Genomic DNA, 55,267 nt, shown 5'->3' on the forward strand with positions numbered 1-55,267 from the left:
CTGCACCTGTGTGGTGCGATGCTCTGGCTCCGAAGCATCGCACCACACTCGTGATCCGAACTCCAGACAGGACCTAGGCCGTCGCGGCGTACGATCCCGCCGGGACCTGCTTCTCCAGGACGATCATGGGGACGCCGTCGTCGCCCTGGGACGTGCCGACCGTCTCGTAGCCGACGCGGCGGTACAGACGGAGGCTGCCCTCGCTGCGGTGGCCCGTGGTGAGGCGGAACTTCTTCGCGCCGCGCTCCTCCACCAGCGCCGCCTCCGCCGCGCGCAGCAGGCGGGCGCCGATGCCGTGCCCCTGCAGCCGGGGGTGGACGCAGAGCCTCCCGATGCAGGCCGCGCCGTCCTCGGTCACGCTCCCGCGGACCGAGCCGACCACCTCGTCGCCGAGCCGGGCCACGAAGACGCAGTCCGAGGCGACCTCTGCACGGACCGAGTCGAGGGTCTGGACGAGCGGGTCGATGCGGTAGTTGCCGTACAGCGCGGCCTCGCTCTGGAAGCACAGGTACTGCAGCCTGAAGATCTGCTCGGCATCCTGCTCGGTCGCCACAGAGATGGTCACGCTCATGCCCATGTGCGCACGCCTCCCGCTCACCTGATCGCCTGTCGTTCCCCACTCCTATCCCCGCGGTTCACGGACCGCAACCTCCACCGCGAGCAACCGACGCAGACATCCAAGGCATTTGGAGCGTTCCGGGCCAAGACTGCCCTGTGAGATACCCAACTCCCCCGCGATCTCCCGATAGGTCAGGTCCCGCGGGGACAGCAGCGCCGCCATCAGGCGAGGGCAGCGGCCGGGGAGCCGGCGCACCGCCGCGTACAGAGCCCGGCGGCGGGCCGCCAAGAGCGCCTGCTGCTCCGGCCCGGACCCCGTGTCGTCGGCGGGCTCGCTGCCGTACGGCAGTTCGAGGCGGGCTGTGCGCCGGCCGCGGCGCGCCTCGCAGCGGACGGTCCGCCGCAGCCACTCCTGCGGGTCGACGGGCGGCCCCTCGGTCTCGAGCCGCTCCAGGAACCGCAGCCACACCGCCTGTTCCAGGTCGCTCGGCTCCATCCCGGACCCGTGCGCCTCGGCCGAGGCTTCGGCAGCGAGCAACGGGTGCAGGGCCGTGAGCATCTCGTGGGTCATATGCGGCGGGACGCGGCCGCCCCGGCGACGGGTTGCCGAAGCGGCCGCGCATCACCCCAACCGGGTTGTCCGCGTCGCACGTTGACTCCTCAGCCGCGCAGGAAGTCCTCGCGGGCGAGCAGCCCGGTGTCGGCGTTGTCGGTGAAGACCCCGTCGATGCCGGTCGCGAAGTACGTCGCGAAGGCCCCGAAGACATCCCCGTACGCGGTCGGGTCGGTGCCCTTCCTGAAGTCCGCGGGCAGGAAGGTGTTCTCGTTCCTCATGGTCCACGGGTGCAGGATCAGGCCCGCGGCGTGTGCGTCGGCGACGAGCGTGGACGGCTCGGTGAGGTTGCCCTGCGCGTCCCTCGGGATGACCAGGTCGAGGGTCGGGCCGATGCCCTGGGCGTACGACGCGATCTGCTCAAGGCCCTTCGGGGTGATGAGGTCGGCGACCGTGCGCGGGTCGCCCGCCTCGACGAAGTCCCAGGGGCGGCTGCCGGCGGAGGACAGGAGCACCACGAGCGGATTGCCGACGAGCTTGTTCAGGCGCTGGATGCTGCTGGGTTCGAAGGACTGGATGATGACCGGCGAGTCCTTGCCGTCCTTGCCGTGCCGGCGCAGGATCCGGGTGAGCCGCTCCTCCAGGCCGAGGCCCAGCTTGCGGAAGTAGGTGGGGTGCTTGGTCTCGGGGTAGATCCACACCTGCCGGCCGCGCCTGCGGGTCTGCTCGTCCTGCCACCGCAGGACCTCTTCGAAGGTGGGGATCTCCCAGCGGCCGTCGTAGACCGTGTTGTGCTGGCGGGCGGCCGGGATGCGCTCGACGGCGCGCAGGGTCTTCAGCTCGGCCAGCGTGAAGTCCTCGGTGAACCAGCCGGTGGTGGACACGCCGTCCAGGACCTTGGTGGTCCTGCGGCCGGCGAACTCCGGGTGGTCGGCGACGTCGGTGGTCCCGCCGATCTCCGGCTCGTGCCGGCACACGAGATGGCCGTCCTTGGTGGGCACCAGGTCACCGGCCTCCACGATGTCGGCACCCAGGTCGAGGGCCAGTTCGTAGGAGCCGAAGGTGTGCTCCGGCCGGTAGCCGCTCGCCCCGCGGTGCCCGATGACCGTCGGGACGGGCAGGCTCTTCAGCCCGCCGCCCCCGTGCCGCGCGTCCGCGTGCGCGGCGCCGGGCAGCCCGAGGACCGCTCCCCCCGCGCCGAGCACCGCCGCGCCGAGCAGGGCCCGCCTGCCCGTCCCCCGCCCCTGCTCGTACGACTCCCGCGTCCCCATGAGACTCCTCCCGCCACCCGTGTAGAAGCGGGTCGATCGTAGGTGCGGACGGGTGACGGCCGGGAGACGGCCGGGAGACGGCCGGGAGACGGACGTGGGAACGCACGGCGGACGGAGGCCGTCCTGACGGGTGTGGGGCTGAGGGCGCGCGGAGCACCGGAATTGACGGCCCGTCATCCGCCGGGCGCGATGTGCGTCACACCCGTCCGGCGGGTGACGGGCGTGCGGCACACGGCAACCGCAGGTAAACAGTCGTCCACGACACGAATCCGCCGCGTGAACCCGATGTGCGCCACCCCGGGCACCGCGAGTATCGTCCTCACCTGCACAGACTCACACCGCAATCCCTTGACACCGGAGGGCCCGTTGTCCCGCTTCGTGCTCATCAAGGCAGTGCTCGGACCGATCATGCGCCTGATGTTCCGCCCACGGGTGGAGGGCGCGGAGCACATCCCGGGCGACGGTCCCGTCATCCTGGCGGGCAACCATCTGACGTTCATCGACTCGATCGTGCTGCCGCTGGTGACCAAGCGGCAGGTCTTCTTCATCGGCAAGGACGAGTACGTCACCGGCAAGGGCCTCAAGGGACGGGCCATGGCCTGGTTCTTCACGGGGGTCGGGATGATCCCGGTCGACCGGGACGGCGCGAACGGCGGAGTGGCCGCGCTGATGACCGGCCGCCGGATCCTGGAAGAGGGCAAGGTCTTCGGGATCTATCCGGAGGGCACCCGTTCCCCCGACGGCCGCCTGTACCGCGGCCGCACGGGCATCGCCCGCCTCACCCTGATGACCGGTGCCCCCGTCGTCCCGTTCGCGATGATCGGCACCGACAAGCTGCAGCCCGGCGGCCGCGGCATGCCCCGCCCCGGGCGGGTCACCGTGCGCTTCGGCGAGGCGATGGAGTTCTCCCGGTACGAGGGAATGGACCGCGACCGGTATGTGCTGCGCGCGGTGACCGACTCCGTGATGACCGAGGTCATGCGGCTGTCGGGGCAGGAGTACGTGGACATGTACGCCACGAAGGCGAAGGCGGCGTAGCGGGGGCCCACGGGCCCGCCCGCCGCCGGTCGCTGCCCGGTCGCGGTCCCGCGCCCCTAGCGGGGCGCGCGCCTCGCGTCCTCCAGGCGCTGTCCGCGCAGCAGGAACCACGCGGCGGCCGACGTGGCCAGCAGGACCGCCGCGCCGACCGCCGTCGCGAGCGTGAGTCCGTCGACGAACGCCGCACGGGCCGGCTCCAGGAGGGCCCGGGCGGTGTCCGAGGGCATGCCCGATGCCGCCTTGACCGCGCCGCCCAGCGATTCGTGCGCCGCGGCGGGGGTGCCGGACGGGCCGGTGAAGCCACGGTAGACACCGGTCACGATCGAGCCGAGCAGGGCGATGCCGAGGGCCGCGCCGAGCTCGTACGCCGTCTCGGACACGGCGGAGGCGGCGCCCGCCTGTTCCCTGGGCACGCTGGACAGGATGACGTCCGCGGTCACCGTGAACGACAGACCCGCGCCGATGCCCACGACCAGCAGCGCGGTCCCGATCAACGGGTAGCCGGTGGACCGGTCGAGCAGGGTGAGCGAGGCCAGCGCCAGGCCCACCGCGGCGAGCCCGCCGGAGACCGCGGCACGCACCGAGAACCGCCGGGCCACCGGGCCCGCGGCCATGCCCGCCGCCACCGCGCCGACGGCGGCGGGCACTTCGGCGAGGCCGGCTTCGAAGGGCGGCCTGCCCTGCACCAGTTGCAGGTACTGCGAGAGGAAGAAGACCAGCCCGGACAGGCCTAGGACGGTCAGCAGGTCGGCGAGCACGGCACCGCTGAAGCCGCGGTGGCGGAACAGCCGCATGTCCAGCAGCGGTACCGGCAAAGTCAGCTGGCGGCGCACGAAGCCGTACAGCGCGGCGGCGCCGATGACGCCGGCCGCCGCGGCCGGCCGGGACACCCCGTGCGCGGCCGCCTCCTTGACCGCGTAGACGAGGCCGACCACGCCGACGAGCGAGAGGACCACGCCGGGCAGGTCCCAGGGGCCGGGGTTCGGGTTGCGGGACTCGGGCAGCGTTCTGATGCCGACGAGGACGAGGACGGCCATCACAGGCAGGTTGATCAGGAAGACCGAGCCCCACCAGAAGTGTTCGAGCAGGAAGCCGCCGGCGATCGGCCCGACGGCCGTGCCGGCCGAGGCGGTGGCGCCCCAGATGCCGACGGCGAGGCTGCGTTCGCGCGGGTCGTGGAAGAGGTTGCGGATCAGCGCCAGCGTGGCGGGCATCAGGGTGGCGCCCGCGACACCCAGCAGCGCCCGCGCCAGGATCATCGACTCCGCAGTCGAGGCGTAGGCGTTGAGGACCGATATCAGGCCGAAGGCCGTGGCCCCGCCGAGCAGGACGCGCTTGCGGCCGATGCGGTCGCCGAGGCTGCCCATGGTCACGAGCAGGCCCGCGATCACGAACGAGTAGACGTCGCCGATCCACAGCAGCTGGGTTCCCGACGGCTTCAGGTCCTCGCTGATGTACGGGGTGGCGAGGCCGAGGACGGTCGCGTCCACGGCCACCAGCAGCACGGCGAGCACCAGGACGGACAGCGCGAGCCAGCGGCCCGGACGCCTCTCCGCCCGTGGCGTGATCTCCCCACGCCGCAGGGTGCTGGTCATGGTTCCTCTCTTCGTAGTGCGCCGCCGAGCAACAGCTCGACGATCATGTAGGTGAAGTCCTTGGCGGCGACGCGCCCCTCCGCCACGGCCCAGGCGCCGGAGGCCATCAGGCCGTAGAGCGCGTCCGTGAGCCATGCCGGGGTGAGGTCGATCCGGAACTCGCCGCTCGCCTGGCCGCGCCGGAACAGCGCGGCGATCCGGGCGTCGATCCGGGCCCACCCCTCGTTCTGTTCCTCGCCCTCGAAGAGCTGGTTCTCGCTGTAGAGGAAGGCGAGGAGTCCGGCGGCCGGCTCGGCCTCCGTCACGAGGCGGCGCAGGGCCTCCCTGGCCGAGCCGTCGTCGAGCCGTGCGGCGTCCAGGGCCGCCTCGCACTCCGCGATGCCGAGCCCCTCCAGCGCCCGTACCAGCGCGTCACGCCCGGCGAAGTGGCGATGCAGCGTGGCCCGGCTGATCCCGGCCGCCTTGGCGACCTCCTCCATGGTGGCGGTGGATTTCCGGGTGAGCAGGGCGGCAGCACTGCGCAGCACGTGGTCTCGATCGACAGCCATGAGACAACGATAGCGCATATGAGACGCCAGCGTCTCACTAGAATCACGCGACTCTCAGCGAGTCGCACTTTCGGTCGCTCTCAGCGCCAGGGCAGCCGGCCGCGCCGCTCCCAGTACACGCGCGGGTCCTCAGCGAGGTCCTCCAGCCGGGCGAGCTGGTCCTCGTCGAGGCCGACGACGACGGCGTGCAGATTGGACGCGAGCTGCTCGGTGGTGGCCGCGCCCGAGAGGACGACACCGGCCCAGGGCCTGCGCAGGATCGCGGCGAGGGCGACGGCGTCGCAGCCGAGAGACGTCCGCGCGGCCACGGCCTTCAGGGGATCCGGCGCGTGGGGGCCGGCCAGCCGCCCATTGGCCATGCCCTCCTTGACGATCACCGTGAGCCCGGCGTCGTGGGCCTCGGCGAGCGCCGGGGCGGCCGAGGTCTCCAGCACGTTGTACGTGGACTGGACGGTACGGAAGAGGGGCTCCCCGTCGACCGTCACGGCGAGCGCGGCCCGGATCGCCTCGGCCTGTGCCGGGCCGCTGGTCGAGAAGCCGATCGTGAGGCCCTCGGCCGCGGCCTCGGCGAGCCTGGCGTGGAGTTCCGTGTCGGTGAGGGCCGGGCTGTCCGGGGTGACCGAGTGGATCTGGTACAGATCGAGCCGGTCGCCGAGCAGTGCGGCGGACTCGGCGTGCTGCCGCTCGTACGCGGCGACGCTGTGGTCCTTGACCTCGTGCTGATCGGCGTCGGTGCGCCAGCCGGCGGTGTAGGTGTAGCCCCACTTGCTGCCGACGACGACGTCGCCGGTGCCGGGACGGGCCTTCAGCCAGTCGGCGAGGAACTCCTCGGAGCGGCCGTACGAGCGGGCCGCGTCGACGTAACGGACCCCCTGGGCGTAGGCGGCGTCCAGGAGTTCATGGGTACGGGCGCGCAGGGCGTCCACGCTGCGGACCGGCGGGAGGTCCTGCTCGCGGCCGAGGTTGATGTAGCCGGGACGGCCGACGGCGGCGAGGCCCAGGCCCATGCGGCAGGCGGGAGCCGTCGCCGAGGTCTCCCCCGCACGAGCAAAGCCGAGAGCTTGGGGAAGTGCGAAGGGCATCGCGTGCTCCGTTCGGTCGGCTCCGTTCGGCCGGGACCAACCTAACCCGCGACGCCCCTCGCCTCCGGGACGCGCTACTTCTTCCGCTTCGCTGTGGCCCACGCGTGCTGCGCCGCCACGTCCGCCCTCACCTCGGCCAGTTGCACGGCGACCGCCTCGGGCGCGGTGCCGCCGCGGCCGTTGCGGGCGGCGAGGGCGCCCGGGACGTTGAGCACGGACCGCACCTCGGGGGTCAGATGGACGGAGATCTTCGCGAACTGCTCGTCCGTGAGCCCGTCCAGCTCCTTGCCCTCCGCCTCGGCCGCCTTCACGCACTCGCCGGCGACCTCGTGCGCGACGCGGAACGGCACACCCTGCTTGACCAGCCACTCGGCGATGTCGGTGGCGAGCGAGAAGCCGGCCGGGGCCAGCTCCTCCATGCGCTCGCGGTGCACGGTCAGCGTGGCCATCATGCCGGTGAAGGCCGGGAGCAGGACCTCCAGCTGGTCGATGGAGTCGAAGACCGGCTCCTTGTCCTCCTGGAGGTCGCGGTTGTAGGCCAGCGGCAGGGCTTTGAGGGTGGCGAGCAGTCCCGTCAGATTGCCGATCAGGCGGCCGCTCTTGCCGCGCGCCAGCTCCGCGATGTCCGGGTTCTTCTTCTGCGGCATGATCGAGGAGCCGGTGGAGAAGGCGTCATGGAGGGTGACGAAGGAGAACTCCTTCGTGTTCCAGATGATGACCTCCTCGGCGATCCGGGAGAGGTTGACGCCGATCATCGCGGTGATGAAGGCGAACTCGGCGACGAAGTCGCGGGAGGCCGTGCCGTCGATGGAGTTGGCCGAGCTGCCGTGCTCGAAGCCCAGATCCTCGGCGACCGCCTCGGGGTCGAGGCCGAGGCTGCTGCCCGCGAGCGCGCCCGACCCGTACGGCGACACGGCCGTGCGCTCGTCCCACTGGCGCAGCCGCTCGGCGTCCCGGGACAGGGCCTGGACGTGGGCGAGGACATGGTGGGCGAAGAGCACCGGCTGGGCGTGCTGCAGATGGGTACGACCGGGCATCGCCACGTCGGGGTGGGCCTCCGCGAGACCGACCAGGGCGTCCTGGAGTTCCGCGACCAGGCCGCCGATGGTGCGCGCGTGGTCCCGCAGGTACATGCGGAAGAGGGTGGCGATCTGGTCGTTGCGGGAGCGGCCCGCGCGCAGCTTGCCGCCGAGATCGGGGCCGAGACGCTCCAGCAGGCCGCGCTCCAGGGCGGTGTGCACGTCCTCGTCGGCGATGGTGCCCGTGAACGCGCCCGAGGCCACGTCCGCCTCCAGCCGGTCGAGCCCGGCGAGCATACGGGTCAGCTCGTCGTCCGTGAGGAGCCCCGCCTTGTGCAGCACGCGCGCGTGGGCCCGGGAACCGGCGATGTCGTACGGCGCGAGCCGCCAGTCGAAGTGGACGGACGCGGACAGCTTCGCCAGGGCCTCGGCGGGTCCGTCGCCGAAACGGGCGCCCCACAGCCGTACGTCACCGCTGTTGCTGCTCACTTGCTGTGCTCCTCGAAGGTCTGGATGTGCCACTGCCTCCCCACCGGTCAATGAGGAGGCGGCTGTCAGGCTAGTGCCCCGGCAGGCAGCGTCTGCCCGTCAAGGAGCGGCGTCGTGGGGCCCCGGGTCGAGCGGAGCCGAGAGCGGGGGAGCGTGCTCTCGGCGTGCCGGCCGGAAGTCCCCGTACCGGACGCCCCCGGGCTCTCGGCCGGTACGGCGAGTGGCGGTGCCCCCTGCTCGAAGAGCCTGGGAGAGCGTGCCGGGCGCCGCGACGGGGCGAACGCCGCCTAGTGCGTGTGAGGGTGCCGGCCGGCTCAGGCGAGGTCGCGCTGGGCGGCGATCTTCGACGACAGGCTGTAGATGTCGATGAAGCCCTTGGCCGCGGACTGGTCGAAGGTGTCGCCGGTGTCGTAGGTGGCGAGGTTGAAGTCGTACAGCGACTCCTGGGAACGCCGGCCGGTGACGACCGCGCGGCCGCCGTGCAGGGTCATCCGGACGTCGCCGGAGACGTGCTGGTTGGCCTCGTCGATGAAGCCGTCCAGGGCGCGCTTGAGCGGGGAGAACCACTGGCCGTCGTAGACCAGCTCGCCCCAGCGCTGCTCGACCTGCCGCTTGTAGCGGGCCAGCTCGCGCTCGACGGTGACGTTCTCCAGCTCCTGGTGGGCGGTGATCAGGGCGATCGCGCCGGGAGCCTCGTACACCTCGCGGGACTTGATGCCCACGAGCCGGTCCTCGACCATGTCGATCCGGCCGATGCCCTGGGCGCCCGCGCGCTGGTTGAGCTGCTGGATGGCCTGCAGGACGGTGACGGGCTTGCCGTCGACGGCGACCGGGACGCCCTCCTTGAAGGTGATGACCACCTCGTCGGCGTCGCGGAGCTCGGCCGGGTTCGAGGTGTACTCGTAGATGTCCTCGATCGGGGCGTTCCAGATGTCCTCGAGGAAGCCGGTCTCGATGGCCCGGCCGAAGACGTTCTGGTCGATGGAGTACGGGGACTTCTTGGTGGTCGCGATCGGGAGGCCCTTCGCCTCGCAGAACGCGATCGCCTTGTCCCGGGTCATCGCGTAGTCACGGACCGGGGCGATGCACTGGAGGTCGGGGGCGAGGGCGACGATGCCGGCCTCGAAGCGGACCTGGTCGTTGCCCTTGCCGGTGCAGCCGTGGGCGACCGTGCCGGCGCCGTGCTTCTTGGCGGCGGCGACGAGGTGCTTGACGATGGTCGGCCGGGACAGCGCGGACACCAGCGGGTAGCGGTCCATGTAGAGGGCGTTGGCCTTGATCGCCGGGAGGCAGTACTCGTCGGCGAATTCATCCTTGGCGTCGGCGACCTCGGCCTCGACGGCACCGCAGGCGAGCGCGCGCTTGCGGATGACGTCCAGGTCCTCGCCGCCCTGGCCGACGTCCACGGCAACGGCGATGACCTCGGCGCCCGTCTCCTCGGCGATCCAGCCGATGGCGACGGAGGTGTCCAGACCGCCGGAATAGGCGAGTACGACGCGCTCGGTCACGGGTTTCTCCCTCACAGTGCATTCGCTGATATGCATGAGTATGCAGCACTCTGCATGGTTCGTCAATCCGACCCTCCGGGGGCGGCCGCGCCGAACCGGGGCCGGGCCGCCCCGAGACGGCTCCGGAAGAAAGCCGCGGAACCCGTTGAACGCTCGAAATCGCTTTCCCGTACCTCTCGCCGAACGCAGGCGCCGCGTTCGTCACGGCAGCCCCGGCTGCCGTGACGTCACCGCAGTCACCCCCGACCCGAGTGAGGCAGCGTCATGTCCAGGGCTCTTCCGAAGTACAACAGGCGCCGCGTGGCGATCATCGGCGGCGCCGCCGCGGTGGTGCTGTCCGGCACGGTGATCGCCGGCTCCGCCCTCGCCGGGGAGACGTCCAAGGGCAACGGCGCCAGAACCCTGGCGGCCCCGGGCACCGTCTCCTGCCCGGATGTGAGGTCGCAGCTGCCCGCGATCCCCGCCTCCGCCCAGGCCGAGGGCGACCGCAACCTCACCCTGCTGAACACCCAGATCACCGAAGCCGACAAGCGGCTCGTCGACACCGTGGGCCAAGGCGGCCCCAACTTCGTCCAGAACGCGATCCTCGGCCCCCTCAAGGACAAGCGCGTGGCGACGATCGACCGCATCGCCATCGCCATCGGGCGGACCGCGGCCAAGCCCCAGGGCCTCGACTCCCTGGCAGCCTGCACGCTCACCAAGTGAGGTGACAGGTGCCGTGGCCGCCCCGCACGCCGGCCGGGGCGGCCACCGCCGGCGCCGGAGACGGCGGCACACGGCCGCCGCGATTCCTCAGACGGTCGAAAGACTTTCCCCGATAATCGTCAGCCATGGGAAAGACCTATGAGCGCATAGACGGCAGACTGCGCGCGTTCATCGAGGCGCAGCCCGTCTTCTTCACCGCCACCGCTCCACTCTCCGCCGACGGCACGGTCAACCTCTCCCCCAAGGGGCTCAAGGGCTCCTTCGCCGTCATCGACGAACTCACCGTCGCCTACCTGGACTTCGCCGGAAGCAACGCCGAGACGATCGCGCACCTGCGGGAGAACGGCAGGATCACCCTGATGTGGTGCGCCTTCCAGGGCCCGCCCACCGTCGTGCGCGTGCACGGCCGCGGCGAGCCGGTCTTCCGCGACGACCCCCGCTTCCGGGGCCTGCTCGCCCGCTTTCCCGGCATCGACCCGGCCCCCCACGGCCTGCGCGCGATCATCGTGGTCACGGCCGAACGCATCCGGGACACCTGCGGCTACGCGGTTCCGTTCATGACGTACGAGGAGGACCGCGATCTGCACGGCAAGCGGTTCGCGCGCGAGGACGACGCCTCGCTGAACGACTACTTCCGGGGCAAGGAGCACATCGAACGGAGTATGGACGGCCTGCCGGGACTCCCGTTGCCGCTGCCGCCGTCTACGGTCTGAGCCATGCGCCCCGGTGTCGCCGCCGCCCTCGTCTCCCTGTCCCTCCTCGTGCTCGGCGCCGCGCCGGACCGGGGCGGAGATGCGCCGCTGCCCGCGCTCATGGCGGACACCGGTGGCGGCACCCAGCTGATCACCGCGCAGGCGCCCGTCCCGGACGCGACGGCCGGGACTCTCACCTGGTGGGACCTGCGCGAGGGGCACTGGCTGCCGGCCGGTACCGCCCCGGCCCGCTTCGGCTCGGGCGGCCTGGTCGAGGGCGCCTCACGCCGGCAGGGCACGAACACCACCCCGACGGGCCTGTACGACCTGCCGTACGCCTTCGGCATCCGGGCCGCGCCCCCGGGGACCAGGACCCCCTACCGCCCGGTCCGCCAGAACTCCTGGTGGTGCCAGGACACCGGCTCCCGCTCCTACAACCGCTGGACCGAGCCCCTTCCGGCGGACTGCCGCACCTCCGAGTCGGAGCAGCTGATCACATACGACCCGCAGTACGGCTACGCCTTCGTCATCGGCTTCAACTACGACCGACCGGTGCCGGGCCGCGGCGCCGGCATCTTCCTGCACGTCAACGGCAAGGGGGCGACCGCCGGGTGCGTGTCCGTGCCTCAGGACGCGATGCGGCGGATCCTGGCGTGGGCGGACCCGGCGCGCCGGCCGCACATCGCGATCGGGACGGCGAGCGGGGTGACCGCGCTCACCCGCTCCTGACCCGGTCGGCGGGCAGCCGCACCGTGAACGTCGTCGAACCCGGGCGGCTGTCCACGCCCACGCTCCCACCGTGCGCCTCGGTCACCCCCGCCACGATCGACAGGCCGAGCCCGGCGCCGCCTCCGCGGTTTTCCGGGCGGCGGCGGTGGTCGGCACGGGTGAAGCGTTCGAAGACACCCGGCTGGATCTCGCCGGGAATCCCCGGGCCGTCGTCGTGCACCCTCAGGACGGCCGCCGCGCCCTCCGCCTCCAGTGAGACGGTCACCTTGGTGCCCGCCGGGGTGTGCAGCCGGGCGTTGGCCAGCAGATTGGCCAGCACCTGGTGCAGCCGGTGGGTGTCCCCGGTCACCGTCACCGGCTCCTTGGGCAGCTCCAGCGTCCAACGGTGATCGGGGCCTGCGGCCCGTGCGTCCGTCACCGCGTCGAGGACGAGGCGGGTCAGGTCGACGGGCAGCCGCTCCAGAGGGCGGCCCGCGTCCAGCCGGGCCAGCAGCAGCAGATCGTCCACCATCTCGCCCATGCGGGCCGACTCCGCTGCGATCCGCTCCAGGGCACGGGTGATCTGCGGCGGGACCGGACCCGGGTGCAGCAGCGCCAGTTCGGCGTGGCCGCGGACCGAGGCGACCGGGGTGCGCAGCTCGTGGCTGGCGTCGGCGGCGAAGCTGCGCAGCCGCTCCTCGCTGGCGTGCCGCTTGGTCAGCGCGTCCTCGACATGGCCGAGCATGCGGTTGAACGCGGCGTCGACCCGGTCCACCTCGCTGCCCGGGTCGTTCTCCGGGGCGCGTTGCGGCAGCGCGACCTCGCCGCTGGCCAGGGGGAGCTCACTGACCCGGGTGGCCGTCGCGGCGACACGGCTGAGCGGCCGCAGGGACAACCGCACCCAGACGGCGCCCGCGACACCGGTGGCGGCGAGGGCCACGCCGAACACGACGGCCGAGACCAGTTCCAGCCGGTGCACCGCGGACTCCACCGGCTCCAGCGGCAGCCCGGTGACCAGGACGTCGCCGTCCAGACCGGCCGTCGCGATCACCCGGTACTCGCCGAGGTGGCGCAGCCGGATGCTGTGGCCCCGGCCGTCCACGGGCACCCTGGCGAGCCGGCGCTTGTCCTCGGGGTCCAGCGGGGTGGTCAGCTTGGTGGCGTCGCTGCCGGCGCGCACCACCGCCGCGTTGGTGACGGTGCCCGCGGCCAGCCGGGCGCCGAAGGTGCCGGTGGACTGCCTGCGGGTATCGGCGTGCTCGTCGCCGTCGTGGTCGGAGGGCCTGAGGCCGTGCTCCAGACTCGCCGCGAACTTCGGGCCTACGTCGCGCAGCTGCTGGTCCAGCCGGCCGGTGAGGAAGCCGTTCAGCTCGATCACGGCGGCGAGGCCGACCGCGGCGCAGCTGAGGGCGAGCAGCACGACGAGCCCGGCGGTGAGCCGGGCCCGCAGCGTGCGCGGCCGGGGCAGCCGCCACGCCCATCGTGCCGCGCCCCGCGGCCCCGCCCTCACCGGGCCACCGGCTTGAGCACGTAGCCGGCCCCGCGCACAGTGTGGATCATGGGTTCGCGGCCCGCGTCCACCTTCTTGCGCAGATACGAGATGTACAGCTCGACGACATGGGCCTGGCCGCCGAAGTCGTAGGACCACACCCGGTCGAGGATCTGCGCCTTGCTCAGGACGCGCCGCGGGTTGCGCATCAGGAAGCGCAGCAGCTCGAACTCGGTGGGCGACAGCTCGATCAGCTCGCCGGCCCGGGTCACCTCGCGCGCCTCCTCGTCCATGACCAGGTCGCCCACGCTCAGCCGGGGCCCCTCCTCCATCTGCCGGGCCATGCCGGCCCGCCGCAGCAGACCGCGCAGCCGGGCGACGACCTCCTCCAGGCTGAACGGCTTCGTCACATAGTCGTCGCCGCCCGCCGTGATCCCGGCGATGCGGTCCTCGACGGCGTCCCGCGCCGTGAGGAAGAGCACACAGACCTCCGGCTGCACGGTGTGCAGGCCGCGCAGCACCTCGAAGCCGTCGGTGTCCGGGAGCATCACGTCCAGGACGACGGCATCGGGCATCAGATCACGGGCCTCGGCGACGGCCGTGGCGCCGTCGCCGGCCGTGCGTACCTCCCACCCCTCGTAGCGCAGGGCCCCGGACAGCACCTCGGCGAGGTCCGGGTCGTCGTCGACGACGAGGACGCGCAGGCGTGTGCCGTCGGGGCGGGAGAGGGCGGGGTGGCCGGGGCGGCCCGAGCGGGGTGTGTTCATGGCGGTTACCAGGATCCCCCCTCGCGCGAGCGGCCGACGACACCGGACGCTCTGAGTTCCCTATGAGTGACGGGCGGCGGCCGCCGGGAGTTCCCAGCGCAGGGCCCCGCTCCCCCGACCCTTTCAGATCACGCTCAGGTTCCTCAGAGCCGCCTCAGAGGTTCCGGCTGCACAGTTGCGGCCTCGCCTCGATGCCCGAAAGGAACGGTTCATGACCACGGTGTACCAGCAGCAGGCGCCGCCAGTGCCGCCGATCGTCAGGCACTCCCCGGCAGGTCCGCTGCTGGCCCTGCTGTGGGCCGGAGCCGCCGCCGTGGTGGCCCTGTGGTGGCAGAACACCGGCTCCGTGGTGGGCACGGCCGGCTGGCTGACCGGGGCCGGGCGGATCTCCGGGCTGCTGTGCGGATACGCCTGCGCCGTGCTGGTCGGGCTGATGGCCCGCGTGCCGCTGCTGGAGCGGCGGATCGGCTCGGACCGGGTGGCGCGCTGGCACGCGATGGCGGGCAGGTACACGGTCTCCCTGCTGGTCGCCCACATCGTGCTGATCCTGGCCGGGTACGCCGCCCAGGACCGCGCCTCGATCGTGCACGAGGCGGTGACGGTGGTGCTGGACTACCCGGAGATGCTCAAGGCCACCCTCGGCACCCTCGTCCTCCTGGCCGTCGGGATCACCTCGGCGCGCGCCGTCCGCCGCCGGGTCACCCACGAGTTCTGGTACTACGTGCACCTCCTGACGTACGGCGCGGTCTTCCTCGCCTTCGGGCACCAGCTCGCGCTGGGCGCGGAGTTCGTCGGGAACGCCTTCGCGACGGCCGTCTGGTACGCGCTGTACCTGGGGGTCGCGGGCCTCGTGGTGTGGTTCCGGATCCTCGCCCCGGTGCGTCTGAACATGCGCCACCGGCTGCGGGTGAAGTCGGTGCACCAGGAGGCGCCGGGCGTGTGGTCGGTGGTCATGCGCGGGCGGTACCTGGACGAGATGGGGGCCGAGCCGGGGCAGTTCTTCCGCTGGCGGTTCCTCGCGGACGGCCTGCGCTGGACGTCCACGCCGTACTCGCTGTCGGCGCCGCCGCGCCGTGACGTGCTGCGCATCACCGTCAAGTCGCTCGGCGACCACAGCACGTCGGTGGCGCTGCTGCGTCCGGGCACCCGGGTGTGGGCGGAGGGCCCGTACGGGTCGCTGACCGCGGACCGGGGGAGCACCGGCAAGTCACTGCTGATCGCGGGCGGCGTGGGGATCACCCCGATGCGCGCCCTGTTCGAGACGCTGCCGGGCGAGGTCACGCTGCTGTACCGGGCGCGCACGGCCCAGGACCTGGCGCTGGGCGCCGAACTGGAGGCGGTGGCCCGCTGGCGCGGCGCCCGGGTGCTGTACGCCCTCAACGGTGCGGACGGTTCGCGCCCGCGCGTCACGCCCGCCCGGCTGCACGCCTCCGTGCCGGACCTCGCCTCCCACGACGTCTATCTGTGCGGCCCGCACGGATTCGCCGAGGAGATGTACGAGGCGCTGCACGCGGCGGGCGTTCCCGACCACCGCATCCACCACGAGTCGTTCGAGCTGTGAGGCCGTCATGCACGCGTTGAAGAGGAAGAGCCCGCTGCGCCGCATCGTGCTGGCGAGCGCCGCCACCGTCACCGGGATGGTGCTGCTGCTGTCGATGAAGCCTCACTCCACGCCCGGCATCGCCGTGGCGGTGCCCGCCCCGTCGAGCAGCGCGGGTACATCGGGCGGGTCGGGCGGTTCCGGTGGGACGGGCGGATCCACCTCGACCGGCACCAAGACCGTCACCGGCGACTCGGTCGACACCCGCTACGGCCCCGTCCAGGTCCGGATCACGCTGGAGAACGGCAGGCTCACCGACGTCACGGCGGTCACCTACCCGCAGGACAACCCGAGGGACCAGGAGATCAACGGCTACGCCGTCCCGCAGCTCAACCGGGAGGCGCTGGCCGCGCAGAGCGCCCAGATCGACGCGGTCTCCGGGGCCTCCTACACCAGCCAGGGCTACCAGCAGTCGCTGCAGTCGGCGCTGGACTCCGCGAGGGGTTGAACGCGCGCGGCCTCCGGCACGTACCTGTGGGCCAAGGGGGCCACTGGCCTCGTCCCGTCCCACGCAGGAACACGGAGGACACCGTGTCCACGATCGCCGGTGGCCGCGCCGCACGGCGCCAGACGATGCGCGCCATCCGCCCACGCCGCTCCCACGCCGTCCCGCTGCTGCTCGCCGTCTGGGCGGGCGCGGCGGGCGTGCTGTGGCTGTGGTGGATGAACACCCCGTCCGTCGCGGACGACACCAGCAGGATCCTCAACGCGGGACGGATCACCGGCCTGCTCGCCGGCTATCTGATGGCGCTGGTCGTGCTGCAGATGGCGCGGGTGCCCGCGCTGGAACGCCGGGTCGGCTCCGACCGTGTCGCGCGCTGGCACGCGATGACCGGCCGGTACACGATCTGCCTGGTCCTCGCCCATCTCCTCCTGACGATGTGGGGCTACGCCCTGCAGAGCGGCAAAGGGCTCGGCGGGATCGTGCAGCAGACCGTCGACTCGGTCGGCCAGCTGCCGGACGTGGGCAAGGCGACCGTCGGCACGGGACTGCTGGTGCTCATCGGGCTGCTCTCGATCGGGCCGGTGCGCCGCAGGATCTCCTACGACCTCTGGTACCACGTCCATCTGCTCACCTACGCGGCGACCTACCTCTCGTTCTGGCACCAGCTGTCGACGGGCAACGAGTTCGCGGTCCAGCCCGAGGCGAAGACCGCCTGGTACGCGCTGTACGGATCGGTGACCGCGCTGCTGGTCTGGTACCGGATCATCACGCCGATCAGGCTGAACCTGCGTCACCGGTTGCGGGTCGAGGCGGTCGTCGAGGAGGCCCCGGGGGTCGTCTCGGTGCTGATGAGCGGGCGGAGGCTGCACCGGATGGGCGCGGAGGCCGGGCAGTTCTTCCGCTGGCGCTTCCTCGCGCCCGGCATGCGGTTCAGCTCGCACCCGTACTCGCTGTCGGCGGCGCCGCGCCCCAACATGCTGCGCATCACGGTGAAGGCGATCGGCGACCACAGCTTTGCGCTGCGGGACCTCAGGCCCGGCACCCGGGTGTGGGCGGAGGGCCCGTACGGGGCGCTCACCGCGGACCGGCGCCGCCGGGGCAAGGTGCTGCTGGTGGCCGGCGGCGTCGGCATCACGCCGATGCGGGCCCTGTTCGAGACGCTGCCCGGTGCCGCGGGCGACCTCACGCTGCTGTACCGGGCCAACAGCACCCAGGACCTGGCCCTGTGGGACGAACTCGCCCAGATAGCCGAGGAGCGGGGCGCGCGGCTGATGTACGCGGTCAACAGCCCCGACGGGGAACGCCCGGACATCTCACCGGAGACCCTGCGCCGGAAGCTGCCGGACATCGACCGTCACGACGTCTTCATGTGCGGTCCGCCCGGCTTCGCGCAGCAGGTGTACGAAGCACTGCGCGGCGCGGGGGTCCCCGCCCGCCGCATCCATCACGAGTCGTTCGAGATGTGAGCGACGGGACATCAGGAGCTCAGGAGCGATGAGGAAGAGCCACCCCATACGACGTGCCGTGCTCGCCACCGCCGCCACCGTGTCCGGCATCGTGCTGCTGCTGTCGCTGAAGCCGGGCTCCGGCCCGGCCTCGGCGCAGGCGGCGGGCGGAGCCGCACCGCAGCAGACGGCGGCGGGGCAGGAGTCACCGCAGGGCGGCAGCGGGCAGCAGACGGGCACGCGGACCGTCACCGGCGACGTGGAGAAGACGGAGTACGGCCCCGTGCAGGTCCGCCTCACCGTCAGCGGCGGCAGGATCACCGGGGCCGAGGCGGTGCAGGCACCCTCCGGTGGACTCAGCGGCCAGAAGACCGCCATGGCCGTGCCCAGACTCAACCAGGAGGCGGTGAGCGCGCAGAGTGCGAACATCGACGCGGTCTCCGGCGCCACCTACACCAGCCGGGGTTACCGGCGCTCACTGCAGTCGGCGATCGACAAGGCGAGGGCCGCGTCCACCGGCAGCGGTACGTCCGGGTCGGCCGACGGTTCCGGGGCGTCGGCCCAGGCGCGTACGGTCATGGGTGACGCGGCGCAGACGCAGTACGGCAGCGTCCAGGTCCGGGTCACCCTCAGCGGAGGCAAGGTCACCGGGGCCGAGGCGGTGCAGGCGCCCAAGGGCGGCCACAGCGGCCAGGTGACCGCCATGGCCGTACCCAAGCTCAACCAGGAGGCGGTGAGCGCGCAGAGTGCGAACATCGACGCGGTCTCCGGCGCGACCTATACCAGCGCCGGGTACAAGCAGTCCCTGCAGTCCGCCCTGGACAAGGCCGGTGGCTGAGTGGTCGGGCACATGACCGATCCCGCCGAGGCACCGCCCGCGCTGCGCCACGCGGAGGAGGTGATGGGCACCGTCTTCTCCTTCGACGTGCGCGGCGGCGAGCCTGAGGCCGTGCGGACCGCGCTGGAGGAGGCGGTCGCCGGACTCCACCGGGTGAACGAGGTGTTCAGCACCTACCGGGAGGACAGCCAGATCTCACGGCTCGCCCGCGGCGAGCTGACCGTCGGGGACTGCGATCCGGAGGTCGCCGGGGTGCTCGCGCTCGGCGAGGAGGCCGAGCGGGTCAGCGACGGCTGGTTCAGCACGCGCTACGCGGGACGGATCGACCCGACCGGGATCGTCAAGGGCTGGGCCGCCGAGCGGGCGGCCCGGCACCTGGCCGCCACCGGAGTGAGCGGGGTCAGTGTCAACGGCGGCGGGGACGTGCAGATGTTCGGCGTGCCCGGCCCGCACCGCCCCTGGCGGGTGGGTGTGTCGGATCCGCTGCGCCCCGGCGCGCTGGCGGCGGTGGTCTCCGCGGCCGGCGCCGACGAGCTGGCCGTGGCCACGTCCGGGACCGCGGAGCGCGGCGCGCACATTGTGGACCCGCGCACCGGCAGGCCCGCGGTCACCGACCTGGTCGCCGTGACCGTGGTGGCTCCCCGGCTGACCTGGGCCGACATCTGGGCGACGGCGGCCTTCGCGATGGGCTCGCGGCAGGCCCTGGCGTGGCTGGAGTCGCTGCCGGACGCCGAGGCCCTGCTGATCACGGCGGGCGACGAGGTTCGGTGCACGGGAGGGCTGGCGGCGCGGCTGGGCTGACGCGTGCGAGGAGGGCGTGGGGCGTACCGGAGGCGGTACGCCCTTCTCGTGTGCCGTCGTGTGCCGTCGTGTGCCGTCGTGTGCCGTCGTGGGCCGTCGTGGGCCGCCGGATGCGCCGGTGGCGTGCTCAGTGGGTGTTCTGCGCCAGCCGCAGCAGGTGGTCCGCCAGGGCCTGGCCGCCACTCGGGTCGCGGCTGATCAGCAGGAGGGTGTCGTCGCCGGCGATGGTGCCGAGGATGTCGTGCAGCTCCGCCTGGTCGATGGCCGAGGCGAGGAACTGCGCCGCGCCCGGGGGTGTCCGCAGGACCACGAGGTTCGCGGACGCCTCCGCGGAGATCAGCAGCTCCTGGGACAGGCGCCGCATCCGCTCCTCCTTGGCCGACTCGCCCAGCGGCGCGCGCGGGGTGCGGAAGCCGCCCTCGCTCGGTACCGCGTAGATCAGGTCGCCGTCGGTGTTGCGGATCTTCACCGCGTTCAGCTCGTCCAGGTCCCGGGAGAGCGTCGCCTGGGTGACGCTCAGCCCGTCGTCGGCGAGGAGCTTCGCCAACTGGCTCTGCGAGCGCACCGGTTGCCGGTTGAGGATGTCCACGATCCGGCGGTGGCGTGCGGTGCGGGTCTGCGGCACGGAGGGCCCCGCCTGCTCGTGGTCCTGCGCCTGACTCATCGTCGTCTCATTCTCCGGATCGTCCGTCCCCGCTCACTGCGTCGAAGACACCGGGAAGCGCCCGGAGGAACGCCTCCACCTCGTCGTCGCCGAGGGTCAGCGGTGGCATGAGCCGTACGACGTTCGGGGCGGGCGCGTTCACCAGGAAACCGGCGTCCTGAGCCGCTTGCTGCACCTGCTGCGCCAGCGGCTCGGTGAGCACGATACCCAGGAGGAGGCCCGCGCCCCGGACATGGTCGACCAGCGGGTGCCGGAAACCGGTGCCCGCGCCCTCGATTCCGTCCCGCAGCTTCTCGCTCTGCCGCTTCACGTTCTCCAGGAGGCCGTCGGCCGCGATGGTGTCGAGGACGGCGAGCCCGGCGGCGCACGCGACGGGGTTGCCGCCGAAGGTCGTGCCGTGCTGACCGGGCCGGAGCAGGTCCGCCGCCCGTCCGAAGGCGACGGTGGCACCCAGCGGCAGGCCCCCGCCGAGGCCCTTGGCGAGCGTGACCACGTCCGGCAGGACGCCCTCGTGGGCCTGGTACTCGAACCAGTGCCCGGTGCGGCCGATTCCGGTCTGCACCTCGTCGAGGACGAGCAGCGCCCCGGTGGCGGCGGTGATCGCGCGGGCCGCCTTCAGGTAACCGGGGGGCGGCACGACGACGCCGTTCTCGCCCTGGATCGGCTCGATGACCACGAGCGCGGTGTCCTCGGTCACCGCGGCGGCCAGCGCCTGGGCGTCACCGTAGGGGACGTGCGTGACGTCGCCGGGCAGCGGCCGGAACGGCGCCTGCTTGCCGGGCTGGCCGGTGAGGGCGAGGGCGCCCATGGTGCGGCCGTGGAAGCCGCCCGCGGTGGCGACCATGTGGGTGCGCCCGGTCAGCCGGCCGATCTTGAAAGCGCCCTCGTTGGCCTCGGCCCCGGAGTTGCAGAAGTAGACCCTGCCCTCCCGGCCGAAGAGCTGGAGCAGCCGCTCGGCGAGGGCGACGGGCGGCTGCGCGATGAACAGGTTGGAGACATGGCCGAGGGAGGCGATCTGCCGGCTGACGGCCTCGACGACCGCGGGGTGGGCGTGGCCGAGCGCGTTGACGGCGATGCCGCCGACGAAGTCGACGTACTCCGTGCCGTCGGCGGCCCACAGCCGGGCGCCCTCGCCCCGCACCAGGGGCAGCCGCGGGGTGCCGTAGTTGTTCATGAGCGCGCCCTGCCACCGCCGGGTGAGCTCCTCGTTGGCGGTCATACAGCGTCCCCCTTGTTCGCCTGATCGCTCTCGTCGGGCACGACCATGGTGCCGATGCCCTCGTCGGTGAAGATCTCCAGCAGGATCGAGTGCTGGACCCGGCCGTCGATGACACGGGCGGTGCGCACGCCGTTGCGCACGGCGTACAGGCAGCCCTCCATCTTCGGCACCATGCCGGAGGACAACTCCGGCAGCAGGTTTTCCAGTTGGGATGCGGTGAGGCGGCTGATCACCTCGTCGCTGTTCGGCCAGTCCTCGTAGAGGCCCTCGACGTCCGTGAGGACCATGAGGGTTTCGGCGCCCAGTGCCGCGGCGAGTGCCGCGGCCGCCGTGTCGGCGTTGACGTTGTAGACGTGCCCGTCGTCCTGGCTGCGGGCGATCGACGAGACGACCGGGATACGGCCGTCGGCGAGCAGGGCCTCGATCGCGCCCGTGTCGATCCCGGTGATCTCGCCCACCCGCCCGATGTCGACGAGCTCGCCGTCGATCTCGGGCCGGTGCCTGATCGCGGTCATGGTGTGCGCGTCCTCGCCGGTGAGGCCGACGGCGAGCGGCCCGTGCCGGTTGAGCAGTCCGACCAGCTCGCGCTGCACCTGCCCGGCGAGCACCATGCGGACGACGTCCATGGCCTCCTCCGTGGTGACGCGCAGGCCCGCCTTGAACTCGCTGACGATGCCGTGCCGGTCGAGGGCGGCGCTGATCTGCGGCCCGCCGCCGTGCACGACGACGGGCCGCAGACCTGCGTGCCGCAGGAAGACCACGTCCTGGGCGAAGGCGGCCTTCAGCTCCTCGTTCACCATGGCGTTGCCGCCGAACTTGATGACGACGGTCCTGCCGTGGTGCCGGGTCAGCCAGGGCAGTGCCTCGATGAGGATCCGGGCCTTGGGCTGTGCGGTGTGCTTGCGCGTCGAAGACTTTCGCTCTTCTGAGTGATTGACCGTCATAGCCGACTTTCGGAAAGATTTTAGGTCAAGCCGCCGGGCGGGCGGTGTTGGCCTGCGGAGGCGATGTGAGACTCGTCCCGGACGTGTCCGGGGTGAGCGGTCGCCCGTGAAACAGGAACCCTCGTCGGCGACGACGAGGACCCTCGACAGCCAAGCGGGCACGTCAAGACGAGTAGGCGCTGTTCTCGTGGACATAGTCGGCCGTGAGGTCGTTGGTCCAGATCGTCGCAGACTCATGGCCTGCCGCGAGGTCCGCGACGATGTGAACCTCGCGGTAGCGCATGTCGACGAGGTCGCGGTCGTCGCCGACCGAGCCGTTCTTGCAGACCCAGACGCCGTTGATGGCGACGTTGAGCTGGTCCGGCTCGAAGGCCGCGGACGTGGTGCCGATGGCGGAGAGCACCCGGCCCCAGTTGGGGTCCTCGCCGTGGATCGCGCACTTGAGGAGGTTGTTGCGGGCGATGGACCGGCCCACCTCGACGGCGTCGTCCTCGGTCGCGGCGTTGATCACCTCGACCTTGATGTCCTTGCCGGCCCCCTCGGCGTCGCCGATGAGCTGCCGGGCGAGGTCGGCGCAGACGGCCCGCACGGCCTCGGCGAACTCCTCGTAGGGGGGCGCGACGCCGGCGGAACCCGAGGCGAGCAGCAGGACGGTGTCGTTGGTGGACATGCAGCCGTCGGAGTCGACGCGGTCGAAGGTGACCCCGGTGGCGGCGCGCAGGGCCCGGTCCAGCGTCTCGCTGTCGGCGTCGGCGTCCGTGGTGAGGACGACGAGCATGGTGGCCAGGCCCGGCGCGAGCATGCCGGCTCCCTTGGCCATGCCGCCGACGGTCCAGCCGTCCTTCGTGACGACGGACGTCTTGTGGACGGTGTCGGTGGTCTTGATGGCGATGGCGGCCTTCTCACCGCCGTGCTCGGACAGCTGGGCGGCGGCCGTCCCGATCCCCGGGAGCAGTTTGTCCATGGGCAGCAGGACGCCGATGAGGCCGGTGGAGCAGACGGCGACCTCGATGGGGCCGAGGCCCAGGACGTCGGCGGCCTTCTCGGCGGTGGCGTGGGTGTCCTGGAATCCCTTGGGTCCCGTACAGGCGTTGGCACCCCCGGAGTTGAGGACCACGGCGGAGAGCCGGCCGGTCCTGAGGACCTGCTCGGACCACAGCACCGGCGCGGCCTTGACACGGTTGGAGGTGAAGACGCCCGCGGCGGCACGGCGGGGCCCGTCGTTGACCACGAGGGCCAGGTCCGGGTTGCCGTTCTGCTTGATCCCGGCGGCGATGCCCGCGGCCCGGAACCCCCTTGCTGCCGTGACACTCACGGTGCGACTCCGATCGTGGAAAGTCCGAGCTCCTCGGGGAGCCCGAGAGCGATGTTCATGCTCTGGACGGCACCGCCCGCGGTGCCCTTGGCCAGGTTGTCGATGGCGCTGATCGCGATGATGCGGTGCGCGGCGGCGTCGTGGGCGACCTGCACCTGAACGGCGTTGGAACCGTAGACCGACGCGGTGGCGGGCCACTGCCCCTCGGGGAGCAGGTGCACGAAGGGCTCGTCGGCGAAGGCCTTCTCGTAGGCGGCGCGGACGGACTCGGCGGTGACGCCGGGCTTCGCCTTCGCGCTGCAGGTGGCCAGGATGCCGCGGGGCATCGGCGCGAGGGTGGGCGTGAAGGAGACGGAGACGGGCCGCCCTGCGACCGCGCCGAGGTTCTGGATCATCTCGGGGGTGTGCCGGTGCACGCCACCGACGCCGTAGGGGGTCATGGAGCCCATGACCTCGCTGCCGAGCAGATGCGGCTTGGGCGCCTTGCCGGCGCCCGAGGTGCCGGAGGCGGCGACGATCACCGCCTCGTTCTCTGCGAGATGGGCGGCATATGCGGGGAAGAGCGCGAGCGTGGCGGCGGTCGGATAGCAACCGGGTACCGCGATGCGCTTGGACCCCTCCAGCGCAGCGCGGGCACCCGGCAGTTCGGGGAGGCCGTAGGGCCAGGTCCCGGCGTGCGGGGAACCGTAGAACGTCTCCCAGTCGGACGCGTCCTTGAGGCGGAAGTCGGCACCCATGTCGATCACGAGCACATCGGGGCCGAGCCGCTCGGCGACAGCGGCGGACTGCCCGTGGGGCAGGGCGAGGAAGACCACCTCGTGCCCGGCCAGGACCCCGGCTGTGGTCTCCTCCAGCACGCGGTCGGCGAGGGGCAGCAGATGCGGCTGCAGCACGCCGAGCCGCTGACCGGCATTGGAGTTCCCGGTCAGCGCGCCGATCTCGACCCCGGGGTGCGCCAAGAGCAGCCGCAGGAGCTCTCCGCCCGCGTATCCGCTCGCTCCGGCCACCGCCGCACGTACCGTCATGGAACCTCCTCCTAGATGGCATGAGTATACGTTTCCCTGCACGTTTATGCAATCCATGCAGCGTACGGCCGCCCGGTTCCTGTGACTGAGCGCTTCAGTTGGCGAGTGAGCGTGCGAGTTGGCGAGTTGAGCGGGCGGCGTCGACGGCTCGGGTGAGCTGGGCGGCGTAGGCGTCGAGAAGCGGCTTCATCTGCTGGTAGAGGGGCACCTTGTTCTGCCGGAGCCAGTGACCGATGGTGAACCGGTCCTGGCTCCATGCAGCGTCGAGCTCGGGGTCGTTTCGGGCTTCGGCCGGTTGTGGGGCGAATTGGGTTTCGCCGTGAGTGACTTGGGTCCAGATGTGGGCCGTGGCGGCGAGGCGTACGCGGTCGTCGGAGATGTAGCGGGGGCTCGTGGGTTGGCGTTTCAGCTGGTCGGCGATCTGGTGCCATGCGTCTGGTGGCAGCGCCCAGTCGGCGAGAAGAGTGCGTCGGTGCCGGTAGTCGATCAGCGGTGAGGAGGCGAGCTCTGCGGCGATCGCGTCCAGGGCTCGTTCGTATGCCTCCGGGGTGCCCTGCCGGCGGGCCCATCTGGCGATGGGCCCGCCCAGACCCTTCCCGTCGATGCCGAGTCCGAGGAACTCGGCGGCGTCGACGATGGTCTTGCCGAGGGCTCGTCGGATGAGGAAGGCGGAGGTTGTGCGCCGCAGGACCGGCATGCTGAAGGCGACGGTGAAGTCGCTGAGGTGGCGTTCGGCCCACTCCAGGGGGAGGAACGCCGGAACGTGCTGGGGGCCGTAGTCGAGGCCGCGTTGGGGCAGCCGGCTGCCGCCCCTGCCGCTTCGTCGGTGCGTGGAGACCAGGTATTCGGCGGCGTTCTGGAACCTTTCGGAACAGTCGCCCCGATAGCGACGGAATGCGGTATCCCAGCTGCGGTGACGTTTCGGGGCCATGTCGCTGCGGGTGCGGTTCTCGACTGGTGCGAGTGGGGCCAGCGCAGATCGCAGGTCGGTGGCCGACAGGATGGCGTCGGCGGCGAGGAGGACGCTTGCGCAGGCCCGGGCGTCCTGGGGCGGCGTGCTGACATGCAGGGAGTGCGAGGTGTCCTGGCGGGCGGCCAGAACCTGATCGGTGCGGTGGCTGTCGACGTTCTGTGCGGTGGGCCGGGCCTTCGGCCAGGTGATCATGACGAGCCCGCTGACCATCTGGAGATCGGTGAAGTACTGGCTGGCCGTCGCCGCCGGGGTGTTCGGGCTGAGCATGGCGGTGATCTTCTTCTGCAGTGTGGAGAGTGCCTCGGGCAAGGGTTCTGCTGGTCCGGGCGGCTGCTGGTCGAGGCGGGCTCCGCAGAGTTGGGCCGTCCGTTGTGTGCGGCGGGACTCGTGAGCGAGGGGTGCTCGGCACTGGGCGGGGTGGAGTCCCGCGATGGTCGGGCGGGCGATGAGCTGTCCGGGGCGGTCGGTGAGCGGTCGCTGGCATTCAGGACAGAGGTGTTCGAGGAAGCGCTGGTGGTACTCGCAGGCGAAGATGACGGGCAGTCTCCAGTCGGTCTTCCAGGGGCCGCCGTGGTCCGTCTGCAGCGGCGTCCCGTCGCCGGCGAGGCAGTCGGGGCAGTAGCGGGCCGCTGCGGGGAAGAGCCAGTCCAGCGCGGGGATGCGCTTGCCGGCGCGGACGACATCGAGGCTCTGGGCGATGGGTGGGTAGCGGGGTGCGAGCGGCAGCAGGGTCAGGGCCGTGGCCTCGGCTGCGGTGAGGCGGGGGGCGGTCTGGAAGTCGTTCATCCGCGGGGCCGGCAGTTCGAGGGAGAGGGCGGTGCGGGCGGTGGGCGAGCCGCATCACGTAGCCGGCCAGCAGTTCGCCGGGCAGCGGGTCCAGGCTCCGGGGCAGCGGGGTGATCATCGGGCGCTCTCCTGGGCTGTGCCGAGGGGGCCGCGGTCGTCGAAGACGGTGTTGCGGCCGCGGCGGGGCTTGCGCGGGGCGGGTTTTTCCGGGACGGCGGGGACTTCACCGGCGCCAGCGTCGCGCCGGTCGCTGTCGCGCAGGTCGATGGCGATGCCCTCGAGGAGTTCTTCGTCCAGGCGTTCGCGGCCGGAGTCGATGGCCTCGCGGCAGCCGTCTTCGATCAGCCGTTCCAGAAGGCCGACGACACCGTTGGTGCGGTGGTAGAGGTACTCGGGCATCGTGCCCTCGGTGAGCATGCCGGGGACCGCGTCCAGGAGCCGAAGGCCGCTCTGGACGCCGTGCAGGTGCTGGACACAGGCGGTGATCTGAGGCGCGGTGCTGTAGTGGAAGCGGTCCAGCTCGATCAGGTCGAAACGCCGTTCGGTCTGAGTGGCCTCCAGCCCGTGGGCTTTGGCGTGCCTGGAGGGCCGGAGCCGCCACTGGCCGGTGGCCGGGTCGTGGCGCCCTTCGCGCAGCAGTCCGGAGCCCGGGATGTCGACGCCGACCAGGACCAGGGTGACGTTCATGCTCATGAACGCGCGGATCAGGTCGAGGGTGTCCTGGTCGTCGGCCCTGTGCATGCGAAGCCTCGTGATGTCGTCCAGTTTACCGACCGCAGGAGCTCGTGAACCGGCTCTGAACTGCGACGATGTATAGACTACATGTCCACGACGGTCGGTCAACGTTCTCCGGGAGATCACGAGCACTGGTGACGGCGGTAGCTGTCAGAGGTGTGCAGTACGGTCCTGCCATGGCAGCCAAAATCGATCTGACCCTCGATTGCGCGAACGCACAACTCCTCGCCGGTTTCTGGAAGACGGCACTGGGCTATATCGACGAGCCGCCGCCTGCTCCCTTCAAGACCCGCGAGGAGTGGCTCGCGCAGTTTGACCTGCCGGAGGACGACTCCGAGGACGACGGGGCATGGCTCTGCGATCCCGACGGCGTCGGCCCTCGTCTCTCCATCCTCAAGGTCCCCGAACCGAAGACGGCGAAGAACCGGCTTCATATCGACGTTCGGGTGCCGGGGCACGGCAGTGCCGGTGAGCGGTGGGCACGGATCAAGGCCGAGTCTGAGCGGCTGGTGAAGGCGGGCGGGGCCGTCCAACAGGAGTTCGTCGGTCATCACGTTGTGATGACCGACCCGGAGGGCAACGAGTTCTGCGTCGCCGCAGCCTCGGCCTGAGGCTGGCAGAGGTCGGGACGTTCCCCCGCCTCGGCCTCGGCTGGCCGAGTACTGCTCTCACCGTCGACAATCCGTCGACGCTCCATGGTGGCAGCCCGGGAGTCCGGCCGTTGAAGGCGGCCGGACTCTCCGGACCGGGTCGTGCCGTCAGGCGCGTTTCCCGGAGCTATCGCGTCACTGCTGAACTCCCTGTGAGGGGTTGGTGATCTGGGCTTCGAGGTCGGCGACGCGTCGGTCCTGGAAGCGGAGGTTGGAGCGGGCGGCTTTGAGCCGCTCGTCGAGGGTGCGGTTGTCAGCGGTCAGCTGGCGGACCTTTTGTTTGAGGGTGGTGTTCTCGGTGGTGATCCGCTGGATGGCTTCCTCGGTCCACTCGGCTTGCAAGTCCCTTATCTGGCCGATGAGTTCACCGATGCGGGTGCGCTGGGTGAGGATCTCGGCGTGGGCAGCCTTGAGGGCGTCCTCAGCGTTTAGGGCGCGTTCGCGCCAAGTCGCCTCGCGCTCGTCGTCCTGCTCGGCGAGGGTCCGGGATCGGCGCTCGCCGGCGTCGGCCATCGCCGTGGCGACCGCGGCTCTGGCCTCGGCGTTGTCGTAGAGGAAGGTGCGGGAGACGTCCGCGCGGCGGGCGACGGCGGCGACGCTGACCTGGGCCCCCTCGCGCCGGAGGCGGGTGATGGCCTCATGGACGCGCTGGAGAGCGATCTCGGTCTTGCGGCGGCGGGCCGCCAAGGCCGCTGCGGTGCGGGGCTCAGGGACGGTTGCGGAGTTCATGCGATGTCCTGTTCGAGATCGTCGCCGCCGGTTGTGCACGTATTGCTGTACTCGACCTCCTCGTCGCTGCCGGCGTCGGCGAGGTCGGCAGCGCGGAAGGCCGTGGACCACACGCGGTGGAAGTAGTCCTGGGGTTTGCGCAGGTCCAGGGCGAGGGCGTCGTCGAGGAGGCCGAGGCCGGCCAGGGCCTTCTCCAGGCCGTCGATGGCGCGGGCGGTGGGCTCGAAGTGGCGGTGCAGGTAGTCGGCGGTCGCGTCGTCCGGGGCGCCCTCGGCCAGCAGTCGCCACTGTTCGCGCTTGCGCCGCCAGTAGAGGAGATCGGCGCCGGAGAGGACGAACTTGTCGCAGTTGTGGCAGTCGAGGTTCCAGGGGCAGGCTCCACCGTCGACGACGGGCTGGAAGGTGCAGAATCCGCCCTCGGCGGGGGTGCTGCGGCGGGCGAGGTCGATGGCGAGGGCCTGGGCCTGCTCGCGGGTGAGCGGGGTGGTCTCCCCGGCGAGGAGTTCGCCGGGTTGGGCGGTGCCGGGGCCGGTGACCCAGACGTGCTGGAGGACGTTCTCCAAGTCTTCGCTGGTCAAGTGGACGTAGTGCTCGGCCATACGGTCGGAGACCTGGCCGAGGTAACGGCGGATGTGGGTGAGGCTTGCTCCGGCCCGAAGCAGGCTGGTGGCCAGAGTGTGGCGAGCCTGGTGGGGGACGTGGTGGCCGAGGTCGAGTTCAGTGATCCATTCCTTGAACCGCCGGTGGAACCACTGGTAGGACAGGGCGGTGGAGCCGTCGGGGTTGCGGACCTTGCTGGTGAACAGGGCGAGTTGGGTGCGTTCGGCACTGGTGGGGCGGCGTCCGTGCCGGGCGACGAAGCGGTCCAGGGTCTTGCGCTGCCGTTCGGCGAGGAGGTCGTAGAGCCGGTCGGGGATACGTATCGCGGCGTCGTAGTTGCCGACCTTGGTCTGGTCGTGCCAGAACATCGGCAGGCCGCCGTAGCGGCCGATGCAGTTCCAGCGCAGCTTGAGGACCTCGTTCACGCGGCGACCGGTCAGCACGATGGTCTCCCAGACATCCCGCATCCCCTGGTCATCGGGGTCGTACTGTTCTGCGAGCCGGGCGAGGTTGGCCTCCTCGGTCAGGGCTCGGGCGACCTCGTCGGGAAAGGGACGCCGGGCCCGCAGCGGCTCGCCGCCGGCGAACGGCATGGCGATGATGAACTCGCGGTCCAGTCCGAGCCGTTCAGCGGTGCCGTTCTCCAGCGCGTTCCGCAGCAGCTTGCGGACTCCGTTGAACACGTCGGTGCGGGTGACGGAGGTGACCGTCGACAGCTTGCCGTAGAGCCCTTTCATCACCAACGAGGGCATCCCGTGGCGTTCACGATGGCGCTGGTCGGCGATGAAGCGGTGCATGTGCTCCACCCGCAGAGCGGCCGGGTCGTGGCCGCCGCCCGGGGCGTCGACCTCCATGAACGCGCTCAGCTCGGTGCAGGCCCGGCGGATGCCGTCGATGGGCACCGCGGTGCGCGGGCGGTGGGGCGAGCGGATCAACTCGGCGATGTAGTCCCAGAGCAGGTCACGCAGCCAGCGCTGGGTAATGCGGGTCAGGTCGATGTGGCTGGCCCGGTGGGGGGAGCAGATGCCGAAGTGGTCGGTCTCAAGGAACCCGGCGTCCCGCGTCTGCTCGGGGGTGAAGTAGACAAGCCGCAGGTAGTGGAGCATCTTCTTCACGATCGAGGTGTGAAACCGCGGGAAGTCGTCCAGATCCAGGTCGGTCAGCGAGCCGGCGCCGCGTTCTCGCGCGAGGTTGACGAGTTTCTGGATCCACTCCAGGCGCCAGATGCTGTGTCGGTCCTGCTGGGTGTGGGCGAACAGGGTGTACTGGATCTCGGCTCGCAGCAGCGGCCGCAGACCGCGCAGGTTGACCAGCCCCGGCCGCGGGGCGGGATCGACCATCGCGCACCAGGTGCGCAAGGCGTTCTCGTCCGTGCAGGAGACGGGGACGGGGCGTCCCTGGCTCTCATGGCGTTGCCACCAGCTGGCCGGAAGGGCCGCTCCGCCGGGACGGTGGTCGCGCTTGTAGCGGTGCCAGTGCCAGCTGCACAAACCAAGCGGCGACTCGGCCAGCCCGGGGCAGACCATGGCCTCGCAGTGACCGTAACCCTCGCGTGGCTCCTGTTCAGCGACCCACTGCTCGAAGTCCACCCCGGATTCGCGCGGGGCGACGTAGTACTTCCAGGAGCTGTAGTGGTAGCGGCACAACCGCAGGTCGGTCCGCGGCTCCGCCGGCCGCTCGGGGCAGATCAAGCACGGACCCTCGCGCTCGAACTCGGCCCGGGACAGTGGCTGTGCCGTGGTGAGGAACTCCGCCTGGGTCGCGCCCGACTCCCGCGCCTTTGACCACTGTTGAAAGTGGTTGGAGCACAGGTCCGTCCCTCCGGACCGGACACGTTCGCAAGCGCCGACGACGCATCCCCACTGGTAGACGGGATGGTCCTGGGGAATCCTGACGAGCGTCTCGCGGAAGAGCGGAGCGAAGGACGGGGCGCCGATCAGCGCGGTGAGGATCTCCAGCCGGTCCCGGCCCTCGCGGTCGGGTCGTTCGGTGTAGAGGGGCAGCAGGGAGTTCGCGGTCACTTCGTCTCACCCCAGACCGTGCGAAGCGCGGCGTCGAAGACCGGGTCGTGGACATCGACATGCCCGTAGACCTCATCAACCATCGCGGCCGAGGCCCAGCCGCCGGCGTCCCGGGCGATCAGCGTGTTGCCGTCCGCGGCATCGAGAACTGCGGAGGTAAAGGTGTGCCGGAAGGCATGGGGTTTCACCAGCCCCAGACCAGCGCGTTTCCCGGCCCGGCCGAGCATCCGCCGGGCGCCGACCGGCGCCCACGGCTGCCCGGCATCGGCACCGTGCAGCTGGACCAGGAGCATGCCGTGCCCTCCGCCGCGCGGGTACTCGGTCGTCATGTACTCGAAGTAGGAGTGCACCATCGCCGGGCTGACCCGCTTGATCAACCCACCGGTCACCGTCCCGCGCTCGACCCGCCAGGAGTGCTTGGTCTTGGCCTCGGCCCGGTTCGGGTTGCCGGGCCGGTGGCAGACGTGCAGATGCGGGGTGCGGCACTCACCGCAGGCTGCGTTCTCCCGCAGGTGCAGATCGACCAGGTGCAGCCCGCAAAGCTCACCGATCCGCAAGCCCCCGTCGGCAAGCCAGTCGACGACCAGCCGGTCCCGGGCGGCATTCACCGTCCCCAGCAGCCTCTCCCTCGCCCCCTCCGGCAGCATCTTCGGGTGCCGGCGGTGCGGCCCCTTCGGCGCCAGCGGGTTGGTCGGCAGCGTGTTCTTCACGTGCCCGAGGAACGAGCGGCGCTTGTCCGCCCGCGTCGGCAGCCGGGACTGATCGAGTTTCTTGCCGAGCTCGCCGTTGATCCCGCGAGAAGCCTGCTGCAGGTAGAAGCCCTTCAAGCAGGCCGCCGCAGTCGACAGCGCCGAACGGCCGTAAGGGCGCTTGCCCACCCGCCACGGTTCCCCGAGCGGCATGCGCACCTCGGCGCCGACGATCCCCATGTACCGCTCCAGGTCCCGCAGCTGGACCGTATCGAAGGCCAGGCACTCGCGCTCCAGCCACCGCAGGTGGTCCACCAGGTAGTACGCGTAGGTCTTCTGCGTGCCCGAACCCTCGTGCTCACGCAGGAACCGGTCCGCCTCCATGTGCAGCGTCCCCTCGGGCCAGACGATCGTCCACGACCGCCGCCCGTCCTTCCGCTCGATCCGCTGGACCCTCAAGTCCCCGACCACGACGTGCCGTACCACTTGTCCTCCGTACCGACTCCAGAACATGACAGACGTCCCGGACACGGTCGGTAAACAAGCCCAGGACGTGCTGGTCACAGCCCCAGACGGACATCACGGGCAGGACTACGAGCGGTCGGTAAAGTCCAGGATCAGGACCTTGGTGCCGTGGTCCCGCAGGGACGCCGCGACCTGGCGGATCAGGTCGGGCAGGTCCATGCGGGGGCCGAGCGGCGCGTCGAAGAAGTTCAGGATCGCCTTGCAGGTGCTCTTCGGCTTCGCGGTCACCGGGGTCTGGACGTAGGCGACCGGGATGTGGAGGTCACGGCTGCCTGGGCGGGCGTCGGGGTTGAAGTAGTCGTTGAGAGCGAGCCACCGTTCCTGGAAGGCGGCGGCGATCTCGCAGACGCATTCGGTCTTGCCCTGGTAGCCGCCGCCGGAGACCATCACCCCGGCCCGGGTGGTGGGCTTGATCTTCAAGGCGTTGGTCTCGATGCGGCCGCTGAGGAGTTTCTCCACCGCCCGGCTCATCGGGGTGGCCAGCAGCTGCAGGTTCGCGTGCGTGGCCGTGCGGTGGAGGTTGTGCAGCATCTTCTTGCGCCGGCTCAGCAGCCCGAAGGCCGCGCGGTCCATCACCGGCGCCGGAACGAACAGCTTGCGGGTGCGGCACCAGTGCTGCCAGCCGGCCGCGGTGTCGCGGGCCGGTGCGGGGCCGGTCAGGACGAACGGCAGCGTCTCCATCTCGCCTGTCACTGCGGTCCTTCCTGTACCGGTTGAGAAACGGAACCGGCCTCGTCGTCGGTGTCGGGCAGCGTGAACAGCGAGTGCTCGCGCAGGCCGTCGCCGAGGCGGGGCGGTGAGACGAGCGGAGCGGCGACCGCGGCCTCGCGTCGGCGGCGCCGTTCCGCGTCGACGGCCTGCTGGGTCTGGCGGACGAGCTCGGCCGGCCACGGCGCAACGGGCAGCGGCGTCAGGCCGGCGGGGGCCCTCCGGTCGCGTTCGGCGGCCCTGGCGCGGGCGACTTCGCGGGCCCGCTCGGTCCGCTCGGCCTTGGTCATCTGGCTCGGCCAGGAGTCCACCGGGGAGCGGGCGCCGATCAAGTCGAGCAGGACGGGCAGGAGTTCGGTGTCGTCGCGGGGCGTCAGCCCGGCCCGGGCGGCCTCGCGCAGGACCTGCTGGACTCGCGCGTCGGAGAACGCAAGGACGTCCTCGCCGGTGGGCAGTCCGTTCCAGGGCAGGGTGTGCCACTGCCCGGCGAGCTCGATGAACGCCTGCCGGCAGTCGCGGGGGGTCGCGGTGCACGACCCATTTGTCCCGGTGCGTGCCGCTGCGAGGGGAGGGAAACAACCTGAGCTCGCCCAGGACGGGGTCGTCGCCGCCATACCAAAGTCCGCCGATCTTGACCCCGCGACGGCCGTGGATCTTGACGAAGTGCGCGGGCAGAAGGCGGTGGTAGAGGCTCGCGTCCGGGATCTGCAGAGCGATCCCGTCGCGGGCCGCCGCCGTGGCGAACAGGGTGTTCGGGCTGTGCCGACCGCCGGGGTCCCAGGCGGGCGCATATTGGTCCAGCCTGCGGTTTTGCCAGATCCTCACGATCCAGGTAGCCAGCAGATGCTCCATCTCGTCCAGGGTCCAGACCGCGTCGCCCTCCGGGTCGGCACCCCGGTCGGCGACATCCCGCCCGCGGTAGCCGAGAAGCAGTTCCAGCAGCAGTGACTGGATTCCCAAGAACGCGCGTTCGCAGGCCGCCTTGTCCTGAGCTCGCATCGCCCTCGCCGGCAGCACCACCGTCCCCAGCGTGCAGGCCGACCCGGGAACGGTGCAGACACTCCGCGTGGACCGCGTGAATCGCCTCCGCCACCTGCAACGTGATCTTGCGGTGCCCCCGCAGCACGGGGGTGAGACGGCCGTCCGCCAGCCCCATGATTCCCTGCTCAGGCCAGGCTGCAGACCACCGTTGCAGCGTGCGCTCGCTGACCTGCCCCAGACCCGGCTGACGGGCATCGTCCGGGTGCAGAGCCTTCAGCTCGGCCACTTTGGCGAGCCGCCGCTCGGTCAGCGTGGTCCGCTCCGGGTCGTACTCGGGCCGGGGCTCACCCTCCTGGGGCCAGTGTCGGCTGCCGCTGCGGAAGCCGCTCTCGGCCTCCAGGAAGTGGGCCACCCTCAGCCGGAGCCGCTTCTGGTCATCGTCCTTCAGGTCCTCGAACCGGGCAGGCTGCTGCTTGTCATCCATCACGGCCTCCCGCCGGATAGACCCAGGCCGCATCCCCGAACGGCAGAGTCAGGTCGACGGCCATCCGCCGGCGCCAGTGGAGACGGACCGCGTGCGTGCGGGCCACCGCCGGAACGTGCGTCTGATCCACCAGCTCCGCGAACCGCCACGGACGCCGGCCAACCGCAGCCAGCAGTTGCCGCTCAAGCCCGAGCGGATCGGCCATCGGACGGCGCCGCACCGACAACGCGTCGATCCCCGCCAGCACCTGCCGGCGCCAGCCGGTCACCACCATGTAGCGCCAGCCCGCGGCGGCCGCCACCTGCGCTGCCGCCGCGAACCGCACCTCGTCCTCCTCGCCGATCAGGCCCCCAGGACGCACGTCCACCAGCCACGAGGCTCCCGCCGCGAGCACGAGGAAGTCCGGAATGTGCGAGCCCTTGCCCTCCGAGGAGGAAAACCGCGGACGGAACGGCTGGGACAGCACCTCGTCGAACCCGCCGACGAAGTCCAGGACCAGCAGCAGCCAGCGTTCGGCCAGACTCTCGAAGCCGTGCTGCCGACCGGTCGTCACCAGGCACTCCAGCCCGGGCCGGTGACGCTGACCGGTCCGCCAAGAGAACCGCCGAACCGGCACCGACGCCATCGCTGGCCCCGCCGACAGGTCCTTCACCGGGACGATGACCTCGGACTTCCCGGTCTTCCACGTCACCGTCCACGTACGCGTCCATCCCGGCCCCAGATCCAGGCACTCGGTGGCCCGCTCGGGCAGTGCGTACGGCAGCGCAAGGTCGTCCAGCTGGCAGGCATGGGACCACACCGGCACCGGAATCTCGACGACCTGTACGTCACCCATGACGAGAGCACACCGCAGGGCACGCGCCGTACGCGGGAAAGGCCCAAAACAACATCAACAACTGGGCCGTACCAGTACCCTGCTCAACTCGCCAGACGAAGCACTCACGCGGAAGGGAAACCCCTAGGGTCAGCTCCGGTCTTGCGCGTACTGAGCCGCGTACCAACTGGAGTCGATGGCGGGGTTGCGCAGCGCCCCCCAGAATCGGTCGTCAGGTATCGGTGGCAGTGGCGGATTACCTAGGTCCGCATGCAGATCTGCACGCCAGTCGACAGTGAAGTGACTCCGGATCTCCGCGCTCTCGCACACGGACCTGTAGGGGGACCCCCAGATCCCGAGGGCTATCTTCTCTGCGACCCACCTACGAATGCTGTCTCGGTCGGTGTCGGCCTGCGCGAGCACCGCGCGGAGTCGCAAGGCGAGCGGGCCGGTCTGGTCCGGCTGTGGCGGGGCCACACCGCGCTCCCAAGCGTCCAGGGCTGCCTTGACCTCCGGGTAGTTGTTCAGGCCCGTTTCGACCGCCAGTCTGCGCAGCTGCTTCCGCGCGGCGTCGACCACCCGCTCATGCGGCAGGATCGCGATCAGCGCACCGAGTTCCTCATGCCCGTCCAGGTGGCTCACGTGGAGCAGGTCGGTGGGACTGTAGGACAGGTCCAGCTCTGGCAGCTGCTCATCCGGTCCGGGAAGGGGCTCGTCGGCACTGCACTGCGGCCTGGCAGGCAGAGGCCCCTCCCAGAACAGCCGGCCGTTGAACGTCACGACACCAGCGTCGTGGCCGCGCTCAAGCTTGCCGGCCAATTCGGCCAGATACTCACCCAGCGAGTCGGCCTCCCCGAAACTGGTGCCGGTCTCGTCGAAGAACCGCCCGATCGCACCGAAGGAGTCCCGCCCGGTACGGCAATCCGTCAGAAGACCGTCCGACGTCACGTCGTATGAACCGAACTTCACGTAGTCGTGAAGCCAGTAGCCCTCGGTCTCCCCGTCGAGGCCTTGGTCGATGCCGCGCATGAACCCAGTGTCCCCGAGGATTCCGCTCACTCCGAGCAGCCGGTCGCCCGTGCTGAACCGGAAAGCCTCAGGTCCCTCCAGCGCCCCGTTGTGCCGGAGGAGTGAAGCGACCAGGTCTGGAGGAAAGGTGACACCGAGTTCCTCTTGCGCTGCCGCGATCTCGTCGTCCCCTGCGGGCGGCCGTAGCGTGGCGAAAGTGCGGGGTGCGTGCTCGCGCAGCCACGCGTCGATGCGAGTCCATGAGGCCTGGACCAGGTCTGCTGTCATAAGGCTGACCCTAAAGTCCGCCACTGACAGTTTGATCGTCGCTCATCGGTCTTGTCCGCCGTGGTGGCGTTCAGGCCAGCAGATTCGAGTGGCCCCTTGCCCCGGCTCACCACGGTAACTGTCAATCCGGATGAGACGTCAGGCTGCTTGTGCGGCCTGTGATGATGCTGCGCTTGGGACGGGCCGGCTTCTCGGCGGGTTCGTCGGTCACCCGACCATCCTGCCGTGCCATCACGGCCTGGTCGGCAAAGGTCATCGTCGCGGTGGTCCTGGTCCTGTCTCGCCCTGCATCAGATCAAAGAGGCGTGCACCTTCTACGTCTCACCGGAGTCTGACAGGCAGGGGGCGCCTTCCGCCACTACCTCTTCACCAGTGGCTTCGAGCGCACAGCGGATGAGACGTTGCGCTTGAGTTGGTGGGTTGTGCGTGATGACTGGCGGGCAGCCGGAAAACCGGGTGCGGCATGGTCTGACTCTTCCTTACGCTGAAGTGATGGACTCTGTGCAGGTCAGGCCGATGCAAGAGAACGATCTCCCGTCGGCCGAACGGGCTTCGGCGGTGACGTTCTTCGAGGCGGAGCGGGCCACCAGGCGGGTCAGCGACCCGGAAGTCGAGCCACGTCCGGCGGTCACCTCGAAACAGTGGATCGACCGGATGCGCTTCTTCCTGAACGCCGACCCAGGAGGATGCTGGGTCGCGATGGAGGCGGATGCAGGTACCGAAAGTGCAGTCGGGTTCGCCATCTCGCAGAACCGCGGCCGTCTTTGGTTTCTTGCTACCTACGGCGTGCTGCCTGGCCATCAGGGTCGGGGCATCGGAAAGCGCCTGATGGACGCCGCGCTCGCCCACGCCGACGGGCGCCCCGGCATCTTCTCCTCCAGCGTCCACCCCGGGGCGACCCGCCGATACCGGCTGGCGGGATTCTCGCTCCACCCGCAGATGAGGATGGTCGGTACCGTCGACCGGTCCACCCTTCCCGCAGTCGACGGCTTGCGGGAGGGCCGGTCCGACGACTTCGAGTGGATGGACCGGCTGGACCGGGATCTGCGTGTCGCGGGCCACGGCCCCGACCACGGTTACATGCTCAACACCCTCCGGCTGGTCGTGTCCGCAGACCGGGCCAGGCCGGGATACGTCTACATCGATGACCGAGGACAGGCGTCGCTGCTGGCTGCCGCGCACCCGGAAACCGCGCAGAGACTGTTGTGGGAGGCCCTGGCCTCGTCACAGGGAAGGACCCTGGTCAACTGCATCACCACCCCCAATGAGTGGGCGGTCGATGTGGGTCTGGCCGCCCGTCTCGACATCGGCCAGGAGGGCTACATCGCCGTCCGCGGCATGCCAGTTCCGGCGCCCTACCTCGCCAGTGGGTATTTCCTCTGACCTGGTAGAGGCCGTTAGCGGCAGTTCTGTCCGCACGTCTGCTGGACCGGCTGTCCGTGACGCCCTGGCTGCCGCCGGGGCCTCCATCAGGGCGATGCCGTAATGCCCTCCGGGCGTCTGTGCCTGAAGCGCAACGTCTCAGCGGAGGACGTCCAAGACCCCGTGCGCTGAGCCGCGGGCCACCCGACGCTCACACAGGCCAACTCAACCGCTCACGGGCCAGCTCAAGAACTCAGTCTCATCCGCTGCGACCGAGATTCCTAGTCGGCGAATGAGCGCACCGGTCGGCGAATCCCGCTCCGGTGACGCCGTGTTACCGAGTGAGCCGAGACACGCCAGGTGGAACCAGAGTGAGCGATGCCCTTGCTCCCAAGGCTCGCCCGATCGAGGCTCCGCGTCAGGACGGGGCGAGGACGCAGAACTCGTGGCCCTCCGGGTCGGCCAGGCACGTCCACGGGACGTCGCCCTGGCCGAGGTCGAGGTCGGTGGCGCCGAGAGACCGCAGCCGGGCCACCTCAGCCGCCTTGTCGTCACCGGGGTACGGCAGCAGGTCGAGATGGACTCGGTCCGGCACGGTCTTCACGCCGGGCGTGCGCAGGAACTCGAGATACGGGCCGACACCCTTGGCGGAGCGCAACGCCGCATGATCGTCGGTCACCTCGCGCAGGGGCCAGTCCACCGCCTCGCCCCAGAACCGGGCCATGGCCCGCGGATCCGCGCAGTCGACCACCACCGCGGCGATCGGCCCGGTGTCCCGGTAGATCTCCCGAGGCTCCAGCACGCAGAACTCGTTGCCCTCGGGGTCGGCGAGGACCGTCCACGGCACTTCGCCCTGGCCCACGTGGGCGGGCGTCGCACCGAGAGCCTTCAGCCGCGCGACCAACTCCCTCTGATGGGCCGCGGAGGTGGTGGCGAGATCGAGGTGCACACGGTTCTTTGTCGTCGTCCCGGGTTCCGGGACGGGAACGACGTCGACGCCGACGGCGACCGGGTCCGGCCAGACGAGGCCGCCGACGGGTCCGACGTAGGTGGTCACGCCCGGGCTGTGAGCGCTCCAGCCGAGCGCCTCCGCCCAGAACCGGCCGACCGCCGCGGCGTCAAGAGCCTTGATGTTCACCTGAACGGGTCGCAGTGCCATGTCGGCGATCCTATGTGTACCCGCGTCGGCACCGGACCGCCTCACCACGGCACTCACGCACCGTCACAGCCGGCGCTTCCCCGGCGCGGAGGACGTGCGGGTGCGCCGCCGGGGGAACAGCCCGAGCATGGTCGTGTGCCAGGACGTACACCGATCGTGGTCGGCGTCGACCCCGACCCCGCCCAGCGCGGGGCTCTCGCCTGGGCCGCCGACGCGGCGGACCTGCGGCGCCTGCCGCTGCTGCTGGTCCTCGCGCAGAACCTGCCGACCCCCGGCGACCGGCCCTCGGGCGGACGGCCGTCCTGGGAGGAGTGGAACGAGGCGCTGCACGCCACGGGGGATCAGGCGCTGAGGGACGCGGTGGCCTTCGTCGAGTCGCGGTATCCGCGGGTGCGGGTGTCCGGGCTGCTGGCCGAGGGCCATCCGGCGTGGGTCCTGCGGGAACAGTCGCGGCACGCCGCTCAGGTCGTGCTCGGTTCCTGGCACCTCAGTGCCCGCCGGGAGCTCTTCACCTCCGCCGCCGTGGCCCTGCCGGTCATCGCCCACTCGCCCTGCCCCGTCGTGGTCGTACCGGAGTCCGGGCACATCGTCCGGCAGCCGCCGTACGTCGTGGTCGGGGTCGACGGCAGCCCCCAGTCCGCCGCCGCCGTCGACGTCGCGATCGAGGAGGCCGCCCTGCGGGGCGCGTCCCTGCGAGCCCTGTGGGTGTGGCACGCTCCACGGCTCGGGACCCCGGACGACGGGGCCCTCCAGGAGTGCCGCCGACTGCTGTCGGAGACGGTTTCCGGGCGCGCCGCCGGCCATCCCGGGGTCGACCTGCGGCACGAGGTCCTGTCGGGCCACCCCGTGGAGGTCCTCGCCAAGGCGTCCGAGGACGCCCTGGCAGTGGTCGTGGGCACCCGCGGGCACGGGGGCTTCACCGGCATGCTGCTGGGCTCGGTCGGCCAGGGCCTGCTGCACCACGCACGCTGCCCGGTCATCGCCGTCCCACACGCTCACGCGCGGTAGACGGCACGCCGCCGGGGCCGCCGCGGCGGGCCGGCGCGAGCATGATCGCGCGGGAGACGACGAAGGTCACCGGAACCGCCGCGGCGGAGGCGAGCAGAGGGGCGAGCCGGCTCCCGGCGTGCAGCACGCCCACGACCACGTACACACCCGCGGTCGGCACTGTCTGGCGACGGCCCGGAGCCGAGGGCACCCGTGCGGGCGGGGGCTGCGGACGGCCGCACCGTGACCAGGGGCGGGACGTCCTGCCGGGACGCGGTCACCCCGCTGCCGTCCTGCGGAAACCAAGGACCCTGTGGTTCTTGCCCGGGGACTCCCCAGGCACCGCCCGGGTGCGGTTCGCCGACGGCCGTCCGTTTCACGACCTCGACCTCACCACCGGGCACCAGGTCGCCGAGCATCCGTGCGCCGCGGACCTGTACCGGGGCGGGTTCACCGTGTACGACGCGGACCGCCGGCGCACGGTGTGGCGGGTGGGCGGGCCCGCGAAGGATCTGGTTCTGACCACCGGCTACACGCGCGAGCCCTGATGCCCGCGCCGGCCGCCCGTCAGACCAACTGCTGGGAGACGGGCTCCAGACGCAGGTGCCAGCGCCCGCCCCGCCCGGCCAGCGAGATCGTCGACAGGGGGCGGACGTCGATGTTCCAGTACGACGAGGGCTGCGCCTTCAGCGCGTACACCAGGGCGGCCCGCACCACCGACGGTTCCGCCACGGCGACGATGCGGCTGCCGTCGTCGACGGGACGCGTGTCCAGCCAGCCGCCCACCCGCGAGATGAACGACACGAGCGACTCGCCGCCGTGCGGCGCGGAGCGGGGATCCGCGAGCCAGGCGTCCACCGCCGAGGGCTCCCGGGCCATCGCCTCGCCCAGCGTGAAACCGCGCCAGCGGCCCATGTCGCAGTCCCGCAGCGCCGGCTGCACCAGCGGCGCGTACCCGAGCGCGTCACCGGTCGCGCGGCTCCGTGGCGTCGGGGAGCAGTAGCGCAGTTCGGCCGCCGCCAGCGGCACCAGTTCCCAGGCGGCACGTTGCACCTCGTCCCAGCCCGCCTGGTCCAGCGGCCGGTCGTCCTCGAAGCGCTCCGCGAGCAGCGAGGAGCTGCGCGCGGCGGCGACGAACGTGACCCGAAAATGCATGCCGCGATCGTGAGCCGGACAAGTGTGCTGGTCAAGAGGCGTTACTCAGGAGTTACCAAGGGTGGTCAAGGACTCACCCAGCGCCCCGGCCCGCCTGGTCGTACCACAGCACCCTCGTACGGCGTGGGACCGCCGGCGCTCCAGGCCCTGTCGTCACATTCCCGTCTGCCGTGCGACGCCATGCACGCTTCCCCATGCTCGGCTGCGCTCGCGCGGGCGGTGGCCCCTACGACGCCGCGCGGCCCGCCCCTCGGGCGGACGACCGGAATGTGACGACAGGGCCTAGCGGGGCCGGAGCACCTCGTCGCAGGCGGCCCGCAGACGGCGTACGCCCTCCGCGATCTCGCCCTCCCCGGCGACGGCCGCGAAGCTCAGCCGCAGGTGCGCGGCGGGAGGTTCGGCGCTGAAATAGGGCCGGCCGGGGGTGACCGCCACACCCGCCCGCAACGCGCCGGACACGAGGGCGGACTCATCCGTGCCGTCGGGCAGGCGCAGCCAGAGGTGATAGCCGCCGGACGGGACGTGCGGGAGGGCGAGTTCGGGCAGGCGCAGCCGGAGGGCGGCGGTCATGATCTCGCGGCGGTTCTTGAGCTCCATGGACAGGGCCCGCAGATGGCGGGGCCAGGCCGGCGAGCCGACCAGTTCGAGCGCGGCCTCCTGCAGGGGCCGCGCCACGAAGAAGGTGTCGACGATCTGGATGGCGCGCAGCCGCTCCAGGACCGGGCCCCGCGCGGCCAGGGCGCCGACCCGGAGACTGGGCGAGGTCGCCTTGGTGAGCGAGCAGACGTGCACAACGACGCCGTCGGGATCCTCGGCGGCGAGCGGAGGCGGGAGCGGTCCGGCGTCCGCGTGCGCCAGCCGTCGTACGAAGTCGTCCTCGATCACGAACGCTCCGGCGTCGCGCGCGATGCGCAGCACCTCACGCCGCCGCCCGGCGGCGAGGACGGCGCCGGTGGGGTTCTGGAACAGCGGCTGGCACACGACGACACGGGCACCGCTCGCCCGGAACGCGTCGGCGAGCAGGCCCGGTTTCACGCCGTCCGCGTCGACCGGCACCGGTACGGGCCGCAGCCCGGCCGCGCGGGCGATCGCCAGCATGCCCGGATACGTGGGGGACTCGACCAGGACCGGGGCGCCCGGCGGTGCCAGCGCCCTGAGCGCGGTGGTCAGCGCGGACTGGCCACCGGCCGCGATCAGCACCTCCGCGGCGGTGGTCGCGCCGCCGATGCCGCGCGCGAACCACTCGCGCAGTTCGGGGACCCCGTCGACGGGCGGCCTCGCCCAGACCCCGGGCCGCCGTCCGGCGCGGGACAGTGCCTCGCCCATCGCGCGCTCGGGCTGGAGCGACGGGTGGAGATAACCGCCGTTGAACTCGACGACGCCGGCCGGCGGGGCGGCCAGGGAGACCAGCACACCCGAGGCGTCGACGCTCCGCGGCACGGCTTCGGCCACGGCGTCCGCGCTCAGTGCGACCTCCTGCCAGGCGGTGTCCCCCACCGCGGGTGCCATCGCGCGCGGCTCGGCACGGAACGCCCCCGCCCCGGGCCGCGTGACCACCAGTCCCTCGGCGGCCAACCGCGCCAGCGCCCGCGACACCGTCACCGGGCTCACCCGGAACCGCTCGACAAGTGCACGGCTGGACGGAAGCTTCTCACCAGGAGAGTAGCGGTCGAGCTCCGGTCGCAGGCGGTTCGCCAACTCGCCGACACTGCTACGCTCATTCATGAGAGCAGAGAATAGCGCTACTACACCGATGTCGATAGCGGTCACCGCGAGCGGGGACCCTCGGGGACGCGAGTACGGCATCGTCCAGGCCGCCCTGGGAGTCGTCGCCTTCTCCCTCACGTTTCCCGCCACCGCCTGGGGCCTGGAGGGCTTCGGCCCCTGGTCGCTCGTGGGGCTGCGCAGCGTGCTGGCCGCCGTCATCGCCGCCGCGTGGCTGCTGGCACTCAGGGTGCCCGTGCCGGCGCGGCAGCACCGGGCGGGCCTCGCCGTCGTCGCGGCCGGTGTCGTGCTGGGGTTTCCGCTGCTGACCACCCTCGCCCTGCGGACCTCGACCACGGCGCACGCCGCCGTGGTCGTCGGTCTGCTGCCGCTCACCACGGCCGTCCTCTCGGCCCTGCGCACCGGCGCACGCCCCTCCCGCACGTTCTGGTTCGCCGCGCTCGCGGGCGCCGCCGCCGTCGTCGCGTTCACCGTGCGGCAGAGCGGCGGAAGACTGACCGGGGCGGACGCCTACCTCTTCGGCGCGCTGCTGGTGTGCGCCGCGGGCTACACCGAGGGCGGCCGGCTGGCCCGGGCCATGCCCGGCTGGCAGGTCGTGGGGTGGTCGCTGCTGCTGTGCCTGCCGCTCACGGTGCCCGGTGCGCTGCTGGCCCTGTCCCGCGAGCCGGTCCACCTCACGACGCACGGCGTGGCGGGGCTGCTGTGGGTGGCGGCCGGGTCGCAGTTCTTCGGGCTCCTCGTCTGGTACCGGGGCATGGCGGCGATCGGAATCCCGAAGGCCAGCCAGTTGCAGCTGGCTCAGCCGCTGCTCACACTGGTGTGGTCGGTGCTGCTCCTCGGCGAGCACCTCACCCCGGCCGCGCCCCTGACGGCGGTGGCGGTCGTGGTCTGCATCGCGGTCACGCAGCGGGCGCGGGGCTGACCCGGGCGGGGTCGCGCGGAGCGGGTCACCGGCACCCTCGGCCGCGGTCCCGCGGCCCCGTACCGATACTTCCGCACGCGACGAGGAGGCCCGTCGGATGCACGCAACTGTGGGCGACAAGCTGGTGCAGCACGGCAGGATCGTCGGGCAGCACGACAAGGTCGGCGAGATCGTCGAAGTGATGGGCAAGGAGGGAAACCCTCCGTACCGCGTCCGCTTCGAGGACGGGCACGAGGGCGTGTGCTCCCCGGGCCCCGACGCCGAGATCCGCCACAAGGAGGCTGGCCGAAGGGTGCGGTGACCCCTCAGCGCGGGGGCGCGGCCGGCTGCCGGTAGTGGTCGGCGACCACCCGCGCCATCGCGCCGACGGGGTCCGCGCCGACCTCCCTGGCGGCGAAGAAGACATGCCCGCGCACCTGCGGGTACCGCTGGGCGAGGGTGAGGTGCCGGGACAGTTCCGCCGGATCCTGCCAGGCGGCCGGCTGCTGCGGGTCACCGGCCTTGTACAGCGCCTCGCCCACGTACAGCTGCACGGCCGTGCCCCGGGTGACCCCGGCCCACCAGGAGACGAGCTTCGCGTAGTCGGCCGCGGCGAAGCCGATGTTCCAGTAGAGCTGCGGGCAGATGTAGTCCAGCCACCCGGACCTCACCCATGCCCTGGTGTCCGCGTACAGGTCGTCGTAGGTCTGCACCCCGGCCCGGGTGTCCGAGCCGCGGGGGTCGGTCGTGGCGTTGCGCCACACCCCGAACGGGCTGATCCCGAAGCGTGCGGTGGGCCGCACCTGCCGGATGCGGGCGGCGGTCTCCCGCACCAGGAGATCGATGTTGTTCCTGCGCCAGGCGGCGCGGCTGGAAAAGCCGCCTCCGTGGGCCGCGTAGGCCGCGTCGTCGTCGAAGGACTGGCCGGCGACCGGGTACGGGTAGAAGTAGTCGTCGAAGTGGACGCCGTCGACCGGGTAGCGGCGCACGGCGTCGAGGACCGCTTCCTGCACAAAGGCGCGGACCTGCGGCACTCCGGGGTTGTAGTAGAGCTTGCCGCCGTGGGCCACTGCCCAGTCCGGGTGCGTGCGGGCGGGGTGCGAGGCGACCAGCCGCGCCGGATCGGCGTGCAGGGCGATCCGGTAGGGGTTGAACCATGCGTGCAGCTCCAGACCCCGCCCATGCGCCTCCTCGACGGCCGTGCCCAGCGGGTCCCAGCCGGGGTCCGCTCCCTGGGTGCCGGTGAGGTACTGGGACCAGGGCTCGTACGGCGAGGGCCACAGCGCGTCCGCGGAGGGGCGCACCTGGAAGAACACGGTGTTCAGCCGGCGCCGCACCGCCGTGTCGAGGTGGGCGCACAGCTCGGCGCGCTGCGCGGAGGCCGCCGCGCCGGGGTGGGAGGGCCAGTCGCGGTGGAGCACCGTCGCCAGCCACATCCCCCGCATCTCGCCTGCCGGGGCGCCCCGCGGCACGGCGGCGGCGTCGCCCGCCGCCGCCAGGCCCGACAGCGCGGCCACCGCGAACGCCCGGCGTGACATCCGTCCCATGCCCTCATCCCCATACGCAGCGGATCCGTGTGGTCACGGATCGTCTCCCGGCAGAGCATGCCCGACCCGGACGATCGATCATCGCTCCTTTCGGAGTAACGTGCACGATCGGAGCAGGCACCGAACCACGGAGGGCCTGCCGGAGGACGTCCTGTGATCCGGGGAGCCCGGCATGATCCGCGGGGCGCCTCACCAGGCCCGAGATCAGCGAAAGGCACGATGTGACAGACATCGAACGCGTCGGAGTGGTCGGCTGCGGCCAGATGGGAGCGGGCATCGCCGAGGTGTGCGCCCGCGCCGGACTGGACGTGAAGGTCGCCGAGACCACCGGCGAGGCCCTGGAGATCGGCCGGACCCGTCTGTTCGGTTCCCTGTCCAAGGCGGCCGAGCGGGGGAAGATATCCGAGGAGGAGCGGGAGGCGACGCAGGCGCGCCTCACCTTCACCACCGACCTCGGCGAGTTCGCGGACCGCGATCTGGTGATCGAGGCGGTCGTCGAGAACGAGCAGGTGAAGACGGAGATCTTCCAGGTGCTCGACCAGGTGGTGACCCGCCCGGACGCCCTTCTCGCCTCCAACACCTCCTCGATCCCGCTGGTGAAGCTCGCGGTCGCCACCTCGCGGCCGGACCACGTGATCGGCATCCATTTCTTCAACCCGGCCCCGGTGCAGAAGCTCGTCGAGCTGATCCCCGCGCTCACCACCTCCGAGGGCACCATCGGCCGGGCCCATCTGTTCGCCGAGAAGGTCCTCGGCAAGCACGCCATCCGCGCCCAGGACCGCTCGGGGTTCGTCGTCAACGCGCTGCTCGTGCCCTATCTGCTGTCCGCCATCCGGATGTTCGAGTCGGGCATCGCCGGCCGCGAGGACATCGACAACGGCATGGAGATGGGCTGCGCCCACCCGATGGGCCCGCTGAGGCTCTCCGACCTGATCGGCCTGGACACCATCGTCTCGATCGCCGACTCGATGTACGAGGAGTACAAGGAGCCCCTGTACGCCGCTCCCCCGCTGCTGCAGCGCATGGTGGAGGCGGGCCGTCTCGGCCGGAAGACGGGCTCCGGCTTCTACACCTACGCCTGATGACGGAGCGTCGGTCCCTGTGAGGGACGGGCCCGGCACCGCCTGCGGTGCCGGGCCCGCGCCATTCACACGGCGTGTGCGGGACGGACCCGCATATGCCTGCCGCACACTCTCCCCACGCGCCGACCAGGGGAGTTGACTCACCATGCGCATGCAAGGGATGTGACGACTACGGAAAGGAGCGGACTTGTGACCGCCGACCCCGAGCATCCCGTGGTCCATGGAGAAGTCGCAGAGTTACGCCGCCGCCTCGATGTGGCACACGCCCGCGTCGAGGGAGGGCTGGCCCTGCTCAGTCACCGCGCCGAGCGGACCGCCAAGGATCTCGACGATCTGAGCCTGCGGGTCGTCGCGCTGGAACACACGCGCTGGCCGCTGCCCGCGGTCGCCGCCCTCACGGCCGTGGGCGCGCTCGTCGTGGCGATCTGGCAGGCTCTCGGCCGTTAGGGGCCCGCAGGCCGCGGACGGGGGATCAGGACAAGGCGTCCTGACCGAGCCTGAGATGATGCAGGAGGAGCAGCGCCGCCGCCATGTTGGCGGCCGGGACCTCTCCGCGGGCGACCATGTCGGGGACGAGCTTGAGGGGAACCCATTCCCGGCGGTCCGACTCGAAGTCGTCCACGGGGTGTCCGACATACTCGGCCTCGTCGGTCCAGTAGACGTGGTGCCTGGCGTCGGTGAGCCCGTTGGAGGGCTCGACGCTCATGAGATGGCGCAGGGGTCCCGGCCGCCAGCCTGTCTCCTCCTCGAGTTCCCGGGCCGCCGCCACGGCGATGTCCTCGCCGTCCTCGACGACGCCCGCCGCGAGTTCCCACCCCCAGCTGTCGGTGATGAAGCGGTGCCGCCACAGCAGCAGCACCTCGTTGGCCTCGTTGACGACGGTGGCCACGGCAACGGGCCGCAGCCGTATCAGGAAGTGGTCGAGGTGCCGGCCGTCCGGCAGCTCGACATCGGCGAGATTGACGCTGAACCAGCGGTTTGCATACACAGTTTGTTCGTTCAGTTTCGTCCACTGCACGGTTCTGCCACCTTCCGCTGAGTAAGTGGCAATATCGCAGCAGGAGCGTTCACTCAGCAGGCTCCGGCAGTGGGCGGGGCTGCGGCTACAGCGGCACGCGCAGCGCCCCGTCGATGAGTTCGGCCGCCTCGGCCGTTCCCGCGCAGCCACTGCGTGCGAGGTGCTCGCGTACCGCCCGAAGTCTGTCGCGCAGACGCCTGGACTCCATTCCCCGCACCCGCTCCGCCATCTCGACCGCGGTGGCCGCTGCCTTGTCGGCATGGCCCTGACGCAGCTCGATCTGGCTGAGGATGGCGAGCCGGTGCACCCGCCCGCGGTCGTGCGCCGGCGTGTCGACGGCGGCCGCGGCGTGCTCCCCCGCCGCCACCAGGTCGCCGAGGCTGAGCAGCGCCTCCGCGACCTGGACGTTGACGAGACCGGGCTGGACATAGCCGGTCTCGTCCGGTTCACAGCCGCGCCGGATGCGTTCGGCGGCCGACTCGGCCCGCCCGATGCAGGCCAGCGCGCCGGCGGAGTCCCCCAGGTGCGCGTACGCCTTCGCCTGCATCGCGTACAGGTCGGAGGCGAGCGCCGGGGTGATGTCCCGGCCCGCGGCACGCAGCGCGGCCTCGGCGAAGGCGACGGCCTGCCGGTACTCCTTCATGAACAGCGACTGGTTGACCAGCAGGGCTATCACATACGCGCCCAGTCCCCGGTCCCCGCTCGCCTTCGCCAGGCGCAGGGCCTGGTGGAAGTAGCGCTGGGCCAGGCCGTGGGCGTCCGAGTCGTACGCGCAGATGCCGGCGATCGCCACCAGACCGCCGGTGGCGCGGTGGAGTTGACGGCCCGTCGCGTCGGTGTAGCCGCCGCGCAGCAGCGGCGCCGTCTCGGCGTTGAGGAAGCCGACGACACGGCTGCGGGTCGCGATGCCGCCCGCCTTGCGGTACATCTGCTCGTAGTGGGCGCGGGCGGCGCGCAGCATCTCGATGTCGGCCGAGGTGACCCGGTGCCGGCCGCCGCGCGAGACGTCCACGTCCTCGGGCGGGTTCTCCCACTCCCACACGGGCATCACGGCGGGCGTGCCGGTGACCGCGGGGGCGCCCAGGATGTGGGGGCGCTGCTGCTCGTCGGAGCGCCACAGGGCGGTGGCCCGCTCGACGAAGCCGGACAGGGCCGAGCCGTGCGGGGTGGCGGGCTCGCCGGGCACACCGAGGCCGATGTCGTCGAGGGTCACCGGGCGGTGCAGCCGGGCGGCGAGCACCTCGCAGATCAGGTCGGGTACCTGGCCGCGCGGACGCTGGCCCTTCAACCACCGTGCCACGGCCGTGTGTTCGTACCGGAGCGCGAGACCGCGCGCCCGCCCCGCCTGGTTGACGTGCGCCGCGAGTCCCGCATGGGAGATCCCGGCCTCGTCGAGGATCGCGTCGAGCAGTGTGTTGGGCTGCATGGGTGCCCCCCGGTGGCTCGGTGCCGACAGCGTAGTGCGTGCGGGTTCACACGGGGTGTGAACGGAGTGCCCGAATCCGTCCTGTACGCGCACTGTTGCACGGAGTTTCCGGCCGCTTGACTGAAACACCTCGTAAGAGGCCGGCCGGGCCGCCGGCTCCCCCTCGTACAGTGCGGCGGCCCGCTGCAGCGCCGTCCGCCCCGCTGCCTGCCCGACACTCCGTGGCGGGGCGGACGACGCGTGGCGCTCCGCCGGGAGGGGGCGTTCCCCGCACCTGGGGGGTGTTTCGAAAGTCCCGCACAGCACCCACGGCGCCCGGCACGCTCCCCCAAGCTCTTCGAGCAGGGGGCACCCCCACTCGCCGCACCGGCCGGAACCCCGAGTACGTCCAGTACGAGGGCTTTCGTCCGGCACGCCGAGAGCACGCACCGGACACCGCGGGCACCGCACAGGACCTTCGAAACACCCCCTAGGCGGCAGGACCGCGGTCCGCCGGGACGCCGGGGGCTTCCCTGGCTCCCAGGGAGGCACGCCGGGCCAGGCGGTCGTTGCGGAGGACCAGGAGGGCCACATCGTCGGTGGGACGGCCGCCGGTGTGGCGCAGGAGTCCGGTGAAGACGGTCCGCAGCACGGTCTGGGGTACGACGGCGTGACGATCGCGGACGGCGTCGGCGAGCGCCGCGGGCAGGGCGAAGAACCGGCCGCGGACGTCGCGCGCGTCCTCGGCCCCGTCGGTGTGCAGGAACAGCGCCCGCCCGGGCGGCAGCCGTCCGCAGTCCACGGTGCACAGGTCCTCGGGGAGCGGGAAGGGGCCCAGCGGAGGCAGCGGTTCGGCACGGGCCAGCGGCTCGACACGGCCCGGTGCGAGCAGATACGGCCACGGATGACCGCAGTTCAGGGCGCGCAGTTCCCCGTCGCGGCCGATCTCCAGGAGCAGCAGGGTCACGAAGTCCTCGGCGGCCGGGCTGTCCGGCTCCCGGCCGGCGGAGGGGTGTTCTGCCCGGGCCCGCTCGCGCAGGTGCCGGGCCAGCGCTCGCTCCAGCCTGTGCAGCACCCGGTCGAGCTCGGGCTCGTCGTGCACCGCCTCGCGGAAGCTGCCGAGGACGGCCGCGACGGTGGCGAGCGCCCCCAGGCCGTGACCGCGTACGTCGCCCATCACGACGCGGACACCGTGCTCGGTGGCGATGACCTCGTACAAGTCGCCGCCGACCGTCGCCCCGCGGCCCGCCGAGAGCCGGGCGGCGGCGACGTTCAGGCCGTCGATCCGCGGCGGCAACGGACGCAGCAGCACGTTCTGGGCGGCGCCCGCGACCCTGCGGGCCTGCCTGAGCTCTCCCAGGAACACCCGCCGGATGTGGAGGAGCAGCCCGGTGCCCACCGCGAAGAACACGGCGCTGGTGGCGATCCGCGCGCCCAGCCCGTTCTGCTGGGCGAGCGGGCAGGCCAGCTTGTACGAGATCGCGGTCGCCCCCCACACGGCGGGCAGCCCGATCGCCAGCGCGCGCCGCAGGCGCCGGTGGTCAGTGCGGGGATGCCGCCCGATCCCGAGGGCGACGGCGGGCATGAACCGCCCGCGGGGATGTGCTCGGGGCCGTGTCCTGCGGGGCGACCCAGCCTTGGTACGGATCATGCCGATCGGCCCCCCCATGAGAGCCCTGACTGCGCAGAAGCGACCCGTGGAGCGCCATGTGCCCGCCCCCGGGCCGGTCCGATTCTGTCGACCGCGTGCCCCGGTCGGCCTTGATCAGCCGGACTTGCCACCCGAATGAGTGAGATCGCCGGTGGGGGGGGCCGGGGGCATGCCCCACCCGGGCGCGGAGAACCGCGTGGCGCCGGCCACGGACGAACCGCGGCCGGCGCCACGCCCGGCAGTTCACTCCCGGCCCTGGGGCCCTGGGGAGGGCCAGTGCCCCGGCAGGCGACGTCTGCCCGTCGAGGAGCGGCGTCGTGGCGGAACCGCCCGCGCGAGCGGAGCCGAGAGCGGGGGACCGTGCTCCCGGCGTGCCGGCCGGAAGCCCTCGTACCGGACGTATCCGGGCTCTCGGCCGGCGCGGCGAGTGGGGGTGCCCCCGCTCGAAGAGCCCGGGGGAACGTGCCGGGCGACGCGACGGGGCGAACGTCGCCTGCCGGGGCGCTAGCTCCGCAGCACCGCCCCGGTGCGCTCGCCCGCCAGCGCGACGGCCGCGTCGCGGGCCGAGGACGCCTCGTCCACGGTCAGGGTCCGGTCGGGAGCGCGGAAGCGCAGGGCGTAGGCCAGCGACTTCTTGCCCTCGCCCAGTTGCTCGCCCTCGTAGACGTCGAACAGCCGGATGAACTCCAGCAGGTCGCCCGCGCCCTCACGCAGCGCGGCCTCGACGTCCCTGTGCGGCACGCTCTTGTCGACGACCAGCGCCACGTCCTGGGTCGCGACCGGGAAGGTGGAGATCCGCGGGCTCTTGACCAGGCCGGCGCTCGCCTCCTCCAGCACGTCCAGGTTCAGCTCCATCGCGCAGGTGCGGGCGGGCAGACCCATGGCCTTCAGGACGCCGGGGTGCAGCTCGCCGGCGTACCCGATGACCCGCTCGCCGCCGTCGGCGACCACGGCCAGCTCGGCGCAGCGGCCGGGGTGCCACGGTCCGTACCGGCCCTGGCGGACGATCAGGTCCGCACCGGCCTCGCGGGCGACGATGCGCGCGGCCTCGACGGCGTCCGCCCAGTCGGCCGGGCGGCCCTTGCCCCACCAGCCGGCCTGCTCCCGGGCGCCCGCCAGCACGACGGCCACGTGCCGCGGCTGCTCGGGGAGCGCGGCCGTGAGCGAGGCGATCTCCTCGTCGGCCGGGCGGCGGTCAACGGTCAGGCGCTCGGCGACGCGCCGCTCCTCGCGCGGGTGGAAGACCAGCCCGGTCTCGAACAGCGCCAGGTCGTGCGCGCCGCGGCCGGCGTTGCGGCGCAGCGCACCGAGCAGGCCCGGCAGCAGCGTGGTCCGGAGCGCGGGCTCCTCGTCGGAGAGGGGGTTGACCAGCTTGACGACCGCGCGGTTCGGGTCGTCGGCGGCCAGGCCGAACTGGTCGAAGACGTGCTCCCCGAGGAACGGGTAGTTCAGCGCCTCGACATAGCCGGCGCCGGCCAGCGCGCGGCCCACACGGCGGTGCGCCCGCTGCCGGTCGGTCAGGCCGAGCCCGGCCGGGGGCCTGGGCAGCGTGGAGGGCAGGTTCTCGTACCCCTCCAGCCGGATGACCTCCTCGGCCAGGTCGTTCGGGTCGGTCAGGTCGGGCCGCCAGGACGGGACGGTGACGATCAGCTCGTCCTGCCCATGGACGTCGCAGCCGACCTCCTGGAGCCTGCGCACGACCCTCTCACGGCCGTAGGCGACGCCCGCGACCCGGTCCGGGTGGTCGGCCGGGATGGTGATGGTGCACGGCGCGGACGGCGCGATCACCTCGGTGACCCCGGCGTCGGCGGTGCCGCCCGCGAGGAGCACCAGCAGATCGACCGTGCGCTGGGCCGCGGCGGCAGCGGCCAGCGGGTCGACGCCGCGCTCGAAGCGGCGGGACGCCTCGGAGGACAGCTTGTGGCGGCGGGCCGTGCGCGCGATCGAGATCGCGTCGAAGTGGGCCGCCTCGATCACGACGTCGGTGGTGGCACCGGCCTCGTGCTCGGTGTCGGCGATCTCGGTGTCGGCACCGCCCATGACGCCCGCCAGGCCGATGGGGCCGCGGTCGTCGGTGATCACCAGGTCCTCGGTGTCCAGGGTGCGCGTGACGCCGTCGAGGGTGTCGAGCTTCTCCCCCGGCCGGGCCCGGCGCACACCGATCGCGCCCTGGAGGCGGGAGCGGTCGTAGGCGTGCAGGGGCTGACCCAGCTCCAGCATCACGTAGTTGGTGATGTCGACGGCCAGCGAGATGGGGCGCATGCCCGCCTTCTGCAGCCGGCGCTGGAGCCAGATCGGGGAGCGTGCCTCCGGGTCGAGGCCGGTGACCGTGCGGGCGGTGAAGCGGTCGCAGCCCAGCGGCTCGGAGACCGTGACCGGGTAGCCGTACGCGTTCGGGGCCGGGACGTCGAGCAGCGCCGGGTCGCGCAGCGGCAGGCCGTAGGCCGTGGCGGCCTCGCGGGCGATGCCGCGCAGCGAGAGGCAGTAGCCGCGGTCGGGGGTGACGGCGATGTCGAGCACCTCGTCGACCAGTTCGAGCAGCTCGATCGCGTCGGTGCCGGCCTCGTGCTCCGGCGGCAGGACGATGATGCCCTTGGAGCCGTCGTCGCCCATGCCCAGCTCGTCGCTGGAGCAGATCATGCCGTGCGAGGTCTTGCCGTACGTCTTGCGCGCGGAGATCGCGAAGCCGCCGGGCAGCACCGCGCCCGGCAGGACCACGACGACCTTGTCGCCGACGGAGAAGTTGCGGGCACCGCAGACGATCTCCTGCGGCTGACCCGTGCCGTTGGCCTGCCCGACGTCGACCGTGCAGAACCGGATCGGCTTCTTGAAGCCCTCCAGCTCCTCGATGGACAGCACCTGGCCGACGACCAGCGGCCCCTTGAGGTCGGCGCCGAGCTGCTCGACGGTCTCGACCTCCAGGCCGACCGAAATGAGCTTGGCCTGGACGTCGCGCCCGGTCTCAGTCGCCGGCAGGTCGACGTACTCCCGCAGCCAAGAAAGCGGGACCCGCATCAGATCTCCATCCCGAACGGCCGGGTGAACCGGACGTCACCCTCGACCATGTCTCGCATGTCTTCGACGTTGTGGCGGAACATCAGCATCCGCTCGATGCCGAACCCGAAGGCGAATCCGCTGTACCTCTCCGGGTCGACGCCGCAGGCGACCAGCACCCGCGGGTTGACCATGCCGCAGCCGCCCAGCTCGATCCAGCCCTCGCTGGAGCAGGTGCGGCAGGGCCGGTCCGGGTTGCCGACGGACTCGCCCCTGCAGACGTAGCAGAGCATGTCCATCTCGGCGGACGGCTCGGTGAAGGGGAAGTAGTTCGGCCGCAGCCGGGTCTTCATCTCCGGCCCGAAGAGCGACTGGACCATGTGGTCGAGGGTGCCCTTGAGGTCGGCCATGGTCAGGCCCTCGTCGACGGCCAGCAGCTCGATCTGGTGGAAGACCGGGGTGTGCGTGGCGTCCAGCTCGTCCGTGCGGTACACGCGGCCGGGGCAGACGATGTAGACGGGCAGCTCGCGGTCGAGCAGGGCGCGGGCCTGGACGGGCGAGGTGTGGGTGCGCAGGATGACGCCGGACTCACCGTGATCGCCCTTGGGGCCCTCGACGAAAAAGGTGTCCTGCATCTGCCGGGCCGGGTGGTCGGGGGTGAAGTTCAGGGCGTCGAAGTTGAACCACTCCGCCTCGGCCTCGGGGCCCTCGGCGACCTCGTAGCCCATGGACACGAAGACGTCCGCGACCCGCTCCATCATCGTGGTCAGCGGGTGCCGGGCACCGGCCGGTACGCGGTCGTAGGGCAGCGTGACGTCCACCGACTCCTCGACCAGCACGCGGGCGTCCCGCTCGGCCTCCAGCTCGGCCTGGCGGGTGGTGAGGCCCTTGTTCACCGCGCCGCGGGCCATGCCGACGCGCTTGCCGGCGTCGGCCTTGGCGTGCGGGGGCAGGGCGCCGATCTCCCGGTTGGCCAGGGCCAGCGGCGAGGCCGGGCCGGTGTGGGCGACCTTGGCCTCGTGGAGCGCGTCGAGGGAGTCCGCGGCGGCGAAGGCGGCGAGCGCCTCGTCCCGCATGCGCTCGATCTCTTCCGGTTTCAAGGCCTCGACCTCGACAGGGTCGTACGACTTATTGGGTGCCGACATCTCTTCCCGTGCTTCCGATTGGCTGGCTGGAGGTCCCCGTCACTGGTCCTGACACTGGTCCGATGACAAATCGTCGCCGACTTCGGGACGCAAAGGTGCCAAAGGCCGAGTCTAACGGGGTGGGAGCGGCTACCGGACCGGGTGTCCACGAGCGGCCCGCCGGTGCTCCCGGGGGTACGGGGGGGGGAGCCCGTGGGCCTGTGCGGCGCTACTGGAGATACGCCGGGGTGCCCACGGGCAGGGTAAATCGGAACTCGGCGCCGCCGCCGCGGGCGCGTCCGACCGTGATGGTGCCCCCGTGGGCCTCGACGATGCCCTTGACGATGTACAGCCCGAGGCCCGTGCCGCCACGCTTGCTGCCCCGCCAGAAGCGGGTGAAGACGCGGTTCATGGACTCCTCCGGGATGCCGGGGCCCTCGTCGCTCACCGTGACCGACGTGGCGGTGTTCTCTTCCTCTTCCCCTTCTCGCGGGGACACCGAGGGGGTGATGTCGATCGTGACGGTTCCCTCGCCGTGGCGCACGGCATTTTCCAGCAGGTTGCCGAGCACCTGGTCGATCTTGTCGGGATCGGCCCAGAGGGGCGGCAGGGGCTGCTCGACACGCAGCAGGAAGCGGTCGGCGGGCTGGCCCGCGGCGACGTACGCCTGGATGTGCCGGCCCACCGCCGCGCCCATGTCGACGGGCTGGCGGCGCACCTCCAGCCGTCCGGAGTCGATGCGGGAGATGTCCAGCAGTTCGGCGATGAGCCGGGTGACCCGGTTCGCGTCGGCGTGGACGGTCTCCAGCATCAGCCGCTTCTGGTCGTCGGTGAAGCGTTCCCACTTG

The 55,267-nt window shown here is 71.6% G+C and carries 51 protein-coding genes and 1 pseudogene (1 of these 52 cut by a window edge); 17 read left to right on the forward strand and 35 right to left on the reverse strand.

Annotated elements, in window-relative coordinates; genetic code table 11:
* Nucleotides 1-73: 73 nt before the first annotated feature.
* The 3 genes from ACFSL4_RS29095 to ACFSL4_RS29105 form a co-directional block, all read right to left on the reverse strand.
* Nucleotides 74-577: a GNAT family N-acetyltransferase gene (locus tag ACFSL4_RS29095; RefSeq protein WP_381089253.1), complete on the reverse strand. Its 504-nt coding sequence runs from the start codon at nt 575-577 to the stop codon at nt 74-76.
* A 45-nt stretch (nt 578-622) separates the two neighbouring features.
* On the reverse strand, nt 623-1,129 hold the full coding sequence (locus ACFSL4_RS29100) for a sigma-70 family RNA polymerase sigma factor (RefSeq protein ID WP_381089257.1): 507 nt from the start codon (nt 1,127-1,129) through the stop codon (nt 623-625).
* A gap of 89 nt (nt 1,130-1,218) precedes the next feature.
* A complete protein-coding gene (locus tag ACFSL4_RS29105; RefSeq protein WP_381089260.1) occupies nt 1,219-2,382 on the reverse strand; it encodes a glycerophosphodiester phosphodiesterase in 1,164 nt (387 codons plus the stop codon).
* Between the two features lie 285 nt (nt 2,383-2,667).
* On the opposite strand from ACFSL4_RS29105, the gene ACFSL4_RS29110 reads away from it, so the two are divergent.
* Nucleotides 2,668-3,420, forward strand: a complete 753-nt coding sequence (locus tag ACFSL4_RS29110) for a lysophospholipid acyltransferase family protein (protein ID WP_381089433.1) — start codon at nt 2,668-2,670, stop codon at nt 3,418-3,420.
* Between the two features lie 56 nt (nt 3,421-3,476).
* Here the strand turns inward: ACFSL4_RS29110 and ACFSL4_RS29115 are convergent, their stop codons facing one another.
* From ACFSL4_RS29115 to ACFSL4_RS29135, 5 genes are all read right to left on the reverse strand, one after another.
* Complete coding sequence (locus ACFSL4_RS29115; protein WP_381089263.1) at nt 3,477-5,015, reverse strand: MFS transporter; 1,539 nt, start codon at nt 5,013-5,015, stop codon at nt 3,477-3,479.
* Nucleotides 5,012-5,563 carry a TetR/AcrR family transcriptional regulator gene (locus tag ACFSL4_RS29120; protein WP_381089266.1) on the reverse strand — a complete coding sequence of 184 codons (552 nt, stop codon included), beginning with the start codon at nt 5,561-5,563 and terminating at the stop codon, nt 5,012-5,014. Before ACFSL4_RS29120 ends, ACFSL4_RS29115 begins: the two co-directional genes overlap by 4 nt.
* A gap of 80 nt (nt 5,564-5,643) precedes the next feature.
* Entirely contained in the window at nt 5,644-6,645 is a 1,002-nt protein-coding gene (locus ACFSL4_RS29125; protein ID WP_381089269.1) for an aldo/keto reductase, read from the reverse strand.
* 74 nt (nt 6,646-6,719) lie between these two features.
* Nucleotides 6,720-8,153: an argininosuccinate lyase gene (gene argH / locus ACFSL4_RS29130; RefSeq protein ID WP_381089272.1), complete on the reverse strand. Its 1,434-nt coding sequence runs from the start codon at nt 8,151-8,153 to the stop codon at nt 6,720-6,722.
* Between the two features lie 314 nt (nt 8,154-8,467).
* Nucleotides 8,468-9,661 (reverse strand): argininosuccinate synthase, encoded by a 1,194-nt coding sequence (locus tag ACFSL4_RS29135; protein WP_381089275.1) that lies wholly within the window; start codon nt 9,659-9,661, stop codon nt 8,468-8,470.
* Nucleotides 9,662-9,925: 264 nt separating this feature from the next.
* Between ACFSL4_RS29135 and ACFSL4_RS29140 the strand changes: the two are divergent.
* From ACFSL4_RS29140 to ACFSL4_RS29150, 3 genes and pseudogenes are all read left to right on the forward strand, one after another.
* Nucleotides 9,926-10,357 (forward strand): annotated as a pseudogene (locus ACFSL4_RS29140) (hypothetical protein); the annotation flags it as partial.
* 134 nt (nt 10,358-10,491) lie between these two features.
* Entirely contained in the window at nt 10,492-11,079 is a 588-nt protein-coding gene (locus ACFSL4_RS29145) for a pyridoxamine 5'-phosphate oxidase family protein (protein ID WP_381089278.1), read from the forward strand.
* A 3-nt stretch (nt 11,080-11,082) separates the two neighbouring features.
* Entirely contained in the window at nt 11,083-11,787 is a 705-nt protein-coding gene (locus ACFSL4_RS29150) for a L,D-transpeptidase family protein (protein WP_381089281.1), read from the forward strand.
* Here ACFSL4_RS29150 and ACFSL4_RS29155 read toward each other — a convergent pair.
* Together ACFSL4_RS29155 and ACFSL4_RS29160 are read right to left on the reverse strand one after the other, a co-directional pair.
* Nucleotides 11,774-13,276: a sensor histidine kinase gene (locus ACFSL4_RS29155; protein WP_381089284.1), complete on the reverse strand. Its 1,503-nt coding sequence runs from the start codon at nt 13,274-13,276 to the stop codon at nt 11,774-11,776. The two genes, ACFSL4_RS29150 and ACFSL4_RS29155, sit on opposite strands and share 14 nt — an antisense overlap.
* On the reverse strand, nt 13,273-14,022 hold the full coding sequence (locus ACFSL4_RS29160; protein ID WP_381089287.1) for a response regulator transcription factor: 750 nt from the start codon (nt 14,020-14,022) through the stop codon (nt 13,273-13,275). Before ACFSL4_RS29160 ends, ACFSL4_RS29155 begins: the two co-directional genes overlap by 4 nt.
* Nucleotides 14,023-14,233: 211 nt before the next feature.
* Here ACFSL4_RS29160 and ACFSL4_RS29165 point away from each other — a divergent pair, with 211 nt between their 5' ends.
* The 5 genes from ACFSL4_RS29165 to ACFSL4_RS29185 all read left to right on the forward strand — a co-directional run bounded on the left by ACFSL4_RS29165 (nt 14,234) and on the right by ACFSL4_RS29185 (nt 19,151).
* A complete protein-coding gene (locus ACFSL4_RS29165) occupies nt 14,234-15,583 on the forward strand; it encodes a ferredoxin reductase family protein (RefSeq protein WP_381089290.1) in 1,350 nt (449 codons plus the stop codon).
* Between the two features lie 7 nt (nt 15,584-15,590).
* On the forward strand, nt 15,591-16,070 hold the full coding sequence (locus tag ACFSL4_RS29170; protein WP_381089293.1) for an FMN-binding protein: 480 nt from the start codon (nt 15,591-15,593) through the stop codon (nt 16,068-16,070).
* 125 nt (nt 16,071-16,195) lie between these two features.
* Nucleotides 16,196-17,533 (forward strand): ferredoxin reductase family protein, encoded by a 1,338-nt coding sequence (locus ACFSL4_RS29175; RefSeq protein ID WP_381089436.1) that lies wholly within the window; start codon nt 16,196-16,198, stop codon nt 17,531-17,533.
* A gap of 28 nt (nt 17,534-17,561) precedes the next feature.
* A complete protein-coding gene (locus ACFSL4_RS29180) occupies nt 17,562-18,350 on the forward strand; it encodes an FMN-binding protein (RefSeq protein WP_381089296.1) in 789 nt (262 codons plus the stop codon).
* A 12-nt stretch (nt 18,351-18,362) separates the two neighbouring features.
* Nucleotides 18,363-19,151, forward strand: a complete 789-nt coding sequence (locus ACFSL4_RS29185) for an FAD:protein FMN transferase (protein WP_381089299.1) — start codon at nt 18,363-18,365, stop codon at nt 19,149-19,151.
* Nucleotides 19,152-19,278: 127 nt separating this feature from the next.
* Here ACFSL4_RS29185 and ACFSL4_RS29190 read toward each other — a convergent pair whose 3' ends face one another.
* From ACFSL4_RS29190 to ACFSL4_RS29220, 7 genes are all read right to left on the reverse strand, one after another.
* Nucleotides 19,279-19,815: an arginine repressor gene (locus ACFSL4_RS29190; RefSeq protein ID WP_381089302.1), complete on the reverse strand. Its 537-nt coding sequence runs from the start codon at nt 19,813-19,815 to the stop codon at nt 19,279-19,281.
* A 7-nt stretch (nt 19,816-19,822) separates the two neighbouring features.
* The gene (locus tag ACFSL4_RS29195) at nt 19,823-21,034 is read right to left on the reverse strand and encodes an acetylornithine transaminase (protein WP_381089305.1); all 1,212 of its coding nucleotides are present in this window, start codon (nt 21,032-21,034) and stop codon (nt 19,823-19,825) included.
* The gene (gene argB, locus ACFSL4_RS29200; protein WP_381089308.1) at nt 21,031-21,978 is read right to left on the reverse strand and encodes an acetylglutamate kinase; all 948 of its coding nucleotides are present in this window, start codon (nt 21,976-21,978) and stop codon (nt 21,031-21,033) included. The genes ACFSL4_RS29195 and argB overlap by 4 nt, the downstream gene beginning before the upstream one ends.
* Nucleotides 21,979-22,141: 163 nt before the next feature.
* Entirely contained in the window at nt 22,142-23,293 is a 1,152-nt protein-coding gene (gene argJ, locus ACFSL4_RS29205) for a bifunctional glutamate N-acetyltransferase/amino-acid acetyltransferase ArgJ (RefSeq protein WP_381089311.1), read from the reverse strand.
* Nucleotides 23,290-24,318, reverse strand: a complete 1,029-nt coding sequence (argC, locus tag ACFSL4_RS29210; RefSeq protein WP_381089314.1) for an N-acetyl-gamma-glutamyl-phosphate reductase — start codon at nt 24,316-24,318, stop codon at nt 23,290-23,292. The genes argJ and argC overlap by 4 nt, the downstream gene beginning before the upstream one ends.
* Before the next feature lie 94 nt (nt 24,319-24,412).
* On the reverse strand, nt 24,413-26,077 hold the full coding sequence (locus tag ACFSL4_RS29215; protein WP_381089317.1) for a TniQ family protein: 1,665 nt from the start codon (nt 26,075-26,077) through the stop codon (nt 24,413-24,415).
* A gap of 114 nt (nt 26,078-26,191) precedes the next feature.
* On the reverse strand, nt 26,192-26,818 hold the full coding sequence (locus tag ACFSL4_RS29220; protein ID WP_381089320.1) for a hypothetical protein: 627 nt from the start codon (nt 26,816-26,818) through the stop codon (nt 26,192-26,194).
* A 170-nt stretch (nt 26,819-26,988) separates the two neighbouring features.
* Here ACFSL4_RS29220 and ACFSL4_RS29225 point away from each other — a divergent pair, with 170 nt between their 5' ends.
* Nucleotides 26,989-27,423 (forward strand): VOC family protein, encoded by a 435-nt coding sequence (locus ACFSL4_RS29225; protein ID WP_381089323.1) that lies wholly within the window; start codon nt 26,989-26,991, stop codon nt 27,421-27,423.
* Nucleotides 27,424-27,597: 174 nt separating this feature from the next.
* Here ACFSL4_RS29225 and ACFSL4_RS29230 read toward each other — a convergent pair whose 3' ends face one another.
* The 8 genes from ACFSL4_RS29230 to ACFSL4_RS29265 form a co-directional block, all read right to left on the reverse strand.
* A complete protein-coding gene (locus ACFSL4_RS29230) occupies nt 27,598-28,191 on the reverse strand; it encodes a DUF6262 family protein (protein WP_381089326.1) in 594 nt (197 codons plus the stop codon).
* Nucleotides 28,188-30,812 carry a tyrosine-type recombinase/integrase gene (locus ACFSL4_RS29235; RefSeq protein ID WP_381089329.1) on the reverse strand — a complete coding sequence of 875 codons (2,625 nt, stop codon included), beginning with the start codon at nt 30,810-30,812 and terminating at the stop codon, nt 28,188-28,190. Before ACFSL4_RS29235 ends, ACFSL4_RS29230 begins: the two co-directional genes overlap by 4 nt.
* On the reverse strand, nt 30,809-31,987 hold the full coding sequence (locus tag ACFSL4_RS29240) for a tyrosine-type recombinase/integrase (RefSeq protein WP_381089332.1): 1,179 nt from the start codon (nt 31,985-31,987) through the stop codon (nt 30,809-30,811). The genes ACFSL4_RS29235 and ACFSL4_RS29240 overlap by 4 nt, the downstream gene beginning before the upstream one ends.
* A 105-nt stretch (nt 31,988-32,092) precedes the next feature.
* Nucleotides 32,093-32,719 (reverse strand): TniB family NTP-binding protein, encoded by a 627-nt coding sequence (locus tag ACFSL4_RS29245; protein WP_381089335.1) that lies wholly within the window; start codon nt 32,717-32,719, stop codon nt 32,093-32,095.
* Nucleotides 32,716-33,348, reverse strand: coding sequence for a hypothetical protein (locus ACFSL4_RS29250; protein WP_381089338.1), 633 nt, complete (start codon nt 33,346-33,348; stop codon nt 32,716-32,718). Before ACFSL4_RS29250 ends, ACFSL4_RS29245 begins: the two co-directional genes overlap by 4 nt.
* Before the next feature lie 843 nt (nt 33,349-34,191).
* Complete coding sequence (locus tag ACFSL4_RS29255) at nt 34,192-35,034, reverse strand: hypothetical protein (protein ID WP_381089341.1); 843 nt, start codon at nt 35,032-35,034, stop codon at nt 34,192-34,194.
* A gap of 129 nt (nt 35,035-35,163) precedes the next feature.
* Entirely contained in the window at nt 35,164-36,309 is a 1,146-nt protein-coding gene (locus tag ACFSL4_RS29260; protein WP_381089344.1) for an SMI1/KNR4 family protein, read from the reverse strand.
* 121 nt (nt 36,310-36,430) lie between these two features.
* On the reverse strand, nt 36,431-36,565 hold the full coding sequence (locus ACFSL4_RS29265) for a hypothetical protein (RefSeq protein ID WP_381089346.1): 135 nt from the start codon (nt 36,563-36,565) through the stop codon (nt 36,431-36,433).
* Between the two features lie 236 nt (nt 36,566-36,801).
* Between ACFSL4_RS29265 and ACFSL4_RS29270 the strand changes: the two genes are divergently transcribed.
* Nucleotides 36,802-37,692 (forward strand): GNAT family N-acetyltransferase, encoded by an 891-nt coding sequence (locus ACFSL4_RS29270; protein WP_381089349.1) that lies wholly within the window; start codon nt 36,802-36,804, stop codon nt 37,690-37,692.
* Nucleotides 37,693-38,089: 397 nt separating this feature from the next.
* On the opposite strand, the gene ACFSL4_RS29275 is transcribed toward ACFSL4_RS29270, so the two are convergent.
* A complete protein-coding gene (locus ACFSL4_RS29275; RefSeq protein ID WP_381089352.1) occupies nt 38,090-38,830 on the reverse strand; it encodes a VOC family protein in 741 nt (246 codons plus the stop codon).
* A gap of 135 nt (nt 38,831-38,965) precedes the next feature.
* Here ACFSL4_RS29275 and ACFSL4_RS29280 point away from each other — a divergent pair, with 135 nt between their 5' ends.
* Both ACFSL4_RS29280 and ACFSL4_RS29285 read left to right on the forward strand, forming a co-directional pair.
* The gene (locus ACFSL4_RS29280; RefSeq protein ID WP_381089355.1) at nt 38,966-39,838 is read left to right on the forward strand and encodes a universal stress protein; all 873 of its coding nucleotides are present in this window, start codon (nt 38,966-38,968) and stop codon (nt 39,836-39,838) included.
* Between the two features lie 41 nt (nt 39,839-39,879).
* The gene (locus ACFSL4_RS29285) at nt 39,880-40,365 is read left to right on the forward strand and encodes a DUF6314 family protein (protein WP_381089357.1); all 486 of its coding nucleotides are present in this window, start codon (nt 39,880-39,882) and stop codon (nt 40,363-40,365) included.
* A gap of 19 nt (nt 40,366-40,384) precedes the next feature.
* Here the strand turns inward: ACFSL4_RS29285 and ACFSL4_RS29290 are convergent, their stop codons facing one another.
* Nucleotides 40,385-40,972 carry a histidine phosphatase family protein gene (locus ACFSL4_RS29290; RefSeq protein WP_381089360.1) on the reverse strand — a complete coding sequence of 196 codons (588 nt, stop codon included), beginning with the start codon at nt 40,970-40,972 and terminating at the stop codon, nt 40,385-40,387.
* A gap of 282 nt (nt 40,973-41,254) precedes the next feature.
* Nucleotides 41,255-42,697 (reverse strand): aminotransferase-like domain-containing protein, encoded by a 1,443-nt coding sequence (locus ACFSL4_RS29295; RefSeq protein WP_381089363.1) that lies wholly within the window; start codon nt 42,695-42,697, stop codon nt 41,255-41,257.
* Here ACFSL4_RS29295 and ACFSL4_RS29300 point away from each other — a divergent pair.
* Nucleotides 42,696-43,619 (forward strand): DMT family transporter, encoded by a 924-nt coding sequence (locus ACFSL4_RS29300; protein ID WP_381089366.1) that lies wholly within the window; start codon nt 42,696-42,698, stop codon nt 43,617-43,619. The two genes, ACFSL4_RS29295 and ACFSL4_RS29300, sit on opposite strands and share 2 nt — an antisense overlap.
* A gap of 97 nt (nt 43,620-43,716) precedes the next feature.
* Nucleotides 43,717-43,920 carry a DUF1918 domain-containing protein gene (locus tag ACFSL4_RS29305; protein WP_381089370.1) on the forward strand — a complete coding sequence of 68 codons (204 nt, stop codon included), beginning with the start codon at nt 43,717-43,719 and terminating at the stop codon, nt 43,918-43,920.
* 4 nt (nt 43,921-43,924) lie between these two features.
* On the opposite strand, the gene ACFSL4_RS29310 is transcribed toward ACFSL4_RS29305, so the two are convergent.
* Nucleotides 43,925-45,145 (reverse strand): glycoside hydrolase family 10-like protein, encoded by a 1,221-nt coding sequence (locus tag ACFSL4_RS29310; RefSeq protein WP_381089373.1) that lies wholly within the window; start codon nt 45,143-45,145, stop codon nt 43,925-43,927.
* Nucleotides 45,146-45,366: 221 nt separating this feature from the next.
* Between ACFSL4_RS29310 and ACFSL4_RS29315 the strand changes: the two genes are divergently transcribed.
* Both ACFSL4_RS29315 and ACFSL4_RS29320 read left to right on the forward strand, forming a co-directional pair.
* Nucleotides 45,367-46,227 carry a 3-hydroxybutyryl-CoA dehydrogenase gene (locus ACFSL4_RS29315; RefSeq protein ID WP_381089376.1) on the forward strand — a complete coding sequence of 287 codons (861 nt, stop codon included), beginning with the start codon at nt 45,367-45,369 and terminating at the stop codon, nt 46,225-46,227.
* A gap of 189 nt (nt 46,228-46,416) precedes the next feature.
* Nucleotides 46,417-46,674 (forward strand): hypothetical protein, encoded by a 258-nt coding sequence (locus ACFSL4_RS29320; protein ID WP_381089379.1) that lies wholly within the window; start codon nt 46,417-46,419, stop codon nt 46,672-46,674.
* A gap of 25 nt (nt 46,675-46,699) precedes the next feature.
* Here ACFSL4_RS29320 and ACFSL4_RS29325 read toward each other — a convergent pair whose 3' ends face one another.
* From ACFSL4_RS29325 to ACFSL4_RS29350, 6 genes are all read right to left on the reverse strand, one after another.
* Complete coding sequence (locus ACFSL4_RS29325; protein ID WP_381089382.1) at nt 46,700-47,245, reverse strand: NUDIX hydrolase; 546 nt, start codon at nt 47,243-47,245, stop codon at nt 46,700-46,702.
* Between the two features lie 85 nt (nt 47,246-47,330).
* Complete coding sequence (locus ACFSL4_RS29330; protein WP_381089385.1) at nt 47,331-48,671, reverse strand: transcriptional regulator; 1,341 nt, start codon at nt 48,669-48,671, stop codon at nt 47,331-47,333.
* 469 nt (nt 48,672-49,140) lie between these two features.
* Nucleotides 49,141-50,235, reverse strand: a complete 1,095-nt coding sequence (locus ACFSL4_RS29335; protein ID WP_381089388.1) for a PP2C family protein-serine/threonine phosphatase — start codon at nt 50,233-50,235, stop codon at nt 49,141-49,143.
* A gap of 570 nt (nt 50,236-50,805) precedes the next feature.
* A complete protein-coding gene (gene pheT / locus ACFSL4_RS29340) occupies nt 50,806-53,316 on the reverse strand; it encodes a phenylalanine--tRNA ligase subunit beta (protein ID WP_381089391.1) in 2,511 nt (836 codons plus the stop codon).
* The gene (pheS, locus tag ACFSL4_RS29345; RefSeq protein WP_381089394.1) at nt 53,316-54,440 is read right to left on the reverse strand and encodes a phenylalanine--tRNA ligase subunit alpha; all 1,125 of its coding nucleotides are present in this window, start codon (nt 54,438-54,440) and stop codon (nt 53,316-53,318) included. The genes pheT and pheS overlap by 1 nt, the downstream gene beginning before the upstream one ends.
* Nucleotides 54,441-54,648: 208 nt before the next feature.
* On the reverse strand, nt 54,649-55,267 hold the 3' portion of the coding sequence (locus ACFSL4_RS29350; protein ID WP_381089397.1) for a sensor histidine kinase. Its footprint extends 551 nt past the window's final position; only the last 619 of its 1,170 coding nucleotides appear in the window; the start codon falls outside the window, past its right edge; it ends in the stop codon at nt 54,649-54,651.

The sequence above is a fragment of the Streptomyces caeni genome, from assembly GCF_042678285.1.
GTDB classification, from domain to species: domain Bacteria; phylum Actinomycetota; class Actinomycetes; order Streptomycetales; family Streptomycetaceae; genus Streptomyces; species Streptomyces caeni.

What these genes read in the sequence shown, in the direction of transcription:
- ACFSL4_RS29330 (WP_381089385.1), bottom strand. Translation starts at nt 48,671, where the DNA reads ATGCAGCCCAACACACTGCTCGACGCGATCCTCGACGAGGCCGGGATC.
- ACFSL4_RS29285 (WP_381089357.1), top strand. Translation starts at nt 39,880, where the DNA reads ATGATCGCGCGGGAGACGACGAAGGTCACCGGAACCGCCGCGGCGGAG.
- ACFSL4_RS29190 (WP_381089302.1), bottom strand. Translation starts at nt 19,815, where the DNA reads ATGAGTCAGGCGCAGGACCACGAGCAGGCGGGGCCCTCCGTGCCGCAG.
- ACFSL4_RS29095 (WP_381089253.1), bottom strand. Translation starts at nt 577, where the DNA reads ATGGGCATGAGCGTGACCATCTCTGTGGCGACCGAGCAGGATGCCGAG.
- ACFSL4_RS29150 (WP_381089281.1), top strand. Translation starts at nt 11,083, where the DNA reads ATGCGCCCCGGTGTCGCCGCCGCCCTCGTCTCCCTGTCCCTCCTCGTG.
- ACFSL4_RS29180 (WP_381089296.1), top strand. Translation starts at nt 17,562, where the DNA reads ATGAGGAAGAGCCACCCCATACGACGTGCCGTGCTCGCCACCGCCGCC.
- ACFSL4_RS29170 (WP_381089293.1), top strand. Translation starts at nt 15,591, where the DNA reads ATGCACGCGTTGAAGAGGAAGAGCCCGCTGCGCCGCATCGTGCTGGCG.
- ACFSL4_RS29195 (WP_381089305.1), bottom strand. Translation starts at nt 21,034, where the DNA reads ATGACCGCCAACGAGGAGCTCACCCGGCGGTGGCAGGGCGCGCTCATG.
- ACFSL4_RS29250 (WP_381089338.1), bottom strand. Translation starts at nt 33,348, where the DNA reads ATGGCGGCGACGACCCCGTCCTGGGCGAGCTCAGGTTGTTTCCCTCCC.
- ACFSL4_RS29290 (WP_381089360.1), bottom strand. Translation starts at nt 40,972, where the DNA reads ATGCATTTTCGGGTCACGTTCGTCGCCGCCGCGCGCAGCTCCTCGCTG.
- ACFSL4_RS29185 (WP_381089299.1), top strand. Translation starts at nt 18,363, where the DNA reads ATGACCGATCCCGCCGAGGCACCGCCCGCGCTGCGCCACGCGGAGGAG.
- ACFSL4_RS29125 (WP_381089269.1), bottom strand. Translation starts at nt 6,645, where the DNA reads ATGCCCTTCGCACTTCCCCAAGCTCTCGGCTTTGCTCGTGCGGGGGAG.
- argC (WP_381089314.1), bottom strand. Translation starts at nt 24,318, where the DNA reads ATGACGGTACGTGCGGCGGTGGCCGGAGCGAGCGGATACGCGGGCGGA.
- ACFSL4_RS29100 (WP_381089257.1), bottom strand. Translation starts at nt 1,129, where the DNA reads ATGACCCACGAGATGCTCACGGCCCTGCACCCGTTGCTCGCTGCCGAA.
- ACFSL4_RS29295 (WP_381089363.1), bottom strand. Translation starts at nt 42,697, where the DNA reads ATGAATGAGCGTAGCAGTGTCGGCGAGTTGGCGAACCGCCTGCGACCG.
- ACFSL4_RS29270 (WP_381089349.1), top strand. Translation starts at nt 36,802, where the DNA reads ATGGACTCTGTGCAGGTCAGGCCGATGCAAGAGAACGATCTCCCGTCG.
- pheT (WP_381089391.1), bottom strand. Translation starts at nt 53,316, where the DNA reads ATGCGGGTCCCGCTTTCTTGGCTGCGGGAGTACGTCGACCTGCCGGCG.
- ACFSL4_RS29160 (WP_381089287.1), bottom strand. Translation starts at nt 14,022, where the DNA reads ATGAACACACCCCGCTCGGGCCGCCCCGGCCACCCCGCCCTCTCCCGC.
- ACFSL4_RS29335 (WP_381089388.1), bottom strand. Translation starts at nt 50,235, where the DNA reads ATGCCCGCCGTCGCCCTCGGGATCGGGCGGCATCCCCGCACTGACCAC.
- ACFSL4_RS29260 (WP_381089344.1), bottom strand. Translation starts at nt 36,309, where the DNA reads ATGACAGCAGACCTGGTCCAGGCCTCATGGACTCGCATCGACGCGTGG.
- ACFSL4_RS29220 (WP_381089320.1), bottom strand. Translation starts at nt 26,818, where the DNA reads ATGCACAGGGCCGACGACCAGGACACCCTCGACCTGATCCGCGCGTTC.
- ACFSL4_RS29165 (WP_381089290.1), top strand. Translation starts at nt 14,234, where the DNA reads ATGACCACGGTGTACCAGCAGCAGGCGCCGCCAGTGCCGCCGATCGTC.
- ACFSL4_RS29275 (WP_381089352.1), bottom strand. Translation starts at nt 38,830, where the DNA reads ATGGCACTGCGACCCGTTCAGGTGAACATCAAGGCTCTTGACGCCGCG.
- ACFSL4_RS29225 (WP_381089323.1), top strand. Translation starts at nt 26,989, where the DNA reads ATGGCAGCCAAAATCGATCTGACCCTCGATTGCGCGAACGCACAACTC.
- ACFSL4_RS29115 (WP_381089263.1), bottom strand. Translation starts at nt 5,015, where the DNA reads ATGACCAGCACCCTGCGGCGTGGGGAGATCACGCCACGGGCGGAGAGG.
- ACFSL4_RS29105 (WP_381089260.1), bottom strand. Translation starts at nt 2,382, where the DNA reads ATGGGGACGCGGGAGTCGTACGAGCAGGGGCGGGGGACGGGCAGGCGG.
- ACFSL4_RS29310 (WP_381089373.1), bottom strand. Translation starts at nt 45,145, where the DNA reads ATGGGACGGATGTCACGCCGGGCGTTCGCGGTGGCCGCGCTGTCGGGC.
- ACFSL4_RS29120 (WP_381089266.1), bottom strand. Translation starts at nt 5,563, where the DNA reads ATGGCTGTCGATCGAGACCACGTGCTGCGCAGTGCTGCCGCCCTGCTC.
- ACFSL4_RS29215 (WP_381089317.1), bottom strand. Translation starts at nt 26,077, where the DNA reads ATGAACGACTTCCAGACCGCCCCCCGCCTCACCGCAGCCGAGGCCACG.
- ACFSL4_RS29145 (WP_381089278.1), top strand. Translation starts at nt 10,492, where the DNA reads ATGGGAAAGACCTATGAGCGCATAGACGGCAGACTGCGCGCGTTCATC.
- ACFSL4_RS29175 (WP_381089436.1), top strand. Translation starts at nt 16,196, where the DNA reads ATGCGCGCCATCCGCCCACGCCGCTCCCACGCCGTCCCGCTGCTGCTC.
- ACFSL4_RS29110 (WP_381089433.1), top strand. Translation starts at nt 2,668, where the DNA reads ATGTGCGCCACCCCGGGCACCGCGAGTATCGTCCTCACCTGCACAGAC.
- ACFSL4_RS29300 (WP_381089366.1), top strand. Translation starts at nt 42,696, where the DNA reads ATGAGAGCAGAGAATAGCGCTACTACACCGATGTCGATAGCGGTCACC.
- argB (WP_381089308.1), bottom strand. Translation starts at nt 21,978, where the DNA reads ATGACGGTCAATCACTCAGAAGAGCGAAAGTCTTCGACGCGCAAGCAC.
- ACFSL4_RS29265 (WP_381089346.1), bottom strand. Translation starts at nt 36,565, where the DNA reads ATGACCTTTGCCGACCAGGCCGTGATGGCACGGCAGGATGGTCGGGTG.
- ACFSL4_RS29255 (WP_381089341.1), bottom strand. Translation starts at nt 35,034, where the DNA reads ATGGGTGACGTACAGGTCGTCGAGATTCCGGTGCCGGTGTGGTCCCAT.
- ACFSL4_RS29230 (WP_381089326.1), bottom strand. Translation starts at nt 28,191, where the DNA reads ATGAACTCCGCAACCGTCCCTGAGCCCCGCACCGCAGCGGCCTTGGCG.
- ACFSL4_RS29305 (WP_381089370.1), top strand. Translation starts at nt 43,717, where the DNA reads ATGCACGCAACTGTGGGCGACAAGCTGGTGCAGCACGGCAGGATCGTC.
- pheS (WP_381089394.1), bottom strand. Translation starts at nt 54,440, where the DNA reads ATGTCGGCACCCAATAAGTCGTACGACCCTGTCGAGGTCGAGGCCTTG.